Origin of the sequence: Streptomyces sp. ISL-87 (assembly GCF_018614095.1) — a bacterium.
Lineage (GTDB): Bacteria > Actinomycetota > Actinomycetes > Streptomycetales > Streptomycetaceae > Streptomyces.
On sequence record NZ_JAGGOY010000013.1, the window covers coordinates 1 to 45,910 of the forward strand.

The following is a 45,910-nucleotide window of genomic DNA, read 5'->3' on the forward strand; positions in this document are numbered from 1 at the left end:
CCACGCCGTCCACCGCTCGGCCCACGCCCGCCCACCGCCCACCGCCCACCGCCCGGCCCACGCCCACGCCCACGCGCCGGCACCGGCCCACGCCCGCGCGCCGGCACCGCGCCGGATCCCGCGCTACAGCGCCGCCGGCTCCGGGGCCCCGGTCGCCGCGCCCGTCCGTACGCCCACCCGGGTGCGGGTGGCGACCAGTTGACCCTCCTGCGGGTACGCGTGCCAGGTCCGCCACCGCACCTGCCCCTCGTAGCGCTGCGCGAGCAGGGCGGTGAAGGCGTGCGGGATGCCCGGGAAGGTCCCGGCGAGCCCGTTCGGGTGGTCAGCGACCAGGGCGAGCAGCTCCTGCGCCCGCCCTGCGAAGGAGCCGCGGGACAGGGTCTCGACCCGCGCGGCGAACTCGTACTCCCAGTCACCCACCCGCTTGGCCACGCCGAGCGGCAGCGACGTACTGCTGCCGGGCATACAGGCGACCGTCTCCGAACAGCGCACCGCGCCCTCCTCCAGGAGCACCTGATGGGAGGCCCCGAGCAGACGCAATTCCACGTTGGCACCGGACAGTTCGAGGTTCAGTACGGCCAGGGCGGGCAGCCGCTCCCGACCCAGGGCCCAGGCGAGATCGGCGGCACGCGTGTCGGTGTAGGTGGTCTGGAGGGTCGTGAGCATGAGTCGGCTCCGCAAACGCGCGAGGGAGATGGGCCGGGGCCCGCCAGCGGTAGTCAACGGGTGGGGGGACACCGGCACGGGTCCACAGGAAGTCCAGGGAGGTCCGAGGACTGGTCTACTCAACCGAGGGAATCATGAAAGGCACGGCACTCACAGCGTTTTTACCCAACTTGACGGGGTTTACATCCCCCCGGGGGCTCCCCGGTTCACGTGTTCAAACACATGCCGCCCGTACGCCGTAACGCGACCCCGAATCGGCGGCCCCAACAAGAGGCCTAACAAGAGGGCGCCCGACGGCAGTTGCGCCGCCGGGCGCCCTCACGTACGCGGTGCCGGCTGCCCCGTGTCAGCTGGACCCGCACCCTCCTCCGCCGCAGGAGGAGGACGATCCCCCGCAGGACGAGGACGACCCGCAGGAGGACGAGGAACCAGAGGAGGACGAGGACCCGCCGTCGCCGGACCACCAGCTGTTACCGCTCCCGGCGCCCCGCCCCCGCCCGCGTGATCCGGACTTCCCGCCGACGGACCCCTTGCTCCGGGAACCGACGGCCAACAGGCAGATGAGGACCACCACACTCACGATCACTACGGCCAGGATCATGTCCTCGCCCCCTCTCTCACTCCCCGGTCCCCCGGGGCCCGGGACCCCCGCGTCCCGTGTGAAGGGGGGATGCCCCCAGGCCACCACCGCCAAAGCACACTTGAGCAACTCCAGAGGTTCACCCCAGGATGGCGCTCATGAGCGCACCCGTGGGCGGCAGCCGCCCCTTCCTCAACCGCCGCCTGGCGGCCTTCGGCACGACGATCTTCGCGGAGATGTCGGCGCTGGCCGCCCGCACCGGGTCGATCAACCTCGGACAGGGCTTCCCCGACACCGACGGCCCGGCGGAGATCGCGGAGGCGGCCTCCCGCGCGGTCCTCTCCGGCCTCGGCAACCAGTACCCGCCGGGCCCCGGCATCCCGGAGCTGCGCACCGCCGTCGCCGCCCACCAGCAGCGCTTCTACGGCCTCCCCTACGACCCGGACACCGAGGTCCTCGTCACGGCCGGCGCGACGGAGGCCATCGCCGCCGCCCTCCTCGCCCTCCTCGAACCCGGCGACGAGGTCATCGCCCTCGAACCCTTCTACGACTCGTACGCGGCCTGCATCGCCATGGCCGGCGCGGTCCGCGTCCCGCTGACGCTGCGCGCCCCGGACTTCCGCCCCGACATTGACGCCCTTCAGGACGCCATCACCCCGCGCACCCGGCTGCTCCTGCTGAACACCCCGCACAACCCGACGGGCACGGTCCTGACCCCGGCCGAACTCGCGGCGATCGCGGACCTCGCGGTGCGCCACGACCTCCTGGTCATCACCGACGAGGTCTACGAACACCTGGTCTTCGAGGGCTCCCACACCCCGCTGGCCTCCCTGCCCGGCATGCGCGAGCGCACGGTGACCATCTCCTCGGCCGGCAAGACCTTCTCCTTCACCGGCTGGAAGGTCGGCTGGGTGACGGCCCCGCCCGCCCTGATCACCGCGGTCCGCTCGGCGAAGCAGTTCCTGACCTACGTCTCCTCCGGCCCCTTCCAGTACGCCGTCGCCGAGGCGCTCGCCCTGCCCGACACGTACTACGACGCCTTTCGCGCCGAGCTGGCCGCCAAGCGCGACCTCCTCGCCGACGGCCTCGCCGCGGCCGGCTTCGAGGTCTACCGCCCCCAGGGCACGTACTTCATCACCACCGACATCGCGCCCCTCGGCGAGAAGGACGGCCTCGCCTTCTGCCGCGCCCTCCCCGAACGCTGCGGGGTCGTCGCCATCCCCAACCAGGTCTTCTACGACGACAAGTCCGCCGGAGCCACCCAGGTGCGCTGGGCCTTCTGCAAGAAGACGGCCGTCCTGGAAGAGGCCGTCACCCGCCTCCAGCGGCTGACGTGACCACCGTCTCCGTACGGACCGTCAACACGGCCGCACCGGCCGCGGCGGTCGCGCTCGGGGTGTTCGCCGCCGTGCGCGGCGCCGGGGTGCTGGTGCTCGCCGCCGGGGCCTGGTGGGCGGGGAAGAGCCCCGTCAAGGTGCTCGGGGGGTCCTGGGACTCCGTCTGGTACCTGCACATCGCCGCACACGGGTACGGGCGGACCCAGATGTGGGCGGACACCGGGTCCGTGCAGAGCGACTACGCATTCTTCCCGCTGTACCCACTGCTCGTGCGGCTGGCCGGGGGCACCGCCTCCGCCGGGCTCGCGGTCGCCTGGGCCGCCGCCGCGCTGGCCGCCGTCGGGGTCCACCGGGTCGGGGCGAGGCTGCTCGGGCCGCGCGGCGGGGTGCTGCTGGTGGCGCTGTGGGCGGTACTGCCGCACTCGGTGGTGCTGACCCTCGGCTACACGGAGGCGCTGCTCGCCGCGCTGGCCGCGTGGACCCTGTACGCCCTGCTGTGCGGGCGCTGGCTGTGGGCGGCCGGCCTGTCGGTGCTCGCCGGGCTGACCCGGCCGACGGGGATCGCGGTGGCCGCCGCCGTCTCCGTCATGGCGCTGCACGAGCTGGCCTTACGAAGATCCCGCGCGCCCGAGGTGTGGGCGGCCGGGCTGCTGGCCCCGATGGGCTGGGCGGCGTACGTCCTGGCCGTGGGGGCGCGCGGGCGGGATCCGCTCGGCGGGTACTTCACGGTGCAGCGGCGCTGGGGCTCCCGCTTCGACTTCGGCGTCGGGGCGCTGCGCTCGGCGGAGAAGGTGGTCAGCGGCGGGCACGTACCGCTCGCCACCACCGTGACCGTGGCGGTGCTGGCCGCGGCGGTGCTGCTGGCGGTGCTGCTGGCGCTGGACCGAATGCCGCTGGCGGTGCTCGCGTACACCGGGGTGCTGATGCTGATCACCTTCGGCGGGGCCGGGTTCTTCGAATCGAAGCCGCGCTTCCTGGTGCCCGCGTTCCCGCTGCTGCTGCCGGTGGCCGCCGTCATGGCGAGAGCCCGGCCGCGCACCGCGGTCATGGTGACCGCGGTTCTGGCCGGGCTCTCCTGCGGCTACGGGGTGTACCTGCTCCTCGTGGCCAAAGTACCGCTGTGACCGGGACGATTAGCCGGGACGACTAGTTGGTGTCGTCGCCGGTGTCCTCGTCGCCGGTGTCCTCGTCGCCATCGGAGGAGTCGACGTCGTGCTCCAGGCCGAGCTGCTCCACGAGCCACTTGTCGAACTCGATGGACGCGCGGACCCAGCTGACCGTGGAGGAGACGAAGTGCTCCAGGCTGACGCCGGTGCCGATCAGCATCTGCGCCTCGCCGATCAGGCGGACGGAACCGTCGTCGTGCGTGTGGCTGTAGACCTTCGGCCACAGCGTGCGGCGGTTCCAGTCGTCGATCGACTCGAGGAGCTGCGGCTTCTCGTCGATCTTGTGCGGACGGTCATAGAAGGTCCGCACCGAGAAGACCTGCTGCTCGTCTTCGCCGCGGAACATGAAGTACGTGCGGAATTCCTCCCACGGCGCCGCGAGGTCACCCTCGTCGTCGACGACGTACTTGAGCTCCATCTGGTCGAGCAGCTGCTTGACCAGATCCTGGTCGGGGACGACGGGGCCCGCCGGTCCTGTGGCCTGCGGATCGGGCTGCTGCCCTCCGAAGTTCGGAATCGAGGCCGGGTCGATGCTCACCGTGTACTTCCCTTCGTGCGGATGATGTCATCCTCCCCCATGGCTCCTACCCCGTGTCCAGCCCCGCACGTACGATCCGCTCCGGGCGGACAGGAGTAAGGCCCGGGTGACCAGGCCGGACGGCCGTCCGGCCTGGTCAGAGAGCCTTGCCGACCAGCAGGTCCTCACCCGCCACGTCGACCCGTACCGTGTCGCCGTCCTTGACCTCGCCCGACAGGATCTCCTTGGCCAGCCGGTCGCCGATGGCCGTCTGGATCAGGCGGCGCAGTGGGCGGGCGCCGTACGCGGGATCGTTGCCCTTGTCCGCCAGCCAGGCCAGGGCGTCGGGGGTGACGTCCAGGGTCAGGCGGCGGTCGGCCAGCCGCTTCGCGAGGCCGCCGATCTGGAGCTCGGCGATGTGGGCCAGCTCGTCCTTGGTCAGGGCGGAGAAGACCACCAGGTCGTCGAGGCGGTTGAGGAATTCCGGCTTGAAGGACCCGCGGACCAGGTCCAGGACCCTGGCCTTCTTGTCCTCGGCCGAGATCGCCGGGTCCACCAGGAACTGGCTGCCCAGGTTCGAGGTCAGGACCAGGATGGTGTTGCGGAAGTCCACGGTGCGGCCCTGGCCGTCCGTGAGGCGGCCGTCGTCCAGGACCTGGAGCAGGATGTCGAAGACCTCGGGGTGGGCCTTCTCGACCTCGTCCAGGAGCACGACGGAGTACGGGCGGCGGCGGACGGCCTCGGTGAGCTGGCCGCCCTCCTCGTAGCCCACGTAGCCGGGCGGGGCGCCGACGAGGCGGGCCACGCTGTGCTTCTCGCCGTACTCCGACATGTCGATGCGGACCATGGCCCGCTCGTCGTCGAAGAGGAAGTCCGCGAGGGCCTTGGCCAGCTCCGTCTTGCCCACGCCCGTCGGGCCCAGGAAGAGGAACGAGCCCGTGGGGCGGTCCGGGTCCGCGATGCCGGCGCGGGTGCGGCGCACGGCGTCGGAGACGGCCCGTACGGCCTCGCCCTGGCCGATCAGGCGGCGGCCCAGCCCGGCCTCCATGCGCAGCAGCTTCTGGGTCTCGCCCTCCAGCAGGCGGCCGGCGGGAATGCCCGTCCAGGCGCCCACCACGTCCGCGATGTCGTCGGGGCCGACCTCGTCCTTGACCATGGTCCTCTCGGAGGCCTCCGCCTCCGCCTCGGCCTCGGTGGCCTCCGCCAGCTCGCGCTCCAGCGCCGGGATCTCCCCGTAGAGCAGCTTGGAGGCGGAGTCGAAGTCGCCGTCGCGCTGGGCGCGCTCCGCCTGGCCGCGCAGGTCGTCCAGGCGCTCCTTGAGCTCGCCGACGCGGTTGAGGGACTGCTTCTCCTTCTCCCAGCGGGCGGTGAGGCCCCGCAGGTCCTCCTCCTTGTCCGCCAGGTCCTTGCGGATCTTGTCCAGGCGCTCCAGCGAGGCCGGGTCGGACTCGTTCTTCAGCGCCAGCTCCTCCATCCGCAGGCGGTCCACCGAGCGCTGGAGCTCGTCGATCTCCAGGGGGGAGGAGTCGATCTCCATGCGGAGGCGGGACGCGGCCTCGTCGACCAGGTCGATGGCCTTGTCTGGGAGGAAGCGGGAGGTGATGTACCGGTCCGAGAGGGTCGCGGCGGCCACCAGCGCGCTGTCGTTGATGACGACCTTGTGGTGGGCCTCGTAGCGGCCCTTGAGGCCGCGCAGGATCGCGATGGTGTCCTCCACGGTCGGCTCGGCGACCAGCACCTGCTGGAAGCGCCGCTCCAGCGCCGCGTCCTTCTCGATCCGCTCGCGGTACTCGTCGAGCGTGGTCGCGCCGACCATGCGCAGCTCACCGCGCGCCAGCATGGGCTTGAGCATGTTGCCCGCGTCCATGGCCGAATCGCCGCCGGCGCCCGCGCCGACGACAGTGTGCAGCTCGTCGATGAAGGTGATGATCTGGCCGTCGCTCGACTTGATCTCCGCGAGGACGGTCTTCAGGCGCTCCTCGAACTCGCCGCGGTACTTGGCGCCCGCGACCATCGCGCCGAGGTCCAGGGCGACGAGGCGCTTGTTCTTCAGGGACTCGGGGACGTCGCCCTTGACGATGCGCTGGGCCAGGCCCTCGACGACGGCCGTCTTGCCGACGCCGGGCTCGCCGATGAGCACCGGGTTGTTCTTCGTACGGCGGGACAGGACCTGGACGACGCGGCGGATCTCGTGGTCGCGGCCGATGACCGGGTCGAGCTTGCCCTCGCGGGCGGCGGCGGTGAAATCGGTGCCGAACTTCTCCAGGGCCTTGTACTGGCCCTCGGGGTCGGGGGTGGTCACCCTCCGGCCTCCTCGTGCGTTCTGGAAGGCGGTCAGCAGCTTCTTGGCCGTCGCGCCCTGGGTGGAAAGGACTTCACCGGCCGCGCCGCCCTTGGCGGCGATGGCGATGAGCAGGTGTTCGGTGGAGAGGTAGTCGTCGCCCAGCTTCCCGGCCTGCGCGTCGGCCTCGGCGAGTACGGCGAGCAGGTCGCGGGTCGGCTGCGGGGGTGCGACGGTGGAACCGGTGACGCTGGGCAGGGCGGCCAGCAGCCGCTCCGCGCCGCTCCGTACGGCCGCAAGGTCGGCCTCGGTGGCGGCGAGGAGGTCGACGAGGTTCTCGTTGTCCTCGCCGGCGAGCAGGGCCAGCAGCAGGTGCGCGGGGGTCAGGTCCGCGTGGCCGTCCTTGACGGCCCTGCTGGTGGCTGAGTTCAGCGCGTCCCGGCTCTTGTTGGTCAGCTCGGCATCCACGTGCGACTTCTCCTCTCCGTACGGTTCATGCGTACTGCACAGACTCTGCCATGAGGAACCTGCACAAAGTTGAGTCTATTCCACTCAAGGCGAGCCTCGTTACCCTTCAGCGCATGTCTCTCGACGTACTGAACCCGACGCCCGAGTACCTCGCCTTCTGGCGGGAGCGGCACGTCTGCACCCTGACCACCCCGCGCCCGGACGGCAGCCCGCACGTGGTGCCGGTGGGGGTGACCTATGACCCCGAGGCGGGGCTCGCGCGGGTGATCAGCAACAAGCACAGCAAGAAGGTCCGCAACATACTGGCCGCGCAGGCGACGGGGCCGGACGGCTCGGCCCGGGTCGCGGTGTGCCAGATGGAGGGGCGCCGCTGGGCGACGCTGGAGGGGCGCGCGGTGGTGTGCACGGACGAGGCGTCGGTGGCCGAGGCCGTGGCGCGCTACGCGGAGCGGTACGGGCGGGCGCCCTCGCCCAATCCGGACCGGGTGGTCCTGGAGATCACGCTGGACCGGGCGATGGGCCGGGCGTGAGCCTGCCGGTGTCGTGTCCCGGCGCGTGGCCTGCGCATGCCTGGGCGTGGCCTGCGCATGCCTGGGCGTGCCCTGCCCGGCCGGCGGCCTCACCGGCGGCCTTCCCCAGGCCGGCGGCCTTCCCCAGGCCGGCGGTCTTCCCCGGCTGATTGTCCGATTCAACTACTGGACGCGGACATCACAGCGGCGCCATCGTGGTCAGGTCCACGATGGCGCCGCTGTGTGGGGGTAGCGCCTGAGCGATCTGCAACGACGGGGGAATCGCGTCAGGCACTGCGGGGGGTGGCGGTGGTGATATCGGGTTCGAAGAGCTGGTGGTCGCGCTGATCGAGGTTGACGAAGACCATGCCGTACCGCACTTCGCAGCGGACGGGCTGCGGCGCACCGCGGGGGCGGCGCAGGCAGCGGTAGGCGCGTACGTCCTCGTCCTCCTCGCGCACGACGACGATCGGTTGGCCGAACAGGGTGACCATCAACGAATCGCCGGTGTGGGGGATGGCAGTGGCGAGATCGATGAACTGCCACCCCGACCGGTACGCCGATGCCATCTCGCGTCGGAAGTCTCGGTCGTCGGGGGTCATCAGACGGCCATCACAAGTGCGGTGACGGGCACGATCGTCCAGCCCGTGTCACTGGCCGGCAGAGCCGTCCAGCCGGTGTCCGTCTTGCCCGCCGGCTCACTGGTCCAGCCGGTGTCGCTGTCTTCCAGAGCCGTCCAGCCGGTGTCCGGCTTGCCCGCCGGAGCGATGGCCGGCAGAGCCGTCCAACCGGTGTCACTGGCCGGCAGGGCCGTCCAGCCGGTGTCCGACTTGCCTATCGGCCCGGTGGTCCAGCCGGTGTCGTCGGCCCGAGCGCTCCCCGCGTCACTCTCAACGGCACTAACTGCCCCAAAGGCCGCAACAGCGGAGAAAACAACGGCAAGCGCCGAGCGAAGCATTCTCTTATACATGGTCGGCTTCGTCCTCACTTGATGGAATCCTCTCCCCCGCCTGTCAGACGATGGCTCATTCAGGCACGTCAATGCCACAGGGACGATGCATCATGTTCTTGCATGTTCAGGACCCTGGGGGGTGGAGATTTGCCCAAAAGCATGACAATCCCGACACATCCCCACTCCGTCACGTCCATGTGCAGCGAGGGGACCCGCCTCTACGCGGCCGCGCTCAGCACCGGCCGGATCGCTCGGAGCGAGGTGCAGCATGCCCCCTGCCTGCTGGAATTCGCTCTGCTGCAGCCTGATCCGGATGACGCGAACCAGCTCCGTCCGGTTCCCCCATCCGTCGCACTGGCCCAACGGCTCCATCCGATTGAACGTGAGATCCAGGACCGCCGTCGCAGCGCTGTAGATCTCACCGATGCTTTCGAGCCGTTCCTGACCATCAGCGCCCAGAACCCGGCCAACACGCACGCCATCACGGTCCTGGAGGGCTTCGAGCGGATCAACGCCGCCCTCGACCTGGCGACCGCGGAGTGCCACACCGAGGTGCTGACGGTCCAGCCGGGCGGGGCCCGGCCCTCTCTCGCCCTGACACAGGCCCTGGAGCGGGACGCCCCGCTGATCGACCGCGGCATCAGTTTAAGGACGCTCTACCAGCACACCGCGCGGCACAGCCAGGGCACCCTCGCGTACGTGGACCGGATGTCCGCCGGGAAGGTGGAGATCCGCACGCTTGAGGAACTGATCGAGCGTCTCATCATCTTCGACCGCACCGTCGCCTTCATCCCGGTCAGCGACGACCGGCGGATGGCGCTGGAGCTCCGCCACCCGGGCCTGGTCGACTATCTCATCAAGGTGTTCGAGCAACTGTGGCGCCGGGCTGTGCCGTTGCGCGACGAGGTCACGTACACACACATGCCGGAGGGCATCTCCGGTGTGCAGCGTTCCATCGCCCAGCTGCTCGTCGAGGGGCATGTGGACGAGGCCATCGCGCGCCGGCTGGGGATGAACGTACGCACCTGCCGGGCACACATCGCGAAGCTGGCCACCGCGCTGGGCAGCGGGAGCCGGGCCCAACTCGGCTTCCTCATCGCCCAGTCGGGGATCCTGCACGGGTCGGGGCCGCCGCAGCTGCAGGAGGAGGAGTGCCGAGGGGTGGAGGGCTGAGGGGTGGAGGCGCGGCGGCCGGCGGCTGCCGCTGGCCGGAAATCGACCCTGATGCTTGACCCCTGACCCCTGACCCCTGACGCCTGACGCCTGACCCCTGACGCCTGACGCCTGACGCCTGACGCCTGACGCCTGACGCCTGACGCCTGACGCCTGACAGCGAAGGCCCCGACCCGGGATCCGGGCGGGGCCTTCGCGTGCGTGGTGCGTACGGGCCGGTGTCAGTCCATCGGGCGCTTGGGGCGCCAGACGACCAGGGCGTTGCCCGGCTGCGGCGGCTGGTACGGGACCAGGTCGCGCCGGTACGAGGCGTGCACCTGGGCCTCGCGCTGCTGGAGCACGGCGGCGGCGCCGTCCACCGCCGCCGAGAGCTCGGCGACGCGCTGCTGGAGCGCGGCCACCTGGTTCTCCAGCTCGATGATCCGTTTGATGCCCGCCAGGTTGATGCCCTCGTCCTGGGACAGCGCCTGCACCGTGCGGAGCAGTTCGATGTCACGGGCCGAGTAGCGCCGGCCGCGGCCGGCCGTGCGGTCCGGGGAGACCAGGCCGAGGCGGTCGTACTGGCGGAGGGTCTGCGGGTGCAGGCCCGAGAGCTGGGCGGCCACCGAGATCACGTAGACCGGTGTCTCATCGGTCAGTTGATACGGATTGCGTCGGCGGCCGTCCATGTCATGCTCCCTTCGCGGACTCGAACAGCGCGCTGCGCGGGTCTTCCGACTCCGTCGCCTCGCGGTACATCTCCAGCGCCTCGCGGGCCTTGTCCGACAGTTCCGCCGGAACAGCCACCTCGATCGTCACCAGCAGGTCGCCGCGGGTGCCGTCCTTGCGGACCGCTCCCTTGCCGCGCGCCCGCATCGTACGGCCGCCGGGCGTGCCCGGCGGGAGCTTCAGCGTCACCGACGGGCCGCCCAGGGTGGGGACCTTGATGTCGGCGCCGAGGGCCGCCTCCGTGAAGGTGACCGGCACGGTCACCGTCAGGTTGTCGTCCTTGCGGCCGAACACCGGGTGGCTGTCGACGTGGACCACGACGTAGAGGTCGCCGCCGGGACCGCCGCGCTCGCCCGGCGCGCCCTTGCCGCGCAGCCGGATCCGCTGGCCGTCGGAGACGCCCGCCGGGATCCGGACCTGCATGGTTCGGGAGCTGCGGGCCCGGCCGCTGCCCTTGCAGATGTCGCAGGGGGTCTCGGCGATCAGGCCGCGGCCCTTGCAGTCGGCGCAGGGGTCGGTCAGCGAGAAGCCGCCGCCACTGCCCCGCGAGACCTGGCCGGTGCCGACGCAGGTCGGGCACACGCGGGGTGTGCCGTTCTTGTCGCCGGTGCCCGAACAGGCCTTGCAGGGAGCCTGGGAGGACATGCGGAGCGGGACGGTCGCCCCGTCCACCGCCTCCGTGAAGGACAGCGTGACCTCGGACTCGATGTCCTGGCCGCGGCGCGGCTGGGTACGGGTCCCCGTACCGGCACCGGCGCCGCCCCGGTTGAAGAGGCCGCCGAAGACATCGCCCAGGCCGCCGCCGAAGCCGCCGCCCGCGCCGCCACCCTGCTGGGTGCCGCCGAAGAGGTCGCCGAGGTCGAAGTTGAACGAGCCGCCGGCCCCGCCCGGGCCGGGGCGGAAGCCCCCGTTGCCGAACAGGGCGCGCGCCTCGTCGTACTCCTTGCGCTTCTTCGCGTCGCCGAGGATGTCGTTCGCCTCGGAGATCTCCTTGAAGCGCTCCTCGGCCGAGGCGTCGCCCTTGTTGGCATCCGGGTGGAACTCGCGTGCGAGCTTCCGGTACGCCTTCTTGATCTCGGCCTCGGTCGCGTCCTTCGGGACACCGAGGACCTTGTAGTAGTCCTTCTCGACGAAGTCCTTCGTGCTCATCCCCGGTGGCCCTCCTCTCGTGCCTCTACTTGCAGTGTCTCCAAATGCGGTGCGTCAGCCCTTTTCGGGGGCATCCGTGTCCTTGTCAGACGGCGTGTCGCCGTCCGCGGACTCGGACTTGGCGGCGGGGGCCGCGCCCGGCTGGGGCTCGGCCACCGCGACCCGCGCGGGACGGATCGTACGCTCGCCGATCCGGTACCCCGGCTGCAGGATCGCCACGCAGGTCGTCTCGGTGACGTCCGGCGCGTACGAGTGCATCAGGGCCTCGTGGATCGTCGGGTCGAAGGGCTCGCCCTCCTTGCCGAACTGCTGGAGGCCCATCTTGGCCGCGGCCGTCTCCAGCGATTCGGCCACCGACTTGAAGCCGCCGACCAGCTCGCCATGATCCCGCGCCCGGCCGATGTCGTCCAGGGTCGGGAGCAGTTCCGTCAGGAGGGACGCGACCGCGATCTCCTTGACGGCGATCCGGTCCCGCTCCACACGGCGGCGGTAGTTCTGGTACTCCGCCTGGAGCCGCTGGAGGTCCGCGGTGCGCTCGCCGAGCGCGGTGCGGGCCTGGTCCAGCTGTGCCAGGAGAGCGGTTTCCTTGCTGAGGGCCTCAGCTGCTGTTGCGTCCCCGGCCGGGGCCGCCGCCTCCTCCTTGGAGGAGTCGGCGGCCTTCGGCTCGGCTGCGGCGTCGTCCGCGTTGGTGCCGGTGGGGACTTCAGGCTTCTCCTCGAAGCCCGGGGTCTCCTCCGGCATCAGGCAGCGCCACCCTTCGGCTTCTCGTCGTCGACGATCTCGGCGTCGACGACATCGTCATCGGCCTTGGCCTGGTGGGCGTCACCGGCGGAGGCGCCGCCGGCGGCCTGGGAAGCCTGGGCGTCGGCGTAGATCGCCTGGCCGAGCTTCTGGCTGACCGCGGCCAGCTTCTCCGTGGCGGAGCGGATCTCGGCCGTGTCCTCGCCCTTGAGCTTCTCCTTCAGCTCGGCGACCGAGGCCTCGACCTCGGACTTAACGTCGGCCGGGACCTTGTCCTCGTTGTCCTTGACGAACTTCTCCGTCTGGTAGACGAGCTGCTCGCCCTGGTTGCGGGACTCGGCGGCCTCACGGCGACGGTGGTCCTCGTCCGCGTACTGCTCCGCCTCCTGGCGCATGCGGTCGACCTCATCCTTGCCGAGCGAAGAGCCGCCGGTGACGGTCATCTTCTGCTCCTTGCCCGTGCCGAGGTCCTTGGCCGTGACGTGCATGATGCCGTTCGCGTCGATGTCGAAGGAGACCTCGATCTGCGGGACGCCACGCGGGGCCGGCGGCAGGCCGGTCAGCTCGAACATGCCGAGCTTCTTGTTGTACGCCGCGATCTCGCGCTCACCCTGGTAGACCTGGATCTGCACGGACGGCTGGTTGTCCTCGGCCGTCGTGAAGATCTCCGACCGCTTGGTCGGGATGGTCGTGTTGCGCTCGATGAGCTTGGTCATGATGCCGCCCTTGGTCTCGATACCGAGGGACAGCGGGGTCACGTCGAGGAGCAGGACGTCCTTGACCTCACCCTTGAGCACACCGGCCTGGAGGGTGGCGCCGATGGCGACGACCTCGTCCGGGTTGACGCCCTTGTTGGCGTCCTGGCCGCCGGTGAGCTCCTTGACGAGCTCGGCGACGGCCGGCATACGGGTGGAGCCGCCGACCAGGACCACGTGGTCGATCTCGGACAGGTTGATACCCGCGTCCTTGATGACGTTGTGGAACGGGGTCTTGCAGCGGTCGAGCAGGTCCGCGGTCAGCTGCTGGAACTGCGAGCGCGTGAGCTTCTCGTCCAGGTGCAGCGGACCCTCGGCGGAAGCCGTGATGTAGGGCAGGTTGATCGAGGTCTCCGTGGAGGAGGACAGCTCGATCTTCGCCTTCTCGGCGGCCTCGCGCAGACGCTGGAGCGCCATCTTGTCCTTGGACAGGTCGACGCCGTGGCCGTTCTGGAACTGCTTCACCAGGTAGTCGACGACGCGCTGGTCCCAGTCGTCACCACCGAGGTGGTTGTCACCGTTGGTGGCCTTGACCTCGACGACACCGTCGCCGATCTCCAGGAGCGACACGTCGAAGGTGCCGCCACCGAGGTCGAAGACGAGAATGGTCTGGTCGTCCTTGTCGAGGCCGTAGGCCAGGGCGGCGGCCGTCGGCTCGTTGACGATGCGCAGGACGTTGAGGCCCGCGATCTCGCCGGCTTCCTTCGTCGCCTGGCGCTCGGAGTCGTTGAAGTAGGCCGGGACGGTGATGACCGCGTCCGTGACCTTCTCACCCAGGTACGCCTCGGCGTCGCGCTTCAGCTTCTGCAGGATGAAGGCGCTCATCTGCTGCGGGTTGAAGTCCTTGCCATCCAGGTTGATCTTCCAGTCAGTGCCCATGTGGCGCTTGACGGAGCGGATGGTGCGGTCCACGTTCGTGACCGCCTGGCGCTTGGCGACCTCGCCTACGAGGACCTCGCCGTTCTTGGCGAAGGCGACGACGGACGGCGTGGTCCTGGCGCCCTCGGCGTTGGTGATGACGGTGGGCTCGCCGCCTTCGAGAACGCTGACGACGGAGTTAGTGGTGCCCAGGTCGATGCCGACCGCACGTGCCATTTCAATTCCTCCAACTGACTTGAGTGCAACAGACTCAACCATGCACCATCGGCTGCGACTGCGTCAACAGAGCTGAGCGGAGGGGGCTCAACTTTTATCCGGGCCTTACGCTCAGTGGAGCTGCGGTGACCGCCCCTGCGGCCGACTGCGTCGGCGACGGGGGTGCGCTCCCGGCCGTCGGCGGGATGCGCCCCCTGCCGCCGACGCAGCCGAGCGGGCGACCCCCGGCGGCCACCGCCGCGCGGCGCCCGGGGAGCGGGCCGCCCTTCGGGCACCGTGCCCCCATGCGCCTGCTGCCGCTGCAACCACCGCCGCTCCCCCGGCTCCCCCGGCTCCGCGTGCCGCGGCGGCTCGCGGAGTTCCCGAGGCCGCGACGGCTGCCCGACTGCTCGGCCAAGCGACTGCTGGACCTCGTCGGGGCGCTGCTGCTGGCCGGAGTGTTCGCCGTCCCGCTCCTGCTGATCTCCGGGCTGCTGTACGCGACCCAGGGCGCGCGGGTTTTCAGGAGGCAGCCCGCGGCCGGTCTGGGCGGCCGGCCGTTCCGGACCTGGCGGCTGCTGACCGATGGAGGATCGGGGCGGCTCGGGGCGGCTGTGGAGCGGACTGCCCTGGACGGGATGCCCCAGCTCCTCAATGTGCTCCGGGGTGAGATGTCACTGGTCGGCCCACGCCCCGAGCCGGGGACGGACCGCCCGGACCGGCTCCTCGTAAGACCTGGTATGACCGGTTTGTGGCAGGTGAGCGCGCGCTCCGGCCTACCGTGGGAGGAAATGGACCTGCTGGACCGACACTATGTGGAGAGCCATTGGCTGGGGATGGATCTGGCGATCCTGGCCCAGACCCCTCGGGCGGCCTATAAGCAAAGGCACGCCTGAGCGACACAGATCACCGCACGACCGGCTACATTGCGGCGTCGGGAATGGGTAACCTCAAGCCTTGACTAAATAAGTTACCGCTTAGTAAGTGCCGCCCGAGGAGCCCGCCCATGCAACTCGCCGCGATCATCGTGTCGCTGGTTCTGACCGTGGTCGGCGTCGCGCTGTTCACCCGAGCCGTGGCGCAGATCTACCGGTTCGTGAAGCTCGGCCAGCCCGTACCGGCAGGCAGCCGCACGGACAACCCGACAGCACGAACGGTCACCCTGGTCCGGGAGTTCCTCGGCCACAGCCGGATGAACCGCTGGGGCATCGTCGGCTTCGCCCACTGGTTCGTCGCCATCGGCTTCCTGACGCTGATTCCCATCCTGGGGCAGGCGTACGGGCAGCTCATCGAGGCGGACTACCTGCTGCCGATCGTCGGGGACTGGCTGCCGTTCGAGCTCTACATCGAGTTCATCGGTCTGATGACCGTCGTCGGCATCCTGATCCTGATGGCGATCCGCCTGCTCAACCTGCCCTCGCGGCCGGGTCGCAAGTCGCGCTTCGCGGGCTCGAAGGCCCGTCAGGCGTACTTCGTCGAGTACGTCATCCTCACCATCGGCCTCGTGATGCTGATCCTGCGCGGCCTCGAGGGCGCGCTCCACCACGTGGACAGCTACGAGCCCGCGTTTTTCTCCTCGTACCCGCTGGTGCTGGCCTTCAAGGGGCTCTCGCTCGGCACCGTGCAGAACATCGTCTACTTCACCGCGATGGTCAAGATCAGCGTTTCGATGATCTGGATGATCGTGGTCGGCCTGAACACCAACATGGGCGTGGCCTGGCACCGCTTCCTCGGCTTCCCGAACATCTGGTTCAAGCGGAACGCGGAGGGCGCGTCCGCCCTGGGCGCGCTCCAGCCGATGACCAGCGGCGGCAAGGTGATCGACTTCGAGGAGCCGGGCGAGGACGACGTCTTCGGCGTCTCCCAGGTCGAGCAGTTCTCCTGGAAGGGCATCCTCGACTTCTCCACCTGCACCGAGTGCGGGCGCTGCCAGTCGCAATGCCCGGCCTGGAACACGGGCAAGCCCCTCTCCCCGAAGCTCCTGATCATGTCGCTGCGCGACCACGCGCACGCCAAGGCCCCGTACCTGCTGGCCGGTGGCGGCAAGGACATGGAGGGCAACGAGAAGGCGACGGCGGAGCAGCTGAAGGACGTCCCGGCGGCCGCCCTGGCGGAGGCCGAGCGTCCGCTGATCGGCACCGTCGAGGAGAACGGCGTCATCGACCCCGACGTCCTGTGGTCCTGCACCACCTGCGGTGCGTGCGTGGAGCAGTGCCCGGTCGACATCGAGCACATCGACCACATCGTCGACATGCGGCGCTACCAGGTGATGATCGAGAGCGCGTTCCCGTCGGAGGCGGGCACGATGCTCAAGAACCTGGAGAAGAAGGGCAACCCCTGGGGTCTCGCCAAGAAGCAGCGGGTCGAGTGGACCAAGGAGGTCGACTTCGAGGTCCCGATCATCGGCAAGGACGCGGAGGACCTCTCCGAGTTCGACTACCTCTACTGGGTCGGCTGCGCCGGCGCGCTGGAGGACCGGGCCAAGAAGACGACGAAGGCCTTCGCGGAGCTGCTGAACATCGCGGGCGTCAAGTTCGCGATCATGGGCGGTGACGAGAAGTGCACCGGCGACTCCCCGCGCCGCCTGGGCAACGAGCCGCTGTTCCAGCAGCTCGGCCAGGAGAACGTGGCCATGCTGAACATGGCCTTCGGTGAGGACGACGAGGACCCGGCGACGAAGAAGCCGAAGTCGGCGAAGCGGATCGTCTCGACCTGCCCGCACTGCTTCAACACCATCGCGAACGAGTACCCGCAGCTGGGCGGCGAGTACGAGGTCATCCACCACACGCAGCTGCTCCAGCACCTGATCGACGAGGGCCGGCTGACGCCGGTGACGCCGGTCGACGGCCTGATCACGTACCACGACCCGTGCTACCTGGGCCGGCACAACAAGGTCTACACGCCGCCGCGCGAGATCATGTCGGCCGTGCCGGGGCTGCGCCAGCAGGAGATGCACCGCCACAAGGAGCGGGGCTTCTGCTGTGGCGCGGGTGGCGCGCGGATGTGGATGGAGGAGCGGATCGGCAAGCGCATCAACAACGAGCGCGTGGACGAGGCCCTGTCCCTGAACCCGGACATCATCTCCACCGCCTGCCCGTTCTGCCTGGTGATGCTGACCGACTCGGTGAACGGCAAGAAGAACGACGGCCAGGCCAAGGAGTCCGTGCAGGTCGTGGACGTGGCCCAGCTGCTGCTGGAGTCGGTGAAGGCCCCTGAGCCGACCGCGGAGGCGCTGGCCGCTGCCGAGGCGCTGGCCGCTGCGGAGGCGGAGGCGGAGGCGGCCGCGAAGGCGAAGGCCGACGCGGAAGCCAAGGCGAAGGCCGACGCAGAAGCCAAGGCGAAGGCCGAGGCAGAAGCCAAGGCGAAGGCCGAGGCAGAGGCAGAGGCTGAGGCTGAGGCTGAGGCTGAGGCTGAGGCTGAGGCTGAGGCCGCCGCCGAGGCAAAGCCTGAGCCGACCGCTGAGGCCGAGGCCAAGGCCAAGGCAGAGCCGACCCCTGAAGCGGAAGCCAAGGCCGCGCCGACTGCTGACGCGGAAGCCAAGGCCGAGCCGACCGCTGACGCGGAGGCCGAGGCGGAGGGCGCCAAGTAGGCGCACCAGAACGAACACCGGAACGGCCGGTCCCCCGCTCGGGGGGACCGGCCGTTCCGCGTGTCAGGGGCCGGGGGCACAGCCCCCGGTTTCGGGAAGGGGCGGGGAGGGGGAAAAGGCCCCGCGCAGCGGCTGGCCACCCGGCCGGCCAGGCGATGGGCCCAGCCCTGGCCACACCACGCCGCCACGGCGAAGCCGAGCCCGAGCGCTCCGGGTGCGCGGGGCCGCGGGGGCGCAGCCCCCGGTTTTCGGGAAGGGGCGGGGTGGGGGAAAGGCCCCGCGCAGCGGCCCCGCCACCCCGCCGCCCAGGCAAAGGCCCTGGCCACCCCACGGCACGGCGAACCCCAGCCCGTCCGCACCAACTTCTCGTACTCGGGGTCACGGCTCCGCGACGGCGGCGGCATCCACGAAGCCACCTGTCCGACATCTCCGCATTCCATCGCCAAGGCAACAAACCCCCGCAGACTCCCCCACAGCCACGTAAACCCGACACCCGAACAAGCTGGGGACAACCCCCCGGGGTTCCCCTAGGGGATGTCACAGCTCAGCAGCAAAGGCCCTGTTTCGGGCCGCCCCGCCACCGGCTCCCGCAGGACCAGGTACTTTCGATCACGTGGCTGGATTCAGGATCGGACGCGGCCGGGACAACAACCGCACCCCGCAACAACCCCCGCGGCAGCAGCCGTACGGTCAGCAGCAACCGCCGCAGGCACCGTACGGTCAGCAGCCCTACCCCTCTGCCGGGCCTCCCCCGCAGCAGCAGTGGCCCCAGCAGGCCGCCGCCGGGGGCCAGGGCGAGCCGGAGTACTTCGACCCGTACGGGCAGCAGCCGCACGCGCGGCCCCCGTACGGCCAAGGCGGCGGCCCGGGCGGCGGCCAAGCCGGCGGCGGGAACGCGAGCGGCTCGTACGCGGACAACCCCGGGTACACCCAGGCCTTCGCGATCGGCGAGGACCCGTACAGCCAGGGCGCGACGTACCACGCGGGCGCGGCCCCGGTCGCCCCGGCCGGCCCCCGGCTGCCCTGGAAGGAGCTCCTCCGCGGCATCGTGATGCGGCCGGGGCCGACCTTCCTCCAGATGCGCGACTACGCCGTCTGGGGTCCGGCGCTGATCGTGACCTTCCTCTACGGGATGCTCGCGGTCTTCGGCTTCGACAAGGCCCGCGAGGACGCGATCAAGGCGACCCTCGCCCAGGCCGTCCCGATCGTCCTGTCCACGGGCGTGGCCTTCGTCATCTGCGGCCTGATCCTGGGCGCGGTCACGCACACCCTGGCCCGCCAGATGGGCGGCGACGGCGCGTGGCAGCCGACCGTGGGCCTGTCGATGCTGGTCATGTCCGTCACCGACGCACCGCGCCTGCTGTTCGCCGTGTTCCTCGGCGGCGACAACATGGTCGTCCAGGTGCTGGGCTGGGCCACCTGGCTGGCCGCCGGAGCCCTCTTCACCTCACTGGTCAGCAAGTCGCACGACCTGCCGTGGCCGAAGGCACTGGGCGCGTCCGCGATCCAGCTGATCGCGCTCCTGTCGATCATCAAACTGGGCACGATCTAAGCCGCCCGAAGCCTCGCCCTCCCCACCTCGCACGTACTGAGGGGCCCGCCGCGCAACATGCCGCGGCGGGCCCCTCAGTACGTGCACATCGACGGAATCGATCGATCAGGCGTCGAGAACCTGACCCTCCCGCTTCACCACGGGCGGCTCGACCGACCAGGGGAAGTTGATCCACTCGTCGGTCTTCTTCCACACGTACTCGCACTTCACGAGGCTGTGCGACTTCTCGTAGATCACGGCCGACCGGACCTCGGCGACGTGCCCGAGGCAGAAGTCGTGCACCAGCTTGAGCGTCTTGCCGGTGTCGGCGACGTCGTCGGCGATCAGCACCTTCTTATTGGTGAAGTCGATCGCCTCAGGCACGGGAGCCAACATAACGGGCATTTCAAGCGTCTGACCCACCCCGGTGTAGAACTCCACGTTCACCAGGTGGATGTTCTTGCAGTCGAGCGCGTAGGCCAGGCCGCCGGCCACGAACACCCCGCCGCGGGCGATGCTCAGAATGATGTCGGGCTCGTAGCCGTCGTCGGCGATGGTCTGCGCCAGCTCGCGCACGGCGCGCCCGAAGCCCTCGTAATTCAGGTTCTCGCGTACTTCACTCATGCCTCGTGCCTCACCTGAGTGCGGTGGAAGTTCTGGAAGGAGCGCGAGGCCGTCGGGCCGCGCTGGCCCTGGTACCGCGATCCGTACCGCTCGCTCCCGTACGGGAACTCCGCGGGCGAGCTGAGCCGGAACAGGCACAGCTGCCCGATCTTCATGCCCGGCCAGAGCTTGATCGGCAGCGTGGCGAGGTTCGACAGTTCGAGCGTGACGTGCCCCGAGAACCCGGGGTCGATGAACCCGGCGGTCGAATGCGTCACCAGGCCTAGGCGGCCCAGGCTGGACTTCCCCTCCAGTCTGGAGGCGATGTCCTCGGGCAGCGAGATGACCTCGTACGTCGAGGCGAGCACGAACTCACCCGGGTGGAGGATGAACGCCTCGTCCCCGTCCGGCTCGACCATGCGGGTCAGGTCCGGCTGCTCGGTCGCGGGGTCGATGTGCGCGTAGCGGTGATTCTCGAACACCCGGAAGAACCGGTCGAGACGTACATCGATGCTGGAGGGCTGCACCATCGATTCCTCGAACGGGTCGATGCGAACCCGTCCGCTGTCGATCTCGGCCCGGATGTCTTTGTCAGAGAGAAGCACGTCCCGAGGATACGCAGAGCGCGCGGGCCACCCCCAATCGGAGCGGTCCCCGCGCGCCCACCCGTACATCTGTCGCGTATGCCGCCCGCCTACCGCTTGGCGGCGGACCCCACGGGCACCGCATGCCGCAGCCGCGCGCACCGCGGACACCGCAACAACCGCCCCGGCCCGATCCGGCCGGCCCCGAGGTGCTGAAGCGGGAACGAAGCGGTGCTGAAAACATGCCCTTCGGCACAACGGACGACGGTGTGCTCCATCGAGTCCCTTTCCCCTGCAAGCCGTACTGCGACGAATCGCCACATTAGGGGATGATCGGGACCCACTCCAGCCGCCGCTCCGAACCCGTACGTTACGCCCCAACTCCCGCCCCCACGACCCTTGCTGTACCCCACACACAACAACGACCCCGCGGTGAATTCACCGGGGGTCGATCATGAGGTAGAGTGAGCAACGCTACGAATCCAGGCGACTGGAACGGTACGCGGATGTAGTTTAATGGTAGAACATGAGCTTCCCAAGCTTATAGCGCGGGTTCGATTCCCGTCATCCGCTCAGATACGAAGGCCCAGGTCACCGACCTGGGCCTTCTTCGTTGTCTAGACCTCTCAGCCCCTGCCGTGCCCTCCGCGTGCCCCAACTCGGGTGAATGCCCTGGCCGGAGGCCCTTCGGCGCAACACTTGCACCACATGGACGCGAAGCCGTCTCGAATCACGAGACGACTCTCCTGTGACCTGCACCACAGGGCACGGCGTCTGTGCGAATTCGCGGTCCCAAAGAGGCACTTGGCCGATGGCTCCCGCTGGTCAGTCGTGGCGGGCGACCTTGACCGCCGAGACCAGCAGGATGACCGCGAGCGCGGGAATGAGGACCAGGTCGGGGATCACCCCCAGCAGGAGCCCGCCGAGGAGTGCACCAACAATCGAGCCCGTGGCCATGAGTCCGGCGAAGCGCAGGTTGGCGCCGAGGACCGCGAAGCTGCCGTCGCGACTGTAGCGGGCGAACGCGACGAGCATCGTGGGCAGGGACACCAGCAGGGACAGGCTTCCCGCTAGCTTGATGTCGGCCCCGTACAGCAGCACGATCGTGGGGATCAGCAGCTCTCCGCCTGCGACGCCCATGATCGCGGCGACCACGCCGATACCGAACCCGGCAGCCACTCCGGCCACCACCTGAACGGCGGTCGGCAGGGAGAGCGAGCCCAGGGCGGTGGTGTGCGTGACGACGAGCGCGGCGGCCATGCCGACCATGAGGATCACGAGGACTTTGTAGAGGGTGGCCGACCGCATCCGCACGGCCCATGAGGCTCCGGCGCATGCGCCGAGCAGGCTTCCGGCCAGCAGGTTGACCGCGATGGGCCAGTGGGCGCCCAGCTCACCGAAGGAGACCGCTGCCAGGCGGGCGGGCAGGGCGGTGACCACGACGACCAGGCTCATCGCCTTGTTCAGGATGACCGCCGACAACGCCGCGAACCCGAACATCCCGATCAGCAGCGGGAGCCGGAACTCCGCGCCGCCCAGACCGATCATCCCGCCCAGCACACCCACCAGGGCGCCGGCGCCGAAGACCAGCGGTGCCGATTGCAGCCGTGCGGATGCCACGGGGCTCTTGTCCGAAGTCACACCGATCACGGCCGCCGTCCGCGCGTCAGGGCAGCAGCCGAATGTTCGGTGTCAGTCATGTGGGCAGTCTGACGGCCTCAAGAGGCCGTACACAGTGGACGATCGCACCGGGTCGCAGAGTCGAAATCTGCGATTCGGCCGATCCTGCCAAGCCTCTGACCTCGCACATCACAGCACGATACGAGCCTTGCGGTGTATCTACCCGGGGTGGGGTGGCGAGCTGCGCGGGGTTACCAAGCCGGATTCGTAGGCGAGGATCACGAGCTGGGCGCGGTCGCGGGCATGGAGCTTGGTCATGGCCCGGTTGACGTGGGTCTTCGCGGTCAGCGGGCTGATCACCATGCGAGCCGCGATCTCGTCATTGGACAGGCCGTGCGCAACCAGAACGACGGCCTCCCGTTCTCGGCTGGTCAAGCCTTCGAGCACTGTGCCCGTGTCGGTGGGGAGCGGCTGGGTGACGTACCGGTTGATCAGTTTGCGGGTGATCGAGGGTGCGAGGAGGGCGTCGCCGCGCGCGGCCACGCGTACGGCGTGGAGGAAGTCCTCCGGCACGATGTCCTTGACGAGGAATCCGGCGGCCCCCGCGGACAGGGCGTCGAAGACGTATTCGTCCAGGCCGTAGTTGGTGAGGATGACGACGTGGACGCCGGCCAGCGCCGGGTCGGCCGCGATGCGCCGGGTAGTCTCGATGCCGTCGAGGACCGGCATCTGGATGTCGATGAGTGCGACGTCGGGCAGGTGTTCTCTGGCGAGCACCAGGCCTTCCTGGCCGTTGGCGGCTTCGGCCACGACCTCGATGTCGTCTTCGAGGTCGAGGAACGCGCGGAATCCGCTGCGGATGAGCGGCTGGTCGTCGACCAGCAGGACACGGATCACGAGGCACGCTCCACGGGGAGTTCGGCCCGGACGGTGAAGCCGCCCTCGTCACGCGGTGCTGCCCGGAGGCGGCCTCCGAGGGCGGTGACGCGTTCGCGCATCCCGAGCAGTCCGATGCCGGGCACGGGGTTGGTGTCCGGTGTGGCCTTGCCGTTGTCGTCGATCTGGAGGGCGACGGCGTCGGGGCGGTAGTCGATGTGGACGGATGCCGTGGTGGCGTCCGCGTGACGGGCGATGTTGGTGAGGGACTCCTGGACGATCCGGTAGAGGGTGCGGCCCACCGCGGCCGGTACGCCGTGCTGCCGGCCCTGGATCGTCAGCGTCGCCTGCACACCGGTCTTGCCGGCGCGTTCCACCAGTTCGGGGATGTGGTCGAGGCCGTGCGGTGGGGTGGTGTCGTCGTCGCGCAGGGCCTCCAGGGTGGCGCGCAGCTCCCGTGACGCCTCCCGGCCGGCTTCCCGGATCGCCAGCAGGGCCTCCGGGACCGGTTCGCCGCGCTTGCGGGCCACATGGACGGCGGCTTCGGACTGCACCTTGATCACCGAGATCTGATGGGTGAGCGAATCGTGCAGCTCCCGCGCGATGTGCAGCCGTTCCTCGTCGGCACGGCGCCGCGCCGTCTCCTCGCGGGTGCGCTCGGCTTCGTCCGCCCGCTGCTCGGCCTGCCGGAGGGCTTCACCAGCGGCGCCGGCCGCGATGAGCCAGGCGATTTGGAGGGCGCCCCGGGCCTGCGCGAACGCCTCGCCCGTGTCGTGCAGGCCCGACACCAGGGCCGCGAGGGGGAGCGAGGCCAGCACGGCCACGCTGGTCACCACCGTGACGAGGCGGTGTCCCGCCCGCATCGCCGCGTACACCGCGAAGAGGAACGCGACGGCCGCGACATCGAACCCCGCTGCTTGATACCCCACCGCACACAGCCCAGTCACGGCGAGGACGGCAACCGGAGCCCGCCGTCCGGCGGCGAGTCCCAGGCCGCCGACTGCCAGCAACACGTATCCGAGCAGGTCGAGCCCCGTGGCGGAGTGCTGCCCGGACACTCCGGTGACCAGCAGCGCCCCCGCCACCCCGACGGCGATCAGCCAGTCCCTGACACCGGCCCGAACGCGGAACCGCACATTGTTCATGCGCGCACCGTAGCCCGGGGTCGCTGCGGGCGAATCCCGCTCGCGGACGAGCGCCCGGCTACCACGCACGCAGTAGCTCCGCAGCACGTGCCGCGTGCGTGGTAGCGCGAAGTGTCTGCGCCTGCTGGACGACCTGCCAGGGGCCCGGCCGACATGCTCGAAGCACATCCAGTCGTGGAAAGAGAAGGAGCACCTTGATGTCCGCTCGTCGCCTGTTCGCCGCCTCCGCGACCGCCCTGCTCGGCGGTCTCGGTCTTGCTCTTGCCACACCAGCGGCAGCGCACGCCTCGGTCCAGCCTGTAGCCGCCGGCGTGACCGACTTCAGCCTCGGAAGGCTCGGAGCCACCACCGGCGGGCTGCTGGGGCTGGCCGCCGTGGTCATCGCCGTACTGGCGCTGACCCGACCCGCCGGTCGTCTCGGCATTGCCAACGGGTCGCTCGGGGCCACGGCGGCCGTAGTCGCGGGGCTAATCGCCATGGCTCTCGGCGGGCTGGTCGCGACCACCGCTGACGGTGGACTCGGCACCGGCAACGGGCTCGGCGGCGCCTACGTGGCCCTGCTGCTCGGGCTGGCCGGCACCGCCCTGGGCGGGCGGGCTCTGACCCGCTCCCGCCGCACCGGTTGACCACCCCGGATACGTGTTCGCGGCGGTCACACGCCGCGGGCGGTCAGCGCACGGCGTACCCCGTAGGCGGCGGCGCCGATGCCCAGCACCGCGGCGCCGGAAATCACCGAGGAGGCCGGGAGGGCGAAGGCGAGGACGAGGCAGCCGGCCAGCCCGACGACCGGGATGATCCGCGCCGGTCGGCCCTCGTCCGGGGCGAGGGTCCAGGCGGAGGCGTTGGCGATGGCGTAGTAGGCGAGCACGCCGAAGGAGGAGAAGCCGATCGCCCCGCGTACGTCGGCGGTCGCGGCGAGTACGGCGACGACGGCGCCGACCACGAGTTCGGCGCGGTGCGGCACCCGGAACTTCGGGTGGACGGCGGCCAGGGCGTGCGGGAGGTGCCGGTCCCGGGCCATGGCCAGGGTCGTGCGTGAGACACCGAGGATCAGGGCGAGGAGTGACCGAGCGCGGCCACCGCGGCGCCCACCCGTACGACCGGTGCCAGCCAGTCGGCGCCTGCGGCGCGCGCGGCGTCAGACAGAGGGGCGGTGGCGTCTGCCAGGTGCTGCGGGCCCAGCACGAGCAGGACGGCAACGGCTACGGCCGCGTAGACGGGAACGTCCACACCCCCACCGACCAGCAGAGGACCCGTTCCTCAGCCAACAGCGCAGCAAGTTGGAGGTTCGGACACTCCCCCGTCGGGGGTGCATCCGAACCGAAGCCCGCCCCAGGGGTGGCGGGTCCCGTCCTGCGCCAGGGGGCGCGGGACGGGGAGGCTGCGGCCGAGCGCGGACCGCAGCCTTACAGGGGCCGGGGCAAGCCCCGTATCCGCGCTGGCAAGCAGCGCCGAGCCGTCAGCGTCCGCCTCAGCGAACCCGAGCACGCACTCGTCTCCGCCGGCGCCGACGCCGTCGGCATGCGCGTAGCCGGCTTCCTCGCGCACAGCGGACTCGCCGCTGCCCGCGACCTGAACCGCACCGCTGCCGTCATCGCCACCGAACAGGACGTCCTCATCACCCTGTTCGCCCTGCGTCGCCAGCTCCGCATTGCCAACAACAACCTCAACCAGGCAGCCAAGGCTCTGCACAGGGGCATCGCCCCCGAAGGTCTCGACGACACCATCGCCGCCGTCCTGCGCGCCGCCGAGGACATCCAGCGCGTCACCACCCGCATGACCAACCCCGAAGGAACCCAGGCCGCTTGATCCCCTCCATCCACAAACAGGGCGGCGACACCGCTGGCCTGATCGCCTACCTCTACGGCCCCGGACTCAGCGAAGAGCACGTCGACCCGCACCTGGTCGCCTCCTTCGACGGCCTCGCCCCCGACCCCGGCCGCGACCCGAGAGCCACCAGGGCGGACCTCCAGCAGCTCCTCGACGAACCCCTCCACCTCCTCCCCGCGGACACCCGCCCGGACAAGCACGTCTGGCACGCCTCCGTCCGCTCCGCCCCCGGCGATCGGATCCTCACGGACGACGAGTGGGCGGACATCGCCCGCCGCGTCATCGCCGCCACCGGCATCGACCCCGGCGACGGAGCCGGATGCCGCTGGGCGGCAATCCGCCACGCCGACGACCACATCCACCTCATCACCACGCTCGTACGCGAAGACGGCCGCAAGCCCGACCACCACCGCTCCGGCAAGCGCGCCCAGACCGAATGCCGCCGCATCGAGGCCGACTACGACCTGTACCGCGTGGCGCCCGGAGACGGCACCGCCGCCAAGCGCCCCACCTGCGCCGAACGCCACAAAGCCCAGCGCCAGGGCCGGGACCGCACCGCTCGCGAGGAACTGCGCGAGACCGTCCGCCGAGCCGCGGCCGGCACCGCCTCGGAGACCGAGTTCTTCGACCGCCTCGCCTCCGCCGGCCTCATGGTCTGCCGCCGGACCGCACCCTCCGGCGACACCCTCGGCTACACCGTCGCCCTGCCCGAGGACCGCAACAAGGACGGGGCACCCGTCCACTACTCCGGGTCGAAACTCGCCCCCGACCTCTCCCTGCCCCGCCTCCGCGAACGCTGGACCGGCTCACCGACCCAGCCGTCCCCCGCCCAAGCGAGCCGTCCCGCGTCCACCCGTCGCCGCGCCACCACAGCCGTCTGGCAGGCCGTCCTACTCATCGATCACAGCGACGACGGCACCGTGGCCGCCCAGCTCGCCGCCGCCGGAGAGGTTCTCGACGCCCTCGCCAAGACCTCCGCGGCCCACACCCGCCACAAGCTGCGAAAGGCGGCAACGGCGTTCGAGCGGGTGGCCCGCTCCCACGTCCGCGCCGAACGCGGCCAGAACCAGGTCCTGCGCCAAGCCGCCCGCGATCTCGTACACGGTGGTCCGGCGCTCGGTCGAGGTGAAGACGGCGCCACCACCGCGATGCTGATCGACATGGCGTTCTTCCTCGCCACCGCGGCGTCCGCCTGGCATGCGAAGAAGGGCCACGCCCAGCAGGCTGTCGCCGCCCTCCAGGCAGCCGAGTACCTCCGCGTCGCCTACCAAGCCGCCGCAGCCCAGCCCATGGCCCTCCTCCAGGAGCGGGGCCGGCACATGTTCCGGCCCCTGCAGCACCAGCACGCGGCGGCCCTGCGCCATGCGGTCCCAGACCTGGCGGAGCAGGTCCTGGCCGAGCCCGGCTGGCCAGCCCTGGCCGCCACCCTCGCCGACGCCCAGGCCGCCGGCCACAACCCCACCGACCTGCTCACCGAAGCCACCCAACGCAGGGAGTTGGGCAGCGCCACGTCCATCAGCGACGTCCTCGTCTGGCGTCTCCGCCACCTCGCGCAACTACCCGCCAACCCCGTAGACGCGCACTCCCCGATCGCGCGCCACCGAGTCCCCACCCCACCATCCATCACGCAGACGGCCGTCAAGGACACCGGCGAAAAAACCCGGCGCCGCTAAGTCGGCCAATCGGGGCACCCCTTATATCCGACGATCCGGGATTATCGAATTCCGGGATCCTCCGGAGTATTGGATGTGTCACCACCAATCCCGCCCCGCAAGGAACCTCCGCATGCCCAAACCACATTCCACACCAGAATCATCGCCCTGATGTCCGGCACAAACGGCACGGTCCATGCCGCCTCCCACACCCGGCTCCTCGGTTCCGGGCACCCGATCACCCAGGCCGCACACCGCTTCCGTCACCCCTGACCAGAATGCGCGGCGCAACATACCCGACGATCCCCGGTCAGCCAAACCGGGGATTCTCCAGACACTGGATACATCGCACTTCCCCCACACCGTCAAGGAGCACCCGTATGCCCGAAACCGAAATCCGACCCCACATCGTCGCCCTTCTCTGCGACGCGAACTTCAAATACCGACGCGACACCAATACCTGGTCCCACATCGACGGCCGCCCCTTCACCAAGGAGGAGCAGGCCACCGCCCTGCACGCCACCCGCGCCGAGTTCGAAGAGTTCGCGGCACAGCACACTCGCTACATGGAGTACCGGCAGGCGACGCAGGTCTGAGCAACGCCACCGGGGCCAACGCATTCCAGCGTTGGCCCCGGTGGCATGTCCGCATGGCCGTACGGCTAGGCCTGCGCACTCCTGGCGTCGCGCCGCCGCGCTACGTAGCGGAGCAGGGCCCATATCGCTGCGGCGTTGATCAGGGCGCTGACCAGGACCGTGGCGTAGAAGCCGAAGCCGTCCAGCATGTCGAACTTGGCAGACTCGGAAGTATCCGGCGCCACCCAGTCCGCGGGGAGCGGGTCCGACTCCGAGGGGTAGTCCGTGGGCAGCTTCGTGGGCGGCTCAGAGCCGTACTGGGGATCCATGGGCGGGGCCGAGTCCAGGGCGTCCGCCGCAGGTCCGAAGGACGTCAGCAGCAAGAGGCTGACCGGCGCCGTGGCCAGGATCGGCCAGACTCCGAAGAACCCGCTGTCCCCGTTCCACTGCCCGACCGCGAAGTAGACCAGCATCGCGACCACCAGTGCCAGGTACGCACCAGGCACCCACATCTCAGCCTTCGACCAGCGCCGCACCATGACGTTCCCCGTTCCGCTTCGTTCGACCTGCACCCAGTCTCGAAGCTGCCGAGACCCGCCACTTGAGTACGCCTACTCATCCCGGTAGGCCCTGAGTACCTGGTCAGAGCCGGGCACGGCAAGCACGCCGGGGACACCGCGCAACGTATCCCCCCATGTCCGGCACACGGCGCCGGAGGATTCCGCGACTAGACCACGACCCCAGCCCCGAGTCCGCCGGCACGGATGGCGCCCCGCAGGACGTGGGCGATCTCCTCGGGCTTCAGGTCGATGCCGTCGAGCCCCTCCACGGTCAGCGGGATCTCTTCCAGCGCGTATTCGCCGCGGCCCTCGGCGCTGAACTCGGGGCCGGTCCGGTCCTCGAAGGACCACGTCGCGATGCGGGCGAGGTAGAAGAGCTGACGCTCGTCGTCGGACTCCATCGTGTGCAGGAGGCGGACGATGTCGGCCTTCCCCGCGATCTCCTCGTGGATCTCCCGGTGGAGAGCGGCCTCCGGGGACTCGTCGCTCTCCTCGACCCCGCCGCCGGGCAGCACCCAGTGCACGGGGATTCCGGGCTTGGTGCGGCGGATGACCAGCATCGTGTCGTCCGCGGTGGCGAGGACGGCTCGGACTCGTTCGATCATTCAGCTTTGTCTCCTTGCTTGTTGGCAGTCTCACTTCGTGCAGCGCGAACCGCGCCGAACGTCTGCCCGTCAAGGTCTGACTCCGTAAGCAACTCTGGATCCAGCGCACTTCTGCATTGACCCCATCGAGGTGAAGGGGGAGGACATCAGACAGCGGTCGTGCCCGTCACGGAGACCGGGGGAAGAACACCCGTCACTTCCTCCGCACGCTGGCGCAGCAGTGGAGCCAGCTCCACGTACCAGCCACGGCCTACGGCCTGGAGCATTTCGGCGAGGGCGATCTGTTCACCGACCTGGCCGGCGGGGGTGTCGAGCACATCGGCGAATTCGGTGCGGATGCGTTCGGCGACTACGGGGACGCGGAGGCTGTTGACGTAGAGCATGGCCGGGTCGTAGCCGAAGGGGACGGCGCCCCAGCGTTCCCAGTCGAGGATGACGAGGGGATGGTGGGTGAGGTTGGCCCACTGCAGGTCGGCGTGCCCGGTGACGCGTTCGGTGATGGCCGGCGCGGGGATGCCGAGGAATTCGGGGAACACACGGTCCGCCCAGGACTGGCGGATGGTCTCGCGGGGCGGCTCCGCGGCGCTGAGGGCGTCCAGGCTCTCCCGCAGCGTGGCCCACCAGGAGTCCGGGATTTCCGGGTCCTCGGTGAGGTCGGGGGTTTCCGGGGAGACGACGGGCTGGGCGATGTAGTCGATCAGCTCGGCCTCGAAGACGTACTCCCCGCGCTCCCACCGGTACAGGTCGTGGAGGTGGGGGCGGGAGACCTTATCCGACACCCGTTCCTCGGCGAGGGCGATTCCCTCGTTCCGGGTGGTGGGAGTCTTGGCGGCCTCGCCGCAGTGGACCCGGAGCCAGTGGCCGTTCTCGGTACGGGAGCCGATGGTCCGGCCGAGCCATCCCCAGGACAGCGGACCCGTCGGAGTGTCGGCGACGGCTCAATTTGGGGCCAGTCTGAACGGTTCAATCGTGGGCCATCGTGCGTTCTCGCTGGTTCGTGTCAGTCGTTGTCGTTGGCGGTGGGGACGCGGCCGAGTTCGCGGCCTCTCATGCGGTAGGACTCGCCTTTGAGGGAGTGGACCTCGGCGTGGTGGACGAGTCGGTCGATCATGGCGGCGGCGACGGTCTCGTCGCCGAAGGTCTCTCCCCAGCGTCCGAAGGGTTTGTTCGAGGTGACGATCACGCTGGCCCTCTCGTAGCGGTTCGAGATGAGCTGGAAGAACAGGTTCGCGGCCTCGGCTTCGAAGGGGATGTAGCCGACTTCGTCGATCACGATCAGCGGGTAGCGGCCGAGTTTGACCAGTTCGTCCTGGAGACGTCCGGTGTGGTGGGCGGTGGCGAGGCGGTCGACCCACTGGGCGGCGGTGGCGAACGCGACGCGGTGCCCGGCCTGGCAGGCGCGGACCGCGAGGCCGGTGGCCAGGTGCGTCTTGCCCGTGCGATAACGGGCGGTCCCAGGAAAACAGCGTTCTCCTTGCCGGTGATGAAGTCCAATGTTCCCAGATGGGAGAGTTGCTGGCGCGTCAGACCGCGCAGATGGGTGACGTCCAGCTCTTCGATGGTTTTGATCGCGGGGAAGTGGGCGGCGCGGATGCGGCCCTCGCCGCCGTGGCTGTCGCGGGCGGAGACCTCCCGCTGCAGGCAGGCGACCAGGTACTCGGTGTGGGTCCAGGACTCGGCCTGGGCCCGTTCCGCCAGGCGCTCGGCGGCGTCCAGCAGGGCCGGGGCCTTCATGGCCCGGGCGAGGAAGGCCAGGTCGGCTGCGGTCTGCCGGCCCGTGCGGGCGCTTGGGCCGTCCGTTTTCGCCGTGCCGGTGGTGGCCGGGGCCTGGGGAGCGGTGCGGGGCATCAGGTGTCCTCCTTCCCGGCGCCGCCTTCGATGAGGGTGAACATGCGGTCGTAGGTGCCCAGTTCACGTTGCTCGACCTCGATGCCCAGGCTGTCGGGGGCCAGGGCCGCAGCGCGGGCGGCGTGGGCGCGGGCAGCAGCCTGGTGGATCACCTCGCCGCGCAGGAGACGGGCCGCGGCGGCGTGCTCGGGGTCGGTGAGGCTCTGGTGGCAGGCCCAGCAGCGGGTATGGCGGGCCACGATGTCGTTGCCGCAGGTGACGGTGACCTCCTCGGTGTCGGCGCGGACCATCACGGTCTTGCCGATGGCGCGTCTCCGATGCGGCCCTTCTCGGAGGACTACCCGGCACGGATCATCCCGCCCTCAGGGAAACGAACCGCACCTAACCCCCGCCCAGCAGGGCTTCGAAGCCCGCCTTCAGGTCCTCCTTCAGGTCGTCCAGCCCCTCGAAGCCGACATGCACCCGGACCAGCGGCCCGCGTCCTGCCCAGGTGCCCGGGAGGCGGTGGGAGACCGGGTCGGCGGGCACGATGAGGCTCTCGTAGCCACCATAGCTGTGGCCGAGGCCGAAGACCCGCAGCCGGTTGAGCATCGCGTCGACGGCCGACTTGCCTAGGCCCGGCTCCAGTTCCACCCCGAACAGTCCCGCCGCGCCGGTGAAGTCGCGGCGCCACAGGTCGTGGCCGGGGTCCTCGGGCAGCCCCGGGTGCAGGACGGCCGCCACGCCGTCCTGCTCGGCAACCCAGCGGGCCAGCTCCAGTCCCTGGTCCTGGTGCTGGCCAAGCCGTACATTCAGGGTGCGCAACCCGCGCAGGCCCAGGTAGACGTCGTCGGCGCTCGCGCACTGGCCGAGCCGGATGGCCGCGCCCCGGATGACCGGGTAGCTCTCCTCCGTGCAGACGATCGCGCCGAGGATGCTGTCCGCGTGCCCCGTCAGGTACTTGGTCGCGGAGTGCACCACCGCGTCCACGCCCGCGCCCAGCGCCAGCGGCCGGCAGAAGACGGGCGTGGCCCAGGTGTTGTCCGCGATGGTGGCCACCCCCCGGGCCCGGCAGACGGCGGTGATCGCCGGGATGTCCTGCACCTCGAAGGTGGTCGAGCCCGGGGACTCCAGGTAGAGCAGCCGGGTCCGGGGGCGGATCAGCTCCTCGATCACGGCGCCGCCCGCGCACGGGTCGTAGTACTCGGTCTCCACTCCCAGCGCGGCGAGCGAGTCGCAGAACTTCCGGGTCGGCAAGTAGACGGAGTCGCTGACGAGGATGTGGTCGCCGGCCCGGACGTAGGCGAGGATCGCCGTGGTGATCGCCGAGAGGCCGGAGCAGGTCGCCACCGCCGCGTGGCCGCCCTCCAGTTCGGTCAGCGCCTCCTCGAAGGCGCGGCCGGTGGGGGTGCCGAAGCGGCCGTAGACCGGGGTGCCGCGCTTGAGCGGGTCCGCCTGGGAGGCGTCCAACTCGGTCGTGTCCTGGTAGAGGACGGTGGAGGCGCGGTGCACGGGCGGGTTGACGTAGCCGCCCTGCCGGCGCGGATCGGAGCCGGCGTGCACGAACCGCGTCTCCCGCGAGGGGGTGGACTCGTTCACCGGGCCACCACCTGTCCGGCCCCCGCCGGTTCGGGCAGCGGCAGTTCGTGCACAGCGGGCCGTCGACCGCCGCCCAGCAGCATGGCGAGAAGCGCCGCGCCCGCGCACTGTGCCGCCACCACCAGCCAGAACGTGCCCAGATCGCCGGCGGCTTCGTAGTGGGCAAAGACGAATCCGCCGACGATGCCGGCGAGGAGTCCGCCGATGCCGGCGGTCAGCCGCTGAACGCCGAAGGCGAACGCGGGGTTGCCTGGCACGCGGTCGACGAGTTCCAGATCGCAGCGCAGGAAGAGGAAGATTTCGCCGAGGGTGAAGAGGGCGGTGCCGGCCAGCAGAGCCGGGGTGCTGCCGAGGGCCATGGCCGCCATGCCGAGAGCCATCACGGTGAACGAGCCGACCACCAGCAGGCGGTAGTCGGCGCGCGCGATGCGGTCGGCAAACGCCGGTTGGAGCAGCACAACCATGGCGCAGTTGAGCAGCATCACCCAGCCGAGGACCTGGATGTTGGACACCCCGGCCGCGTACAGGCCCATGAAGCTCTGGAAGAAGAAGTAGAGGTAGAAGGCGAGGGCGGTGAAGAGGACCGGGCGGAGCGCGCCGCGCAGCGCCGCCCGTTTCCCGGTGGCCCCGTCGGTTCCGGTCGCCGCCGGGGCCGCGGCCGGCCGGCGCTCGACCGGCTTCAGGGCGGCCTGGTGGGCCACGGTGATCAGTGCGAAGAGCCCGGCGAGACCGATGAGCAGCAGCACCGGGTCGGCGTCGATCAGCAGCGCGGCGAGCAGCGGCCCGAGCCCCATGCCCGCGTTGAGGGCGGCGCTGCTCACCCCGAGGAAGAGCGGGCGCAGTGCGTCCGAGACGCTGGTGACGATGTACGCCTTGTTCGCTGGAAGGTACAGCGCCGGACCGCCCGCTACGAGGACAACAGCCGGGTACGCGATCCAGGGCACCTTGACGGCCAGGCCGAGCAGGACCAGGCCGGCCGTGCGCAGGGTGAGCGCGAGCACCATGGTCCGCTTGAGCCCGAGCCGGTCGACGACCGGGCCGCCGAGGATGCTGCCGCCGAACTGGATGAAGGTGGCCACCGCCACCAGGACGCCGGCCACCCGGATGTCCAGGCCGACGGCCCCGACCATGAGCACCCCGATGAACGGGGTGACCATGTAGCTGCCGAGGGCGACGACGAAGGACAGGCCGATCAATGCCTTGAGGCCGGCCGGCAGACCGGTGAAGGTCCGCCATTTTGCGGTGAGCCCGCCGCGACGGCGTCCCCCGGTCATGGTGAGCTGCTCTCGCCAGCCGCCTCGCCGGTGGCCACCGGCCGGTCGGAGGGCAGGCCCCACTCGCTCCACGAGCCGTCGTACACGGCGAGGTCGCGGTAGCCGGCCAGGGTCGCCCCGAGCGCGAGGACGCAGGCGGTGACCCCGGAGCCGCAACTGAAGTACAGCTGCTCGCGGTCCCCCACCGCCGCCTCGAACGCCGTGCGCAGCTCGTCCGCCGACCGCATCACGCCGCCGTCCCGCTGGAGCTCCCCGAAGGGCAGGCTGACGGAACCCGGCATGTGGCCGCCGCGCAGGCCCGGGCGCGGCTCGGGCGCGGTGCCGGCGTACCGCTCGCGGGTGCGTGCGTCGAGGACGGCGGCGGCCGGGTCGGCGAGGGCGGCGGTGACGGCGTCGGCGTCCACGATCAGGCCGGTCCGGGGCCGGGCGGTGAAGGTGCCGCGCGGGCCGTCGTACGCGGCGGGTACGGGCTCGACCGGGTGGCCGGCCGCGGTCCAGGCGGGCAGGCCGCCGTCGAGGACGGCGACCCGGTCGAAGCCCATGGCGCGCAGCATCCACCAGGCGCGGGCGCTGGAGTAGATGCCCTGTGCGTCGTAGACGACGACCGTGTCGGTGTCGTGCACACCGAGCGCGCGCAGGGCCTCGGTGAGCTCCTGGGCGCCGTGCATGGTGTGCGGCACGGCGGAGGTGTGGTCGGACAGTTCCCCGTCGAGGTCGAAGGGCCGGGCCCCGGGGATGCGCGCGGCCGCGCCCCGGTGGGCGCCGACGGAGGCGTCGAAGAGGACCACGCCCGCCCCACGCCGCGCGGCCAGCCAGTCGGCGCCGACGAGCGGGCCGGGCAGTCCGGCGGCAGCGGTGGTGGATGTCGTCGCGCTCATGCGGTACCTCCGGAGGAATCGGCGGGCCGCCACCGGGTGTTGTCGGAGAACCAGCCCGCCACGCGTTCGAGATTGGCTGCCACATCCTCCTCCGTGTCCCCGTCGACCACGTAGCCGGCCAGGAACAGCCCTGACTTGACCCCGCCGTGGAACTCCTGGCCGGCCGCCCCGGTCAGCATCACCTCGCGGACGCACCCGGGCTGCTCGGCGCCGGTCCCGGCCGCAGGCAGCTGCTCCAGCACCCCGTTCTGCGGCGGGATGCACAGCGCCCCGGCGGGCCGGTACGCGGGGGTACCGAGCGTCGAGGGCAGGCCGCACTCCGCGTACAGCCACTCCTTGTCCAGGTCGATCCCGAACGCGTGCCGGACCATCGCGCTGATCATGCCGCCGCCGGTGCGGCTGGCGATCTCGCAGAAGACCAGCCGGTCGTCGGGCGTGATCCAGAACTCGGCGTGGAAGGCGGTCTGCGGCGGGGTCGGCAGCTCCGCGAGGACCACCCGCGCCGCCTTGACCAGCCGGTCGTACGACGGGTCCTGCGGGGTGAGCGGGAGGTTGGCCACCCAGTCGTTGTCCCGGAAGGACAGGCAGTCGTTGAGGTAGCGGAAGGGGTGGACGAAGACCACTTCGCCGCCCGTCACCAACCCGTCCACGTGGTACATCTGGCCGGGCACGAAAGCCTCGATCTCGCTGGTCCCCCGCCACGGGCTGGCCAGGTACGCGTCCAGCTCCGCCTCGTCGCGGATGATCGCCGCGCCCAGCGAGCCCGACTCGGACACCGGCTTGATCACGACTGGGTAGCCGTGCTCGGCGACGAAGTCGAGGGCGGTGTACGCCGAGTCGAGCCGCCGGTAGGCGGGGACGTCGACGGGGCCGCCCACGAGGTGGTCCTTCATGACCACCTTGTCGCGGAAGGCGAGCGCGCTCGCGGTGTGCTGGCCCGGCAGGCCGAGCAGCTCCCGCAGCTGGGCGGCCCGTACGACGTCGGGCTCTGCGCGGGCGAAGACCGCCTCGACCGCGAATTCGCGGGCCAGGCCCAGCGCGGTCTTCTCGACCAGCTGGTTGGTGTCGTACGCGTCGAAGGCGTGTACGTGCGGGAGGTGGGAGTAGCCTGCCGCGTACTCCGTCGTGGTCACGATGACCGGGACGATCCCGGAGCCGGCCAGCCACTGGTCGTACGGGGTCTTGGCGTAGGGCGTCTTGGCGAAGACGAGGATGTAACGCATCGCGGCGGTCTTCCTCTCGGGTCAGGACTGCGAGTCGACGAGGAGCGGCAGCCGGCGCCGCTCGGGGACGCGGGAGATCAGGCCGAGCTCCTCGGACAGTTCGGTGGCGAAGCAGCCGTCCTTGTACGTGCCGGAGAGCCGCTTGGCGGTGAATGCCCCGATCTCGTCGTGGTCGAACTCGACGTCGTACGTAGCGCTCTCGCCCGCCTCGCCGGTGGTGACCGTGCGGACCAGGATCCCCAGGTGCGGCTCGAAGGTGTTGACGCAGCCGACGACGTCGCCGATCTTCTCGCGGCGGCCTTCGGGGCCGTCGGAGAGGACTTCCTCCTGCGCGGGGATGGCGGCGAACAGCTGGCGGCCGGCTCGGCACCAGCCGACGTGGCCGGGGAAGCCCATGGCCTTGATACCGAAGGTGCCGAAGTCCTCGCTGACGCCGAGCTGGAAGCCGAGCGGGATCGTCTCGTGAACCCACTTGAAGTCGCGGTACGCCTGCTCGATCTCCTCGCGGGAGAGGCGCAGTTCGGGGTGGCGGCCGCCGTGGTCGGTGAAGTTGTTGAACCGGACGGTGGCCACGCCAAGCTTGTTGAAGTAGTGGGCGTAGCGCTCCAGGGAGGTGCGGCCGTGGTTGTGGCGGCCGATGGTGACGCCGATGTTGACGCGGAAGGCGTCCCCGGGGTCGACGCCCTTGTTGTACTCGGCGATGCGGCGCAGCACCTCCTCGGTGTCCGCGCCGGAGAAGACGCCCTTGATGGGGTACGTCTTGTGGTCGATGACGTTGAGGTCTTCGTCGATCACCCCGTGGTAGGTGATGGAGACGGTGCCGTAGCCGTGCTTGACAGCCAGGTCGAGGAGCTCGGTCCAGTTGTCGGCGAGCAGCGGGCGGCCGCTGGTCCAGGCGTCGCCCTTCTCCATCGTCTCGGTGGGCTTGTGGTCGGACTCCTGCCGGAATTCCCGGTTGTTGGCCGGCCCGTAGATCCGCATGAACTCGCCGTCGTAGGCGAAGCTGTCCACGTAGCGGGGGTAGACGTGGTAGCCGTGCGACTGGAGGCCCTCCAGGATGCGGGGGCCTTCCTCCATGGCGAAGGACTTGTCGTAGACCTTCTCGTAGTTGACGAACCAGCAGTGGGTGCACTTCTGGCCGCAGGTGTTCTTTCCGACCTTGGTGTCGAGATCGAGGTAGATGTGGATGTCCTCGGGCTTGATGTCCTTGAAGGGCATCGAGAACGGGGCATCACCATGGAAATCATAGGAAATAGGAGCGTTCTGGATAGACATGTATCCCCCGTGCGGTGACGTGGTCAATGAACAAATGAGGGGTGGGCGGGGTGGGCGGGGTGTGCGGATCGGCGGTCTGAACGGTGTTCGCGTCAGAGGGTCGGATCGGGAGCGGTGGTGACCACCGGGTGGCCGATCAGTTCCGCGACGGCCGCCGCACAAGCGTTGGTGTCTGCTGCGGTCAGGACGGCCATGCCGAGCCGGTCCGAGGAGGAGCGCAGGGGGTGGACCTGGTCTCCGGGGAGGACGGAGAGGTCCCAGGCGTGGACATGCCCGTGGGCGAGGGTGGGCGGCGGCGCGACGGCCGTCACCCGCCCGGGCGAGGCGGTAAGGAAGATGGTGGCGGCCGCGGCCGCTGTGGCGGGGCCGCGGCCGACCGCCGCGCCGACCGCCCAGCCGAGGGCGGCGCGCCGCCATTCGACTCCGGTGGTGAGGCGGACCAGGTCCGCGATGCCGTCGCCGCCGAGCCGGGTGTGGGTCTCGATCACGACGGTCTTGTCGCCGTCGACCATGACCTCGGTGTGGCTAGGGCCGTCGGTGATGCCGACGGCGTCGAGCAGCTCGCCAACCGCCCGGGCGACCAGCTCCTGACGGCGCGGGTCCAGGGAGGGCGGCGGCATCATGTGGCTGACCTCGATGAACCCGTCCGTGGTGCCCTTCTCGGCGATGCCGAGGACGGTGTGCCGGCCACCCGCCGAGAGCGCCTCGACGCTGAACTCGCGGCCCTCGGCGAACTGTTCGAGCAGGGTAGCGGCCGTGCGGCGGTCCGCGGGGAGTTCGTCGATGCCCTCCACCAGGGCGATGGAGGTGCTGCCGACCCCGTCGACCGGTTTGGCCACCGCCCGACCGTAGGCGGCGAACAGGAGCGCCACCGCCTCCGGGTCGTCGCCCGCCGCGAAGGCCGGGTTCAGGTGCGGGGCCTCGCGCTCCAGAATCCGCCGCATCGCCAGCTTGTCGCGGGTGGCCCGTACGACGGCCGGATCAACGCCGACGACGCCGAGCCGACGGGCGGCCAGCGCGGCCGGCTCGAGGCCGAGTTCGGTGAGCGAGACGACGGCGGTGGCTGCCAGCGGCCGCAGGACCTCGTCGGTGAAGGCGAGGAAGGCGGGCAGGTCCAGGAAGTCGGCGGTGAGGACCCGGCTGTCGGGGTCGAGGGCGGGCGCGCCGGGCAGCTGTACGTGGACCAGCTCGACGGGCAGGGCCGCCGCCTCCCGGGCCACGGTCGGATTGGCGCCGACGATCACAAGGGTCGTCGCACCGTCCACACCCCTCGTCTGGGCCCGCTGCGATCCAATCACCGCCCCCACTGCGCCCACTTTCCCCCGGTCCCCCCTCGCCGACCATTCGTTTGACCGGCGCGTCGAGCACAACATCGCAAGCCTGATCAACAACTGTCAACCGTTGTGCCAACGGCCGGAATTCAGCGTTCCGAGCGGCTCGAACCTCCATTCGCCCCGTGACACCAAGGACCCGCTCAAGGAGCCGTACGGCCGGGAGACCACCCGCACTCGATCGGCACTCAGGCGCGCCGGGCCGCATAGTTCCAGCCAACTTTCCGGCTGCTACGACACATTCCGTTCACAAAACCGCAGCACCACCTACCGGCCAGTAGACGTTTTCAGCCAATGCGGCGGTTCGGCGGGGCCGTACGGCGAAAAAACGGCGGGATGAGGTTCGTTTCGAGGGAAGGTCGTGACCAGGCTGCCAGGTCGTAGCCCCGATGGTCGGAGTGGGGAAGAGACGCAGGTGCTCACAGGCGGTATGAAAGCGCCCGTAAGCGTCGCGGTCGCCGTTGCCGGTCGTGGTCACGGTCACGGTCACGGTCACGGTCACGGTGCGGAGCCTGGGGACGACTTCGGCGCCGTGAAGACACCAGCGGCCACCGATGGCGTCGAGGCGAACGGCGATCAGATGGCGGCACCCGCCCTCGATCGTGCCTGTGGCGATCGGCCACCGCTTTCGAGGGCGGTGTCGTAGCGGAGCTGGTCGAGGTGGCCGGTCAGGTACCGGTTCTTGTCCGTGGTGCGGGGAACGTGGCCGGTGACATTCGCGACAGCTCAGCCAACTCGGCCTCCAGACACCATCGGGCCCTTTACCTGGCCTCTCGTCCCCGGCACGTCCCAGGGCGTCGTGCCACAACGTGCCAGTAGGGGCGGTAAGCAGCGGTCAACAGAGGACCTTCCGAAGCGGCTGGAACAGGGCCGCCTGCGACCGTTCCCGCAGGTCAGAGGTCATCTGCATGCCCAAGTGCCGGGTGGTTCCCAAGCTTATAGCGCGGGTTCGATTCCCGTCATCCGCTCTTGCAAGAAGGCCCAGGTCACAGACCTGGGCCTTCGTCGTTGTCTAGACCTCCCAGCCCTTGCCGTGCCCTCCGCGTGCCCCAACTCCCGCGAGCACCCCGCCCAGAGGGGTGCTGGCGCACAGCCTGCATCACCTCACCGAGGGTGCGTCTCGAATCGCGAGACGCATTTCATGTGACCCGCGCCATAAGCGTGGCGGCTCGGTGTGAATTAGCGCCGTCAAAGAGGTAATTGCAGCCGAGCTGTGCGCTAGGGCTGACGGTACGCACAACAGGCCCCCTCCGGGCATCGCCCGGAGGGGGCCTGCTGCCTGCCGCTCACGGCCGATGGGTCTCCCACCAGCCGGTCAGCTCCGCCACGCGGGCGTCGAACCGGCGGTCGAGGAACGACATCGGGGCCGCCAGGGTCAGGCATTCGCCGGTCACGAGGCAGACGCTCACGCGGCGTACCCCGGCGGTGCGGTGGACGTCGATGCCCGAGACGCTCGCCCAGGGGATGCGGCGCTCCCGTTGCCCGAAGGCCGTGAAAGCCACCAGGCATTCGGGGGTCAGCCGGGCCCCCCTGAGGCGCGGCAGGACCAGCGCGCCCACGACGCCCGCGCCGGCCGCGTACGCGCAGTCCCGAAGTTCGGCGGCCGTCATGGGGTCCGCGGTCCACCGCAGGCCCAGCTGGAGCAGGCCCGTCGCCAGGGCGATGCCCAGGACGACCGGGACGGCGACCTGTGCGGCGGTCAGCCGCAGTTCGACGGTTCCTTCCGTGTGCCGCACCGCGGCATCACCTGCCTTTCCTTTGCCGGGGGGTGGTGGGGCGTGGGGGCCCGACCGGGCCCCCACGCCCCACTCGGCTACCCCCTACAGTTGCGGTTTCCGGAGCTCACGTTGGCCGTAGGTGAAAGTCCAGGGCAGCTCGCCAGCCGGGGTGAGCCCGGTGACGCGGCCCGCCGAGTCGTAGCCGTACTCGGTCTTCAGCGCGGGGCTGATCTGCGGGTTCCAGTACTGGCGCAGCCGGCCCGCGTCGTCGTAGAGGTAGTTCGCGACGGTCTTGGCGGTCGCGGTGGCCGCACCGGGCTCGGTGGACCACACCTTGATCTCCTTGACCTGGCCGGCGAAGTCGCCGAAGACCAGGGAGGTCGCGGTGGTGGTGTTGGCGTAGACGTACTCCAACACCCGGCAGCCCTTGGTGTCCGGCGCCGAGGTGCAGGTTCCGGCGCTCGCCGCCGAGGTGGGGGCGGCGATGCGCTTGGGGCGCGCGTACGTCGTGCCGTTGACGACGACGGTCTCGGAGAGCGTGGTCGTCGTGGAGTTGGTCAGGCCGTCCTGGACGATGCTGGAGACCTGCCAGGTGGCGACGGCTGGGTCGGTCTTGGTGAAGGTGGTGACCGTGCCCTGATTGTTGGTGAGCGTGAAGGAGCCGGTGACGCTGCCGGTCAGCACCAGCTGCTCGGCACCGGGCTCGGGCATCCAGCCGTTCTGCGCGGCGTTCGCGGTGAAGTGGATCGAGTCGCCGCCGGTGGCGCGGTGCGGTAGGTGTCGTCGGCGTTCTTCGTACCGGGGTTGCCGAGGTCCAGCTCGGTGTCGTTCGACCAGCCGACCGTCTCACCGACCTGCACGTAGGTGTCGAAGAGGTTGGAGAGCGCCGAGGTGGACGGGTCCACCGTGACCGGGTACGTGGTCTTCGGGTCAGCCAGAAACTTCGCGTCCGGGCTGACGACCAGATCGACGGAGGAGCCCTTCCGAACCACCTTCATGTCGACCTTGACCCGGCGGGTGTGCTCGCCCGAGACCGGATCGACGGTGGCGTCCCACATCACGGGGGCGGGCATGACCGCGGTCTTATTGTTCTTCTTGTCGGTGAACAGCACGCTGCCGTCGGCCTGCTGCGTGACCTTCAGGCCCTTGACCTTCAGCGGCAGGGTGTACGAGAAGCCCGCCGCGGGCTTGGCCTTGACCTCCACGAACTGCTCGAAGCCGGTGCGGGTGGCTTCCACGACCACGTCCGCGCCGGGCACGGCGTCGGCGTACGTGGCCCGGGTGCCGTCCAGCTTCGGCGCGGGAAGGTCACCCCGCCACTGAAGGGTGATCGCCTCGTCCCCGGAGCCGAGGGTCACCAGGTCGGTGGCCTTGGCGTCGGACTTGCCGGAGAGCCGGAGCCCACGGGGGTGCGCCTTGGAGGCGACGGAACCGTCCGACAGGGCCGTCAGGTCGACGTCGACATCACGCCACTCGCCGGACTCGGCGTCCTTGAACCGCACGGGCCCGGCGGCCAGCTCCGTCGTCAGCGAACCGTCCTTGTTGACCCAGGTGGTCGAGGACTCGGTGCGCTCGGACAACGCCTCGACGCGCTTGCCGGAGAGCCGGGCCGCCACGCGGGCGGAGGGGATGTCGGCGGCGAAGGCCGGCGCGGGCCTGCTCGGCACCGGTGCACGGTCGACAGCCTGCGGGCGGACCGTGGCGAGCGCGGACTCAGCGCCGTAGAGGGACGTGGCGGCCATCAGGACCGCCAGGCCCACCGCGGTGACGCGGCGGGAGGAGGTACGGCCGGGTGGGCCGTACCGGTGTGACTGGGAAAGCAAGTTCCCCCCAAGAAATGAGCTTCAAGCAGGCGCTTGACCGCATGTGATCTACAGACGGCAAGGGGAATGTAATGTTCCGGCGAGGCTGAAAAGTATCCCCCATTGGCCAGAATCAGATCATGGCCGAGGCATCGTTGCGGGATCTTGATCTACCGATCGGTAGCAAGTCGCGACACGGGCCGAGCGGAACCCGCCTCCGCCCGCCTTCCAACACGGACGAACCCGCGACACACACTTCAGGTGCCCTGAAATTCTGGGGTTCTGGCAACTGCCGCACCGACTTGAGGAGGTTCTCGCCCTTACATTTCTTCTCGCGCTTGAACGACGGCCGCCGCAACTCCGCGCCCCGGAAGGCCAGATCAGCCTCGAACTCCTTGGATGCGAAGCCCTTGTCCGCGAACACGAGCAGCCCCGGCCGGTCCATGGCCAGGTGCGGCTCGCGGTCCAGCACCGCGGCCAGCACCTCCCGCCCGATGCAGAAACAAGGCGTCTGCTGCCCGGCTCCACCCCAGCGCACCTCGCAGAGCGTCGATGAGGAGATCCTCCTCAAGCGCGAGGAGCTGCGCCTCGTGCGCGAGCGGGCCACGACGCAGGCAGGAGGACGGGAAGAGTAAGCGCACCGGCCGTGTAGTGGAGGCCGGTTTCCTCGTCCGCGTACTGGCCGGGAAAGCGGAGCGGGCAGTCCACCCCATCCCCTGAAGCGGGGAGGGGCGTGCCCCAGAGGGTGTCGCTGCCGGTCCAGGGCGCGCGTCTGCAGCCCAGACCTCTCACGCACGAGGGAATCCGGCGCATGGAGGCCGAGGAGGAGGAGCGCGGCTGAGCCCGCTCCTTCGGCACCGGTCGGGACCGCCCCGTCAGGGGTTCGCGCCGCGGGGCACGACCATGTCGGTCAGCCGGGCGGCACCAGGTTCAAGGGACGACCAGGGCCCCGGCACGCGCAGCACGGCGATCGCGGATGTCGGGAACTTCGTACGGGTCTGCTCCAGCGCGTAGCCGTCCGTCTCACCGGCAAGCAGCAGGACCAGCTCCTGCACGCCGGGGTTGTGCCCGATCAATATCAGCGTCCGTACGTGCGCGGGGATCTCTCGTACGACGTCGAGCAACTCCCCGGCGCTCGCCCGGTAGATGCGTTCCTCGTGGATCACCTCAGCGCTGGCGCCGAACTCGGCCGCGACGAGGTCCCACGTCTGGCGGGTGCGGCGGGCGGGGGAACACACGACGAGGTCGGGAACACAGTCGGCCTCGCGCAGCCAGCGGCCGGCCGCCGGGGCGTCACGGCAGCCGCGCGGGGCGAGTGGCCGCTCGGAGTCCGCCACGTCCTGCGGCCAGGCGGACTTGGCGTGCCGCAGGACGACCAGGCGCCGCAAGGTGCCCGGAGTCATGGCGTCGCCGGGCGCTGGTGGCCGACCTCGCGCGCGAGGTCCAGCCCGAGGACGCGGTCGAGAAAGGCGAACGCCTCGAACTTGGCACCGGCCGGCACGTCGGCGCGCTTCGCCACGCTGACCAGCATGTCCAGGACAGCGGGGACGCCGAGATCATCGGCGAGCGCGGCATGGGCCTGTCGCAGCACGTCGGCGGGGATCGGCCTGGACGGCTCCTGCGCCCAGTCGGCCACCTGCTGCCGCCAGTGCCTCAGCATCCGCCGGGCCTCGGCGAACGCCGCGCTGGTGACCGTGACCGGCGTGCGGTAGGCGTGGCCGAGCAACAGCATCCTCACAGCCAGCGGGTCGGTCCCCTCTGGGGCGAATGCGTCCGGGAGATCCGAGGCGAGGGGGTGGCCACGGTCTGGGACGCCCCCGTCCGGGGGTGCTGGGCTGACCTGGCCCACGTCGATCCGGACCCCGCTGACGGCGTCCTGCACGGCGGTGCCGTAGGCGAGCACGTGCACGTCGGCAGCGGCGCACACCGTCTCGGCCAGATGGTGAACGCCGGCGGCGGGCGGGTGGATGCCGAGAACGGCCATGGCCCGTTCGAGCGTCTGGGCCGGCTCAGGCGGCAGGTCCGGCGTAGTGAGGACTGTGACGGACTGCAGCCCATGCAGCTCCGCGGTGCGCGCCAGTACGTCACCGACCAGAGGCGCCCGCACGTGCACCGCGCCGATCCCGGTATCGATGACCGGCAGGTGCACGCAGATGCGCAGCAGGTGGCGGTGTGCGGAGGGGATCTCCACGAGGCGGCCGGTGCGAGTGTCGGCGATACGCAACATGATGCGGAGGCTAGTCGTGGAAACCTCCGGTACGGGGGAGGACCTGACCAGGACGCCAACGTTGTGGAATGCCACGCGTCGCACGGTCGTGGGGTCGCAGTCCTGTCGGTCGAGGTGCGCTGAACCATGTCAGCTGTCTGGCCTGTATCGCGGGACAAGTCACTGGTGCCGGAGAAGCGCCAGGGGCATACCAATGATGAATGGGTCGGTGCACTCTCACGTGCAGCGCCCGGAAGGGCGGCCCCGGCGTGTGAATGTGCCGGGGCCGTTGTGTCACCCTCGTCGCGCCGCAGGGAGCGGGGCATGATCCATTCAGCCGATATCCGCGAGTGGCGCGACTGCGACGTCGTCGACCCGAAAGGACACAGGATCGGCTCGCTGGAAGCGATCTACGTGCACACCGCTACCGACGAACCGGCCATGGCCACCGTCTTCACCGGCTTGCCCACCCGCCGGCGCCTGGTCTTCGTTCCTCTCGACGAGGCGATCCTGGGACCGGGCTACGTCAAGGTCGCGCACGCCAAGGCAATCGTGAAGAAGGCCCCGGCCATCGGCACTGAGCCTTTTTCAACCTGATGTTGAGGCGTGGTGAAGGACATGGACGGCTTTCACGATGTCGGTGATCCGGTTGGTGCTGCAGCGGAGCTTGCGGAGCAGGCGCCAGCCCTTGAGGGTGGCCATGGCCTGCTCGCCGAGGCAGCGGATCTTGGCGTGGCTGCTGTTGTGCTGGCGCTTCCAACGCTTGAGCCGGCGGCCCCGGAACGGCACGCGGACTGGTCGGCTGGAGCCCTGGTACGCCTTGTCCGCCCAGCACTTCACGCCTGCCTCGGCGAGCGCGTCGATGATGCCGTGCGTGCGGGCGGCGGTCAGATCGTGGGTGGAGCCGGGCAGTGCGGGTGAGGCCCACAAGAGGCGTCCGAATGGATCGGTGAGGACCTGGACGTTCATGCCGTGGCGTTTATGTTTCCCGGAGTAGTACGGGGTGTCGGCGGCGATCCGGTCGATCGGCAGCAGGGTGCCGTCCAGGATCACGAACGCCTTCGTCCGTACGGTCTTCACCGCCTCGTCCAGGGTGGGGGCCCCGGCGGCCAGGACGTCGATGGCCTCGCGTATGTAGCGGTACGCGGTCGCGGTGCCGATACGGAAGCCGGCGGCGAGCTGGGCGTAGGTGTCGCCGCACCGCAGGTGGGCCAGGGCGAGCAATGCCTGACGCCCGACCGGCAGGCGTCTCCACCGCGTCCCGATCTCCCGCCGCCGAGCCCGCAGGCGCCCCGTCAGGTACCGAAGGGTGTGGCTGGACAGATCAATCGACGACGGATAGACAAGCACACGAAGCTCCTGGCGGACACGGGTGATCTTGGTCGAGAACTCGTCTACCAGGAGCTTCGCTGTTCCGTACAGCCCTCACCCGCCAACACCCCGACCACACAGCCAGGTTGCTCATTCATCTAGTACTCCAGCTGTAGATCGTGATCTTGCTGGTCGGGGGCCGTTGCGGACATGGGTGCGG

The 45,910-nt window shown here is 70.1% G+C and carries 42 protein-coding genes, 1 tRNA gene and 6 pseudogenes; 14 read left to right on the plus strand and 35 right to left on the minus strand.

What is annotated here, in order from left to right; genetic code table 11:
* Positions 1 to 123: 123 nt before the first annotated feature.
* The gene (locus J7I97_RS04480; protein WP_214931069.1) at positions 124 to 666 is read right to left on the minus strand and encodes a DUF2617 family protein; all 543 of its coding nucleotides are present in this window, start codon (positions 664 to 666) and stop codon (positions 124 to 126) included.
* 729 nt (positions 667 to 1,395) lie between these two features.
* On the opposite strand from J7I97_RS04480, the gene J7I97_RS04485 reads away from it, so the two are divergent.
* Complete coding sequence (locus J7I97_RS04485; RefSeq protein WP_214931070.1) at positions 1,396 to 2,583, plus strand: pyridoxal phosphate-dependent aminotransferase; 1,188 nt, start codon at positions 1,396 to 1,398, stop codon at positions 2,581 to 2,583.
* Entirely contained in the window at positions 2,580 to 3,707 is a 1,128-nt protein-coding gene (locus J7I97_RS04490; protein ID WP_308364325.1) for a mannosyltransferase family protein, read from the plus strand. Before J7I97_RS04485 ends, J7I97_RS04490 begins: the two co-directional genes overlap by 4 nt.
* Positions 3,708 to 3,729: 22 nt before the next feature.
* Here the strand turns inward: J7I97_RS04490 and J7I97_RS04495 are convergent, their stop codons facing one another.
* Positions 3,730 to 4,287: a YbjN domain-containing protein gene (locus J7I97_RS04495; protein ID WP_214931071.1), complete on the minus strand. Its 558-nt coding sequence runs from the start codon at positions 4,285 to 4,287 to the stop codon at positions 3,730 to 3,732.
* Positions 4,288 to 4,423: 136 nt separating this feature from the next.
* A complete protein-coding gene (clpB, locus tag J7I97_RS04500) occupies positions 4,424 to 7,015 on the minus strand; it encodes an ATP-dependent chaperone ClpB (protein ID WP_214931072.1) in 2,592 nt (863 codons plus the stop codon).
* 113 nt (positions 7,016 to 7,128) lie between these two features.
* On the opposite strand from clpB, the gene J7I97_RS04505 reads away from it, so the two are divergent.
* Positions 7,129 to 7,545, plus strand: a complete 417-nt coding sequence (locus J7I97_RS04505; RefSeq protein ID WP_214931073.1) for a pyridoxamine 5'-phosphate oxidase family protein — start codon at positions 7,129 to 7,131, stop codon at positions 7,543 to 7,545.
* 266 nt (positions 7,546 to 7,811) lie between these two features.
* Here J7I97_RS04505 and J7I97_RS04510 read toward each other — a convergent pair whose 3' ends face one another.
* Both J7I97_RS04510 and J7I97_RS04515 read right to left on the minus strand, forming a co-directional pair.
* Positions 7,812 to 8,126, minus strand: a complete 315-nt coding sequence (locus tag J7I97_RS04510) for a (2Fe-2S)-binding protein (RefSeq protein ID WP_214931074.1) — start codon at positions 8,124 to 8,126, stop codon at positions 7,812 to 7,814.
* Complete coding sequence (locus J7I97_RS04515; RefSeq protein WP_214931075.1) at positions 8,126 to 8,512, minus strand: hypothetical protein; 387 nt, start codon at positions 8,510 to 8,512, stop codon at positions 8,126 to 8,128. The genes J7I97_RS04510 and J7I97_RS04515 overlap by 1 nt, the downstream gene beginning before the upstream one ends.
* 84 nt (positions 8,513 to 8,596) lie before the next feature.
* Between J7I97_RS04515 and J7I97_RS04520 the strand changes: the two genes are divergently transcribed.
* A complete protein-coding gene (locus tag J7I97_RS04520) occupies positions 8,597 to 9,649 on the plus strand; it encodes a helix-turn-helix transcriptional regulator (protein ID WP_214931076.1) in 1,053 nt (350 codons plus the stop codon).
* A gap of 221 nt (positions 9,650 to 9,870) precedes the next feature.
* Here the strand turns inward: J7I97_RS04520 and J7I97_RS04525 are convergent, their stop codons facing one another.
* From J7I97_RS04525 to dnaK, 4 genes are read right to left on the minus strand one after another with little or no spacing between them, the layout of a single operon-like run.
* A complete protein-coding gene (locus tag J7I97_RS04525; protein ID WP_214931077.1) occupies positions 9,871 to 10,317 on the minus strand; it encodes a heat shock protein transcriptional repressor HspR in 447 nt (148 codons plus the stop codon).
* A gap of 1 nt (position 10,318) precedes the next feature.
* A complete protein-coding gene (dnaJ, locus tag J7I97_RS04530) occupies positions 10,319 to 11,506 on the minus strand; it encodes a molecular chaperone DnaJ (RefSeq protein WP_214931078.1) in 1,188 nt (395 codons plus the stop codon).
* Positions 11,507 to 11,560: 54 nt separating this feature from the next.
* A complete protein-coding gene (gene grpE, locus J7I97_RS04535) occupies positions 11,561 to 12,247 on the minus strand; it encodes a nucleotide exchange factor GrpE (RefSeq protein ID WP_214931079.1) in 687 nt (228 codons plus the stop codon).
* The gene (dnaK, locus tag J7I97_RS04540; protein ID WP_214931080.1) at positions 12,247 to 14,097 is read right to left on the minus strand and encodes a molecular chaperone DnaK; all 1,851 of its coding nucleotides are present in this window, start codon (positions 14,095 to 14,097) and stop codon (positions 12,247 to 12,249) included. The genes grpE and dnaK overlap by 1 nt, the downstream gene beginning before the upstream one ends.
* Before the next feature lie 125 nt (positions 14,098 to 14,222).
* Between dnaK and J7I97_RS04545 the strand changes: the two genes are divergently transcribed.
* The 3 genes and pseudogenes from J7I97_RS04545 to J7I97_RS04555 all read left to right on the plus strand — a co-directional run bounded on the left by J7I97_RS04545 (position 14,223) and on the right by J7I97_RS04555 (position 19,217).
* Positions 14,223 to 14,972: a sugar transferase gene (locus J7I97_RS04545; RefSeq protein ID WP_308369136.1), complete on the plus strand. Its 750-nt coding sequence runs from the start codon at positions 14,223 to 14,225 to the stop codon at positions 14,970 to 14,972.
* A 110-nt stretch (positions 14,973 to 15,082) separates the two neighbouring features.
* A pseudogene (locus J7I97_RS04550) lies at positions 15,083 to 17,305 on the plus strand ((Fe-S)-binding protein); the annotation flags it as partial.
* Between the two features lie 973 nt (positions 17,306 to 18,278).
* On the plus strand, positions 18,279 to 19,217 hold the full coding sequence (locus J7I97_RS04555; protein ID WP_214931082.1) for a Yip1 family protein: 939 nt from the start codon (positions 18,279 to 18,281) through the stop codon (positions 19,215 to 19,217).
* A gap of 105 nt (positions 19,218 to 19,322) precedes the next feature.
* Here the strand turns inward: J7I97_RS04555 and J7I97_RS04560 are convergent, their stop codons facing one another.
* The gene (locus J7I97_RS04560) at positions 19,323 to 19,820 is read right to left on the minus strand and encodes a phosphoribosyltransferase (RefSeq protein ID WP_214931083.1); all 498 of its coding nucleotides are present in this window, start codon (positions 19,818 to 19,820) and stop codon (positions 19,323 to 19,325) included.
* A complete protein-coding gene (dcd, locus tag J7I97_RS04565; protein WP_214931084.1) occupies positions 19,817 to 20,404 on the minus strand; it encodes a dCTP deaminase in 588 nt (195 codons plus the stop codon). The genes J7I97_RS04560 and dcd overlap by 4 nt, the downstream gene beginning before the upstream one ends.
* Before the next feature lie 481 nt (positions 20,405 to 20,885).
* On the opposite strand from dcd, the gene J7I97_RS04570 reads away from it, so the two are divergent.
* A tRNA-Gly gene (locus J7I97_RS04570) sits at positions 20,886 to 20,956 on the plus strand.
* Positions 20,957 to 21,208: 252 nt separating this feature from the next.
* On the opposite strand, the gene J7I97_RS04575 is transcribed toward J7I97_RS04570, so the two are convergent.
* The 3 genes from J7I97_RS04575 to J7I97_RS04585 form a co-directional block, all read right to left on the minus strand.
* Positions 21,209 to 22,003, minus strand: coding sequence for a sulfite exporter TauE/SafE family protein (locus J7I97_RS04575; protein WP_308364333.1), 795 nt, complete (start codon positions 22,001 to 22,003; stop codon positions 21,209 to 21,211).
* 219 nt (positions 22,004 to 22,222) lie between these two features.
* A complete protein-coding gene (locus J7I97_RS04580) occupies positions 22,223 to 22,900 on the minus strand; it encodes a response regulator transcription factor (RefSeq protein ID WP_214931085.1) in 678 nt (225 codons plus the stop codon).
* On the minus strand, positions 22,897 to 24,024 hold the full coding sequence (locus J7I97_RS04585; RefSeq protein WP_214931086.1) for a sensor histidine kinase: 1,128 nt from the start codon (positions 24,022 to 24,024) through the stop codon (positions 22,897 to 22,899). Before J7I97_RS04585 ends, J7I97_RS04580 begins: the two co-directional genes overlap by 4 nt.
* A 197-nt stretch (positions 24,025 to 24,221) precedes the next feature.
* Between J7I97_RS04585 and J7I97_RS04590 the strand changes: the two genes are divergently transcribed.
* Positions 24,222 to 24,650, plus strand: coding sequence for a DUF6223 family protein (locus tag J7I97_RS04590; protein WP_214931087.1), 429 nt, complete (start codon positions 24,222 to 24,224; stop codon positions 24,648 to 24,650).
* 26 nt (positions 24,651 to 24,676) lie between these two features.
* Here the strand turns inward: J7I97_RS04590 and J7I97_RS04595 are convergent.
* A pseudogene (locus J7I97_RS04595) lies at positions 24,677 to 25,257 on the minus strand (amino acid permease); the annotation flags it as partial.
* A 105-nt stretch (positions 25,258 to 25,362) separates the two neighbouring features.
* On the opposite strand from J7I97_RS04595, the gene J7I97_RS04600 reads away from it, so the two are divergent.
* The 3 genes from J7I97_RS04600 to J7I97_RS04610 all read left to right on the plus strand — a co-directional run bounded on the left by J7I97_RS04600 (position 25,363) and on the right by J7I97_RS04610 (position 28,102).
* Positions 25,363 to 25,833 carry a plasmid mobilization relaxosome protein MobC gene (locus J7I97_RS04600; RefSeq protein WP_214931088.1) on the plus strand — a complete coding sequence of 157 codons (471 nt, stop codon included), beginning with the start codon at positions 25,363 to 25,365 and terminating at the stop codon, positions 25,831 to 25,833.
* The gene (locus J7I97_RS04605; protein WP_214931089.1) at positions 25,830 to 27,527 is read left to right on the plus strand and encodes a relaxase/mobilization nuclease domain-containing protein; all 1,698 of its coding nucleotides are present in this window, start codon (positions 25,830 to 25,832) and stop codon (positions 27,525 to 27,527) included. Before J7I97_RS04600 ends, J7I97_RS04605 begins: the two co-directional genes overlap by 4 nt.
* 359 nt (positions 27,528 to 27,886) lie before the next feature.
* Positions 27,887 to 28,102, plus strand: a complete 216-nt coding sequence (locus tag J7I97_RS04610) for a hypothetical protein (RefSeq protein WP_214931090.1) — start codon at positions 27,887 to 27,889, stop codon at positions 28,100 to 28,102.
* A 65-nt stretch (positions 28,103 to 28,167) separates the two neighbouring features.
* Here the strand turns inward: J7I97_RS04610 and J7I97_RS04615 are convergent, their stop codons facing one another.
* The 17 genes and pseudogenes from J7I97_RS04615 to J7I97_RS04680 all read right to left on the minus strand — a co-directional run bounded on the left by J7I97_RS04615 (position 28,168) and on the right by J7I97_RS04680 (position 42,645).
* A complete protein-coding gene (locus J7I97_RS04615; protein ID WP_214931091.1) occupies positions 28,168 to 28,653 on the minus strand; it encodes an SCO4225 family membrane protein in 486 nt (161 codons plus the stop codon).
* A 155-nt stretch (positions 28,654 to 28,808) separates the two neighbouring features.
* The gene (locus tag J7I97_RS04620; RefSeq protein WP_214931092.1) at positions 28,809 to 29,246 is read right to left on the minus strand and encodes an NUDIX domain-containing protein; all 438 of its coding nucleotides are present in this window, start codon (positions 29,244 to 29,246) and stop codon (positions 28,809 to 28,811) included.
* Between the two features lie 146 nt (positions 29,247 to 29,392).
* Positions 29,393 to 30,025 (minus strand): hypothetical protein, encoded by a 633-nt coding sequence (locus J7I97_RS04625; protein ID WP_251058479.1) that lies wholly within the window; start codon positions 30,023 to 30,025, stop codon positions 29,393 to 29,395.
* Positions 30,026 to 30,246: 221 nt separating this feature from the next.
* Positions 30,247 to 30,741: an ATP-binding protein gene (locus tag J7I97_RS39460; RefSeq protein ID WP_308378340.1), complete on the minus strand. Its 495-nt coding sequence runs from the start codon at positions 30,739 to 30,741 to the stop codon at positions 30,247 to 30,249.
* A gap of 2 nt (positions 30,742 to 30,743) precedes the next feature.
* A pseudogene (locus tag J7I97_RS39465) lies at positions 30,744 to 31,094 on the minus strand (ATP-binding protein); the annotation flags it as partial.
* A complete protein-coding gene (locus tag J7I97_RS04635; protein ID WP_374195439.1) occupies positions 31,094 to 31,399 on the minus strand; it encodes a hypothetical protein in 306 nt (101 codons plus the stop codon). The gene J7I97_RS04635 and the pseudogene J7I97_RS39465, both read right to left, overlap by 1 nt.
* Before the next feature lie 76 nt (positions 31,400 to 31,475).
* Complete coding sequence (gene metC / locus J7I97_RS04640; RefSeq protein ID WP_214931094.1) at positions 31,476 to 32,672, minus strand: cystathionine beta-lyase; 1,197 nt, start codon at positions 32,670 to 32,672, stop codon at positions 31,476 to 31,478.
* Entirely contained in the window at positions 32,669 to 33,946 is a 1,278-nt protein-coding gene (locus J7I97_RS04645; protein WP_214931095.1) for an MFS transporter, read from the minus strand. Before J7I97_RS04645 ends, metC begins: the two co-directional genes overlap by 4 nt.
* Entirely contained in the window at positions 33,943 to 34,824 is an 882-nt protein-coding gene (locus J7I97_RS04650) for a sulfurtransferase (RefSeq protein WP_214931096.1), read from the minus strand. Before J7I97_RS04650 ends, J7I97_RS04645 begins: the two co-directional genes overlap by 4 nt.
* The gene (locus J7I97_RS04655) at positions 34,821 to 36,047 is read right to left on the minus strand and encodes an acetyl-CoA carboxylase biotin carboxylase subunit family protein (protein ID WP_214931097.1); all 1,227 of its coding nucleotides are present in this window, start codon (positions 36,045 to 36,047) and stop codon (positions 34,821 to 34,823) included. The genes J7I97_RS04650 and J7I97_RS04655 overlap by 4 nt, the downstream gene beginning before the upstream one ends.
* 21 nt (positions 36,048 to 36,068) lie before the next feature.
* The gene (locus tag J7I97_RS04660) at positions 36,069 to 37,265 is read right to left on the minus strand and encodes a radical SAM protein (protein WP_214931098.1); all 1,197 of its coding nucleotides are present in this window, start codon (positions 37,263 to 37,265) and stop codon (positions 36,069 to 36,071) included.
* A gap of 149 nt (positions 37,266 to 37,414) precedes the next feature.
* Complete coding sequence (locus tag J7I97_RS04665; protein ID WP_308369135.1) at positions 37,415 to 38,587, minus strand: ATP-grasp domain-containing protein; 1,173 nt, start codon at positions 38,585 to 38,587, stop codon at positions 37,415 to 37,417.
* Between the two features lie 460 nt (positions 38,588 to 39,047).
* Positions 39,048 to 39,343: pseudogene (locus J7I97_RS38120) on the minus strand (hypothetical protein); the annotation flags it as partial.
* Positions 39,344 to 39,939: 596 nt separating this feature from the next.
* Positions 39,940 to 40,389 carry a hypothetical protein gene (locus J7I97_RS04670; RefSeq protein WP_214931100.1) on the minus strand — a complete coding sequence of 150 codons (450 nt, stop codon included), beginning with the start codon at positions 40,387 to 40,389 and terminating at the stop codon, positions 39,940 to 39,942.
* A gap of 84 nt (positions 40,390 to 40,473) precedes the next feature.
* Positions 40,474 to 41,082 carry an RHS repeat domain-containing protein gene (locus J7I97_RS40165; protein WP_374195438.1) on the minus strand — a complete coding sequence of 203 codons (609 nt, stop codon included), beginning with the start codon at positions 41,080 to 41,082 and terminating at the stop codon, positions 40,474 to 40,476.
* A gap of 23 nt (positions 41,083 to 41,105) precedes the next feature.
* Positions 41,106 to 42,113 (minus strand): annotated as a pseudogene (locus J7I97_RS40170) (sugar-binding protein); the annotation flags it as partial.
* Positions 42,114 to 42,306: 193 nt separating this feature from the next.
* On the minus strand, positions 42,307 to 42,645 hold the full coding sequence (locus tag J7I97_RS04680; protein WP_214931101.1) for a hypothetical protein: 339 nt from the start codon (positions 42,643 to 42,645) through the stop codon (positions 42,307 to 42,309).
* Positions 42,646 to 42,667: 22 nt separating this feature from the next.
* Here J7I97_RS04680 and J7I97_RS04685 point away from each other — a divergent pair, with 22 nt between their 5' ends.
* On the plus strand, positions 42,668 to 42,808 hold the full coding sequence (locus J7I97_RS04685; protein ID WP_214931102.1) for a hypothetical protein: 141 nt from the start codon (positions 42,668 to 42,670) through the stop codon (positions 42,806 to 42,808).
* A gap of 240 nt (positions 42,809 to 43,048) precedes the next feature.
* Here the strand turns inward: J7I97_RS04685 and J7I97_RS04690 are convergent, their stop codons facing one another.
* Both J7I97_RS04690 and J7I97_RS04695 read right to left on the minus strand, forming a co-directional pair.
* Positions 43,049 to 43,576: a histidine phosphatase family protein gene (locus tag J7I97_RS04690; RefSeq protein WP_214931103.1), complete on the minus strand. Its 528-nt coding sequence runs from the start codon at positions 43,574 to 43,576 to the stop codon at positions 43,049 to 43,051.
* Positions 43,573 to 44,400, minus strand: coding sequence for a hypothetical protein (locus J7I97_RS04695; RefSeq protein WP_214931104.1), 828 nt, complete (start codon positions 44,398 to 44,400; stop codon positions 43,573 to 43,575). Before J7I97_RS04695 ends, J7I97_RS04690 begins: the two co-directional genes overlap by 4 nt.
* A gap of 303 nt (positions 44,401 to 44,703) precedes the next feature.
* On the opposite strand from J7I97_RS04695, the pseudogene J7I97_RS04700 reads away from it, so the two are divergent.
* A pseudogene (locus tag J7I97_RS04700) lies at positions 44,704 to 44,961 on the plus strand (PRC-barrel domain-containing protein); the annotation flags it as partial.
* A gap of 6 nt (positions 44,962 to 44,967) precedes the next feature.
* Here the strand turns inward: J7I97_RS04700 and J7I97_RS04705 are convergent.
* Complete coding sequence (locus J7I97_RS04705; RefSeq protein WP_214931105.1) at positions 44,968 to 45,729, minus strand: transposase family protein; 762 nt, start codon at positions 45,727 to 45,729, stop codon at positions 44,968 to 44,970.
* Between the last annotated feature and the right edge of the window lie 181 nt (positions 45,730 to 45,910).

Excerpts from the sequence above, each read along its gene's own strand:
- J7I97_RS04480 (WP_214931069.1), bottom strand. The coding sequence starts at position 666 with ATGCTCACGACCCTCCAGACCACCTACACCGACACGCGTGCCGCCGAT.
- J7I97_RS04485 (WP_214931070.1), top strand. The coding sequence starts at position 1,396 with ATGGCGCTCATGAGCGCACCCGTGGGCGGCAGCCGCCCCTTCCTCAAC.
- J7I97_RS04505 (WP_214931073.1), top strand. The coding sequence starts at position 7,129 with ATGTCTCTCGACGTACTGAACCCGACGCCCGAGTACCTCGCCTTCTGG.
- J7I97_RS04510 (WP_214931074.1), bottom strand. The coding sequence starts at position 8,126 with ATGACCCCCGACGACCGAGACTTCCGACGCGAGATGGCATCGGCGTAC.
- J7I97_RS04520 (WP_214931076.1), top strand. The coding sequence starts at position 8,597 with ATGTTCAGGACCCTGGGGGGTGGAGATTTGCCCAAAAGCATGACAATC.
- J7I97_RS04525 (WP_214931077.1), bottom strand. The coding sequence starts at position 10,317 with ATGGACGGCCGCCGACGCAATCCGTATCAACTGACCGATGAGACACCG.
- dnaJ (WP_214931078.1), bottom strand. The coding sequence starts at position 11,506 with ATGAGCACGAAGGACTTCGTCGAGAAGGACTACTACAAGGTCCTCGGT.
- grpE (WP_214931079.1), bottom strand. The coding sequence starts at position 12,247 with ATGCCGGAGGAGACCCCGGGCTTCGAGGAGAAGCCTGAAGTCCCCACC.
- dnaK (WP_214931080.1), bottom strand. The coding sequence starts at position 14,097 with ATGGCACGTGCGGTCGGCATCGACCTGGGCACCACTAACTCCGTCGTC.
- J7I97_RS04560 (WP_214931083.1), bottom strand. The coding sequence starts at position 19,820 with ATGAGTGAAGTACGCGAGAACCTGAATTACGAGGGCTTCGGGCGCGCC.
- J7I97_RS04585 (WP_214931086.1), bottom strand. The coding sequence starts at position 24,024 with ATGAACAATGTGCGGTTCCGCGTTCGGGCCGGTGTCAGGGACTGGCTG.
- J7I97_RS04590 (WP_214931087.1), top strand. The coding sequence starts at position 24,222 with ATGTCCGCTCGTCGCCTGTTCGCCGCCTCCGCGACCGCCCTGCTCGGC.
- J7I97_RS04610 (WP_214931090.1), top strand. The coding sequence starts at position 27,887 with ATGCCCGAAACCGAAATCCGACCCCACATCGTCGCCCTTCTCTGCGAC.
- J7I97_RS04620 (WP_214931092.1), bottom strand. The coding sequence starts at position 29,246 with ATGATCGAACGAGTCCGAGCCGTCCTCGCCACCGCGGACGACACGATG.
- J7I97_RS04645 (WP_214931095.1), bottom strand. The coding sequence starts at position 33,946 with ATGACCGGGGGACGCCGTCGCGGCGGGCTCACCGCAAAATGGCGGACC.
- J7I97_RS04650 (WP_214931096.1), bottom strand. The coding sequence starts at position 34,824 with ATGAGCGCGACGACATCCACCACCGCTGCCGCCGGACTGCCCGGCCCG.
- J7I97_RS04655 (WP_214931097.1), bottom strand. The coding sequence starts at position 36,047 with ATGCGTTACATCCTCGTCTTCGCCAAGACGCCCTACGCCAAGACCCCG.
- J7I97_RS04660 (WP_214931098.1), bottom strand. The coding sequence starts at position 37,265 with ATGCCCTTCAAGGACATCAAGCCCGAGGACATCCACATCTACCTCGAT.
- J7I97_RS40165 (WP_374195438.1), bottom strand. The coding sequence starts at position 41,082 with ATGCCCGAGCCCGGTGCCGAGCAGCTGGTGCTGACCGGCAGCGTCACC.
- J7I97_RS04685 (WP_214931102.1), top strand. The coding sequence starts at position 42,668 with ATGCAGAAACAAGGCGTCTGCTGCCCGGCTCCACCCCAGCGCACCTCG.
- J7I97_RS04690 (WP_214931103.1), bottom strand. The coding sequence starts at position 43,576 with ATGACTCCGGGCACCTTGCGGCGCCTGGTCGTCCTGCGGCACGCCAAG.
- J7I97_RS04695 (WP_214931104.1), bottom strand. The coding sequence starts at position 44,400 with ATGTTGCGTATCGCCGACACTCGCACCGGCCGCCTCGTGGAGATCCCC.